The sequence below is a fragment of the Flavobacterium sp. Leaf82 genome (assembly GCF_001422725.1).
Taxonomy (GTDB): domain Bacteria; phylum Bacteroidota; class Bacteroidia; order Flavobacteriales; family Flavobacteriaceae; genus Flavobacterium.
Window position 1 is genome coordinate 115,343 of the sequence record NZ_LMMA01000001.1, and the last position, 57,671, is coordinate 173,013.

At 33.0% G+C, this 57,671-nt stretch carries 51 protein-coding genes, 3 tRNA genes and 1 pseudogene (2 of these 55 running past the window's edge); 23 read left to right on the top strand and 32 right to left on the bottom strand.

Annotation, left to right across the window (positions count from 1 at the left end):
* A protein-coding gene (locus ASF10_RS00520; RefSeq protein ID WP_056243898.1) for a hypothetical protein crosses the window boundary here: on the bottom strand, window positions 1–285 show its beginning. Its footprint begins 399 nt before the window's first position; only the first 285 of its 684 coding nucleotides appear in the window; its start codon is at window positions 283–285; the stop codon falls past the left edge of the window.
* Between the two features lie 306 nt (window positions 286–591).
* On the opposite strand from ASF10_RS00520, the gene ASF10_RS00525 reads away from it, so the two are divergent.
* Both ASF10_RS00525 and ASF10_RS00530 read left to right on the top strand, forming a co-directional pair.
* Window positions 592–978, top strand: coding sequence for a helix-turn-helix domain-containing protein (locus ASF10_RS00525; protein WP_056243900.1), 387 nt, complete (start codon window positions 592–594; stop codon window positions 976–978).
* Window positions 979–1,283: 305 nt separating this feature from the next.
* On the top strand, window positions 1,284–4,328 hold the full coding sequence (locus tag ASF10_RS00530) for an ELWxxDGT repeat protein (RefSeq protein ID WP_056243903.1): 3,045 nt from the start codon (window positions 1,284–1,286) through the stop codon (window positions 4,326–4,328).
* A 79-nt stretch (window positions 4,329–4,407) separates the two neighbouring features.
* Here the strand turns inward: ASF10_RS00530 and ASF10_RS24010 are convergent.
* Window positions 4,408–4,575 (bottom strand): annotated as a pseudogene (locus tag ASF10_RS24010) (C1 family peptidase); the annotation flags it as partial.
* Between the two features lie 115 nt (window positions 4,576–4,690).
* Window positions 4,691–5,887 carry an aminopeptidase C gene (locus tag ASF10_RS00535; RefSeq protein ID WP_056243906.1) on the bottom strand — a complete coding sequence of 399 codons (1,197 nt, stop codon included), beginning with the start codon at window positions 5,885–5,887 and terminating at the stop codon, window positions 4,691–4,693.
* A 269-nt stretch (window positions 5,888–6,156) separates the two neighbouring features.
* Between ASF10_RS00535 and ASF10_RS00540 the strand changes: the two genes are divergently transcribed.
* Together ASF10_RS00540 and ASF10_RS00545 are read left to right on the top strand one after the other, a co-directional pair.
* Window positions 6,157–6,954 (top strand): AraC family transcriptional regulator, encoded by a 798-nt coding sequence (locus tag ASF10_RS00540; RefSeq protein ID WP_056243909.1) that lies wholly within the window; start codon window positions 6,157–6,159, stop codon window positions 6,952–6,954.
* Between the two features lie 78 nt (window positions 6,955–7,032).
* Window positions 7,033–7,893, top strand: a complete 861-nt coding sequence (locus ASF10_RS00545; RefSeq protein WP_056243914.1) for a CPBP family intramembrane glutamic endopeptidase — start codon at window positions 7,033–7,035, stop codon at window positions 7,891–7,893.
* Window positions 7,894–7,996: 103 nt separating this feature from the next.
* On the opposite strand, the gene ASF10_RS00550 is transcribed toward ASF10_RS00545, so the two are convergent.
* The 17 genes from ASF10_RS00550 to ASF10_RS00630 all read right to left on the bottom strand — a co-directional run bounded on the left by ASF10_RS00550 (window position 7,997) and on the right by ASF10_RS00630 (window position 26,507).
* The gene (locus ASF10_RS00550; protein ID WP_056243918.1) at window positions 7,997–9,181 is read right to left on the bottom strand and encodes a BamA/TamA family outer membrane protein; all 1,185 of its coding nucleotides are present in this window, start codon (window positions 9,179–9,181) and stop codon (window positions 7,997–7,999) included.
* Window positions 9,182–9,251: 70 nt separating this feature from the next.
* On the bottom strand, window positions 9,252–10,223 hold the full coding sequence (locus ASF10_RS00555) for a transporter (protein ID WP_056243924.1): 972 nt from the start codon (window positions 10,221–10,223) through the stop codon (window positions 9,252–9,254).
* Between the two features lie 55 nt (window positions 10,224–10,278).
* A complete protein-coding gene (locus ASF10_RS00560; protein ID WP_056243927.1) occupies window positions 10,279–11,466 on the bottom strand; it encodes a helix-turn-helix domain-containing protein in 1,188 nt (395 codons plus the stop codon).
* Window positions 11,467–11,619: 153 nt separating this feature from the next.
* On the bottom strand, window positions 11,620–12,204 hold the full coding sequence (locus tag ASF10_RS00565) for a DUF4136 domain-containing protein (RefSeq protein WP_056243931.1): 585 nt from the start codon (window positions 12,202–12,204) through the stop codon (window positions 11,620–11,622).
* A gap of 253 nt (window positions 12,205–12,457) precedes the next feature.
* Window positions 12,458–13,207: a DUF6515 family protein gene (locus ASF10_RS00570; RefSeq protein WP_056243933.1), complete on the bottom strand. Its 750-nt coding sequence runs from the start codon at window positions 13,205–13,207 to the stop codon at window positions 12,458–12,460.
* Between the two features lie 20 nt (window positions 13,208–13,227).
* Entirely contained in the window at window positions 13,228–13,968 is a 741-nt protein-coding gene (locus ASF10_RS00575; protein WP_082472357.1) for a DUF2092 domain-containing protein, read from the bottom strand.
* A 30-nt stretch (window positions 13,969–13,998) separates the two neighbouring features.
* On the bottom strand, window positions 13,999–15,399 hold the full coding sequence (locus ASF10_RS00580) for a DUF2252 domain-containing protein (RefSeq protein WP_056243940.1): 1,401 nt from the start codon (window positions 15,397–15,399) through the stop codon (window positions 13,999–14,001).
* Between the two features lie 12 nt (window positions 15,400–15,411).
* Window positions 15,412–16,191 (bottom strand): DUF2490 domain-containing protein, encoded by a 780-nt coding sequence (locus ASF10_RS00585; protein WP_082472358.1) that lies wholly within the window; start codon window positions 16,189–16,191, stop codon window positions 15,412–15,414.
* Window positions 16,192–16,255: 64 nt separating this feature from the next.
* On the bottom strand, window positions 16,256–17,707 hold the full coding sequence (locus ASF10_RS00590) for a DUF1254 domain-containing protein (RefSeq protein ID WP_082472359.1): 1,452 nt from the start codon (window positions 17,705–17,707) through the stop codon (window positions 16,256–16,258).
* 40 nt (window positions 17,708–17,747) lie between these two features.
* Complete coding sequence (locus tag ASF10_RS00595) at window positions 17,748–18,578, bottom strand: hypothetical protein (protein WP_056243950.1); 831 nt, start codon at window positions 18,576–18,578, stop codon at window positions 17,748–17,750.
* 99 nt (window positions 18,579–18,677) lie between these two features.
* Window positions 18,678–19,697 carry an HAD family hydrolase gene (locus ASF10_RS00600; protein ID WP_082472360.1) on the bottom strand — a complete coding sequence of 340 codons (1,020 nt, stop codon included), beginning with the start codon at window positions 19,695–19,697 and terminating at the stop codon, window positions 18,678–18,680.
* A 67-nt stretch (window positions 19,698–19,764) separates the two neighbouring features.
* Entirely contained in the window at window positions 19,765–21,411 is a 1,647-nt protein-coding gene (locus tag ASF10_RS00605; protein WP_056243956.1) for an arylsulfatase, read from the bottom strand.
* A gap of 625 nt (window positions 21,412–22,036) precedes the next feature.
* Window positions 22,037–23,467 carry a pyruvate kinase gene (pyk, locus tag ASF10_RS00610; RefSeq protein ID WP_056243959.1) on the bottom strand — a complete coding sequence of 477 codons (1,431 nt, stop codon included), beginning with the start codon at window positions 23,465–23,467 and terminating at the stop codon, window positions 22,037–22,039.
* Between the two features lie 5 nt (window positions 23,468–23,472).
* On the bottom strand, window positions 23,473–23,961 hold the full coding sequence (locus ASF10_RS00615; RefSeq protein WP_056243964.1) for an IPExxxVDY family protein: 489 nt from the start codon (window positions 23,959–23,961) through the stop codon (window positions 23,473–23,475).
* Window positions 23,962–24,086: 125 nt separating this feature from the next.
* Entirely contained in the window at window positions 24,087–24,827 is a 741-nt protein-coding gene (rnc, locus tag ASF10_RS00620; RefSeq protein WP_056243966.1) for a ribonuclease III, read from the bottom strand.
* Window positions 24,828–24,836: 9 nt separating this feature from the next.
* On the bottom strand, window positions 24,837–26,090 hold the full coding sequence (gene fabF / locus ASF10_RS00625) for a beta-ketoacyl-ACP synthase II (protein WP_056243971.1): 1,254 nt from the start codon (window positions 26,088–26,090) through the stop codon (window positions 24,837–24,839).
* A 180-nt stretch (window positions 26,091–26,270) separates the two neighbouring features.
* Window positions 26,271–26,507, bottom strand: coding sequence for an acyl carrier protein (locus ASF10_RS00630; RefSeq protein WP_007137004.1), 237 nt, complete (start codon window positions 26,505–26,507; stop codon window positions 26,271–26,273).
* Window positions 26,508–26,682: 175 nt separating this feature from the next.
* Here ASF10_RS00630 and purN point away from each other — a divergent pair, with 175 nt between their 5' ends.
* Window positions 26,683–27,246, top strand: a complete 564-nt coding sequence (purN, locus tag ASF10_RS00635) for a phosphoribosylglycinamide formyltransferase (RefSeq protein ID WP_056243972.1) — start codon at window positions 26,683–26,685, stop codon at window positions 27,244–27,246.
* A gap of 144 nt (window positions 27,247–27,390) precedes the next feature.
* Window positions 27,391–27,867, top strand: coding sequence for a ribonuclease HI (gene rnhA, locus ASF10_RS00640; protein WP_056243976.1), 477 nt, complete (start codon window positions 27,391–27,393; stop codon window positions 27,865–27,867).
* A gap of 55 nt (window positions 27,868–27,922) precedes the next feature.
* On the opposite strand, the gene ASF10_RS00645 is transcribed toward rnhA, so the two are convergent.
* Window positions 27,923–28,270: a DUF6249 domain-containing protein gene (locus ASF10_RS00645; RefSeq protein ID WP_056243981.1), complete on the bottom strand. Its 348-nt coding sequence runs from the start codon at window positions 28,268–28,270 to the stop codon at window positions 27,923–27,925.
* 482 nt (window positions 28,271–28,752) lie between these two features.
* Between ASF10_RS00645 and ASF10_RS00650 the strand changes: the two genes are divergently transcribed.
* Window positions 28,753–29,337 carry an RNA polymerase sigma factor gene (locus ASF10_RS00650; RefSeq protein WP_056243984.1) on the top strand — a complete coding sequence of 195 codons (585 nt, stop codon included), beginning with the start codon at window positions 28,753–28,755 and terminating at the stop codon, window positions 29,335–29,337.
* Window positions 29,324–29,719, top strand: a complete 396-nt coding sequence (locus tag ASF10_RS00655) for a hypothetical protein (RefSeq protein ID WP_056243987.1) — start codon at window positions 29,324–29,326, stop codon at window positions 29,717–29,719. Before ASF10_RS00650 ends, ASF10_RS00655 begins: the two co-directional genes overlap by 14 nt.
* Before the next feature lie 2 nt (window positions 29,720–29,721).
* On the opposite strand, the gene ASF10_RS00660 is transcribed toward ASF10_RS00655, so the two are convergent.
* Window positions 29,722–30,270: a hypothetical protein gene (locus ASF10_RS00660; RefSeq protein ID WP_056243990.1), complete on the bottom strand. Its 549-nt coding sequence runs from the start codon at window positions 30,268–30,270 to the stop codon at window positions 29,722–29,724.
* A 245-nt stretch (window positions 30,271–30,515) separates the two neighbouring features.
* Between ASF10_RS00660 and ASF10_RS00665 the strand changes: the two genes are divergently transcribed.
* Window positions 30,516–31,439 (top strand): PfkB family carbohydrate kinase, encoded by a 924-nt coding sequence (locus ASF10_RS00665; protein WP_056243995.1) that lies wholly within the window; start codon window positions 30,516–30,518, stop codon window positions 31,437–31,439.
* A gap of 82 nt (window positions 31,440–31,521) precedes the next feature.
* Window positions 31,522–33,420: an amidophosphoribosyltransferase gene (locus tag ASF10_RS00670; protein WP_056243998.1), complete on the top strand. Its 1,899-nt coding sequence runs from the start codon at window positions 31,522–31,524 to the stop codon at window positions 33,418–33,420.
* A gap of 763 nt (window positions 33,421–34,183) precedes the next feature.
* Here the strand turns inward: ASF10_RS00670 and ASF10_RS00675 are convergent.
* From ASF10_RS00675 to ASF10_RS00690, 4 genes are all read right to left on the bottom strand, one after another.
* Window positions 34,184–34,792: a superoxide dismutase gene (locus ASF10_RS00675; protein WP_056244003.1), complete on the bottom strand. Its 609-nt coding sequence runs from the start codon at window positions 34,790–34,792 to the stop codon at window positions 34,184–34,186.
* A 138-nt stretch (window positions 34,793–34,930) separates the two neighbouring features.
* Window positions 34,931–35,557, bottom strand: a complete 627-nt coding sequence (pth, locus tag ASF10_RS00680; protein ID WP_056244008.1) for an aminoacyl-tRNA hydrolase — start codon at window positions 35,555–35,557, stop codon at window positions 34,931–34,933.
* 435 nt (window positions 35,558–35,992) lie between these two features.
* Window positions 35,993–36,604, bottom strand: a complete 612-nt coding sequence (locus ASF10_RS00685) for a 50S ribosomal protein L25/general stress protein Ctc (protein WP_055097594.1) — start codon at window positions 36,602–36,604, stop codon at window positions 35,993–35,995.
* 113 nt (window positions 36,605–36,717) lie between these two features.
* Complete coding sequence (locus tag ASF10_RS00690; protein WP_056244011.1) at window positions 36,718–37,659, bottom strand: ribose-phosphate pyrophosphokinase; 942 nt, start codon at window positions 37,657–37,659, stop codon at window positions 36,718–36,720.
* 230 nt (window positions 37,660–37,889) lie between these two features.
* Between ASF10_RS00690 and ASF10_RS00695 the strand changes: the two genes are divergently transcribed.
* Window positions 37,890–37,969: transfer RNA gene (locus ASF10_RS00695), tRNA-Leu, on the top strand.
* A 433-nt stretch (window positions 37,970–38,402) separates the two neighbouring features.
* On the opposite strand, the gene ASF10_RS00700 is transcribed toward ASF10_RS00695, so the two are convergent.
* From ASF10_RS00700 to rseP, 4 genes are all read right to left on the bottom strand, one after another.
* Window positions 38,403–38,708 (bottom strand): GIY-YIG nuclease family protein, encoded by a 306-nt coding sequence (locus tag ASF10_RS00700; protein WP_082472361.1) that lies wholly within the window; start codon window positions 38,706–38,708, stop codon window positions 38,403–38,405.
* A gap of 27 nt (window positions 38,709–38,735) precedes the next feature.
* Window positions 38,736–38,809, bottom strand: a tRNA-Asn gene (locus ASF10_RS00705).
* A gap of 38 nt (window positions 38,810–38,847) precedes the next feature.
* Window positions 38,848–38,921, bottom strand: a tRNA-Asn gene (locus ASF10_RS00710).
* An 83-nt stretch (window positions 38,922–39,004) separates the two neighbouring features.
* Window positions 39,005–40,348, bottom strand: a complete 1,344-nt coding sequence (gene rseP, locus ASF10_RS00715; RefSeq protein WP_056244014.1) for an RIP metalloprotease RseP — start codon at window positions 40,346–40,348, stop codon at window positions 39,005–39,007.
* A gap of 343 nt (window positions 40,349–40,691) precedes the next feature.
* Here rseP and ASF10_RS00720 point away from each other — a divergent pair, with 343 nt between their 5' ends.
* The 12 genes from ASF10_RS00720 to hflX all read left to right on the top strand — a co-directional run bounded on the left by ASF10_RS00720 (window position 40,692) and on the right by hflX (window position 56,097).
* The gene (locus ASF10_RS00720; RefSeq protein ID WP_056244017.1) at window positions 40,692–41,012 is read left to right on the top strand and encodes a hypothetical protein; all 321 of its coding nucleotides are present in this window, start codon (window positions 40,692–40,694) and stop codon (window positions 41,010–41,012) included.
* 63 nt (window positions 41,013–41,075) lie between these two features.
* The gene (locus ASF10_RS24200; protein ID WP_157849046.1) at window positions 41,076–41,222 is read left to right on the top strand and encodes a hypothetical protein; all 147 of its coding nucleotides are present in this window, start codon (window positions 41,076–41,078) and stop codon (window positions 41,220–41,222) included.
* A 631-nt stretch (window positions 41,223–41,853) separates the two neighbouring features.
* The gene (locus ASF10_RS24450; RefSeq protein ID WP_241774881.1) at window positions 41,854–42,366 is read left to right on the top strand and encodes a biotin/lipoyl-binding protein; all 513 of its coding nucleotides are present in this window, start codon (window positions 41,854–41,856) and stop codon (window positions 42,364–42,366) included.
* Between the two features lie 155 nt (window positions 42,367–42,521).
* A complete protein-coding gene (locus tag ASF10_RS24455) occupies window positions 42,522–42,995 on the top strand; it encodes an HlyD family efflux transporter periplasmic adaptor subunit (RefSeq protein WP_241774895.1) in 474 nt (157 codons plus the stop codon).
* Window positions 42,996–42,999: 4 nt separating this feature from the next.
* Window positions 43,000–45,150 carry a peptidase domain-containing ABC transporter gene (locus tag ASF10_RS00730; protein WP_056244019.1) on the top strand — a complete coding sequence of 717 codons (2,151 nt, stop codon included), beginning with the start codon at window positions 43,000–43,002 and terminating at the stop codon, window positions 45,148–45,150.
* 115 nt (window positions 45,151–45,265) lie between these two features.
* Window positions 45,266–46,336 carry an NADH:flavin oxidoreductase/NADH oxidase gene (locus tag ASF10_RS00735; RefSeq protein ID WP_056244022.1) on the top strand — a complete coding sequence of 357 codons (1,071 nt, stop codon included), beginning with the start codon at window positions 45,266–45,268 and terminating at the stop codon, window positions 46,334–46,336.
* A 150-nt stretch (window positions 46,337–46,486) separates the two neighbouring features.
* Window positions 46,487–47,527: a Gfo/Idh/MocA family oxidoreductase gene (locus tag ASF10_RS00740; protein ID WP_056244026.1), complete on the top strand. Its 1,041-nt coding sequence runs from the start codon at window positions 46,487–46,489 to the stop codon at window positions 47,525–47,527.
* A 252-nt stretch (window positions 47,528–47,779) separates the two neighbouring features.
* On the top strand, window positions 47,780–49,000 hold the full coding sequence (locus ASF10_RS00745) for an MFS transporter (RefSeq protein WP_082472362.1): 1,221 nt from the start codon (window positions 47,780–47,782) through the stop codon (window positions 48,998–49,000).
* A 456-nt stretch (window positions 49,001–49,456) separates the two neighbouring features.
* Window positions 49,457–52,294: a carboxypeptidase-like regulatory domain-containing protein gene (locus tag ASF10_RS00750; RefSeq protein WP_056244029.1), complete on the top strand. Its 2,838-nt coding sequence runs from the start codon at window positions 49,457–49,459 to the stop codon at window positions 52,292–52,294.
* A gap of 19 nt (window positions 52,295–52,313) precedes the next feature.
* Window positions 52,314–53,663, top strand: coding sequence for a DUF5689 domain-containing protein (locus ASF10_RS00755; RefSeq protein ID WP_056244033.1), 1,350 nt, complete (start codon window positions 52,314–52,316; stop codon window positions 53,661–53,663).
* Between the two features lie 136 nt (window positions 53,664–53,799).
* Window positions 53,800–54,666 (top strand): hypothetical protein, encoded by an 867-nt coding sequence (locus ASF10_RS00760; RefSeq protein WP_056244037.1) that lies wholly within the window; start codon window positions 53,800–53,802, stop codon window positions 54,664–54,666.
* A 189-nt stretch (window positions 54,667–54,855) separates the two neighbouring features.
* Window positions 54,856–56,097 carry a GTPase HflX gene (gene hflX / locus ASF10_RS00765; protein ID WP_056244040.1) on the top strand — a complete coding sequence of 414 codons (1,242 nt, stop codon included), beginning with the start codon at window positions 54,856–54,858 and terminating at the stop codon, window positions 56,095–56,097.
* 166 nt (window positions 56,098–56,263) lie between these two features.
* Here hflX and ASF10_RS00770 read toward each other — a convergent pair whose 3' ends face one another.
* Together ASF10_RS00770 and ASF10_RS00775 are read right to left on the bottom strand one after the other, a co-directional pair.
* Window positions 56,264–57,214 (bottom strand): DUF3078 domain-containing protein, encoded by a 951-nt coding sequence (locus tag ASF10_RS00770; protein WP_056244041.1) that lies wholly within the window; start codon window positions 57,212–57,214, stop codon window positions 56,264–56,266.
* Between the two features lie 79 nt (window positions 57,215–57,293).
* On the bottom strand, window positions 57,294–57,671 hold the 3' portion of the coding sequence (locus ASF10_RS00775; protein ID WP_056244043.1) for a DUF2480 family protein. 132 nt of this gene lie beyond the right edge of the window; the window shows 378 of its 510 coding nt (coding positions 133–510); its start codon lies off the right edge, out of view — the gene reads right to left on this strand; its stop codon occupies window positions 57,294–57,296.

Genomic DNA, 57,671 nt, shown 5'->3' on the forward strand with positions numbered 1-57,671 from the left:
GACCGTTTTTACTTTTGGTTTTCGATATATTGGCGTTACAACTCTGGTATTGTTTGGACCCAAATCATTTGTATAAACCATGTTTAGTTTAGAAACTTCGTATTTGGTAACTCTTTTTCCAAAAGTCATATTAATGGTTTCTTCGACATAATAGCCAACGATTACAAGACCATCTTTGGGTGTATTTTCTGCTCCCGAAATAGAAACACGATTGTTATCCTGACCAAAACACGCAGCAGAAAAAACAAACCCAATTGCGATAAAAAGTATTTTATAGGTTTTCATGATAACTGATAATTTGCCGTGAACTAAAAAACTATAATTAAAGATACTTCTTACTGTGTTTTTTGTTTTATAATGTCTGCAAATAACCTTAAAACTCGTTAAAGTGTAGTTTTCATGAAGTCAATGAGTTATGAATTGTTTTAATAATAGGTTTTGATTGTTTCGTGTACGAAAAATGGTATTTTTGTTTAATGGCTTAAAATAACGAATAGATGAACATTTATCAATCGTTTTTATCAGTATCATAAACGACTGAGCTTGTTTTTTACCTATTGCTGTTATACACTTAATTATTATCTTTGAACTATGAGCACACTAACAAAAAATCATATAGGCCGAAAAATCAGCCGTATTCGTGAACTTCGTGATATGAAGCAAGAAGCTTTGGCACAAGCTTTAGGACTAAGTCAACAAACGGTTTCGGCTATTGAAAATAGTGAAACTATAGATGAAGAAAAACTTCAGGCAATTGCTGAAGTTTTAGGCGTATCTGTCGAAGGAATTAAAAATTTCTCTGAAGAAGCGGTTTTAAATATTATCGGAAATACATTAAATGAAGGAAGTGTCATTAATGGAAATGCATATAATTGTAATTTTAATCCTCTTGATAAAGTTATAGAACTTTATGAGCGCTTGGTTTTGGCTGAGAAAGAGAAAGTCGAATATTTAGAGAAGTTATTGGGAGGGAAGTAAGATTCTTTTTTGAGAAAATATATCGTTTATAGAAAAGAGAGATCTCGTTTGAGATCTCTTTTTTTGTTTAAGAAAAGATTATGGTCATTTAAGGTTTAAAATTAGATTAAATAGATCCATTTTTTTATAATCACTACTATGAAGAATATTTAATAAAAAAAACAGGTAGATACCTATTACTTTTAATTAGTAAATAGTTTTATATCTTAATGTTTTTTATAAATTCGTCATACAATTCAAACAAATATTAACTACCGGAAACTCTACTTAACTAATTTATTAGTTTTTAGAATAAAAAAACTTAAATGAAAAAAACACTACTCTTAACATTCTTTCTTTTTATAACCTTTACAAAAGCTCAGACGTTAGACCCTACTTTTGATGCAACTGTAATCGAAATTAATCTTACTGGGCAAGGCTTTGGTCCTAAAAATTTAACTAAAACAAAAACGAAAATCTTCTTTTCGGCTGAAACTAAATCTCAAGGAAGAGAACTATGGACATTTAATCCTGTTACAAATATTACGGAGCTGGTTAAAGATATTTATCCGGGAGAATATAGCGGTATAGAAAACTCTGTTTTTTTTGTAATAGATGAAATTTTATATTTCTCTGCAAACGATGGGATAAACGGACAGGAGTTATGGAGAAGTGATGGCACAATTGATGGAACTTATATAATAAAAGACATAAACGCTACCGGAAGCAGCTCAATAACTAATCTTATTGGATATAAAAACAATATTATATTTAGTGCAAATGATAATATTAATGGACAAGAACTATGGATCAGTGATGGAACGACTTCTGGAACAAAACTCCTAAAAGATATCAAAAACGGAATTACAGGAAGTGAAATTTCAGACATTTTTCTTTTTAATGATGCTTTATTTTTTTTAGCTAACGATGGAATAAACGGAAATGAATTATGGAAAAGTGATGGGACAACAGAAGGCACAACTTTGCTAAAAGATATATATCCAGGATTAGCCACCAGTATTATGCCTACGGGAAAATTTATCATTTTTAAAAATAATTTTTATTTTTTTGCAAATGATGGTGTAAAAGGAAACGAATTATGGAGAAGTGACGGAACAACAAATGGCACACAATTTTTTAAAGAACTATATCCAGGATATAATGCTAATTTTAATAAAATAAATGGTTCTGCAACAGATTCCTATTTTGTTTTTGCTGCTCCTACTCCATCTATTGGAACAGAATTATGGAAAAGTGATGGAACAGCTGCCGGAACCTTTCTCTTAAAAGATATTAATCCTATACCGTTAAACAGCTCTTTATTTAACGCTGAATTTATAACGTTTAACAATAAAGTTTTCTTTACGGCTAATGATGGGACTTTAGGAACAGAGTTATGGTCGACAGACGGTACAGAAAGTGGAACGCAAATAGTTAAGGATATTTGGCCAGGTTTACAGAGCAGTTATATTTATAAACTCACTTCGACTGCTAATTTCTTTATTTTCTCAGCATCAGAAAACAATTATGATTCCAGTACTTTATGGAAAAGTGACGGAACAACTTTAGGGACTAACATTTTAAAGAATATTGAAGTAAGATCTACTTCAAGTTATGAATTGAATTTTGTGGAATTAAATAATAATATTTATTTTCAAGCGGGAAACAATACCATAAATGGCGTTGAATTGTGGAAAACTGATGGTACAACAATTAACACTGTACTAGTTAAAGACATTGATCACAGTGGTTCTTCTAATCCTAAAAAATTTATCAATTTTGATGGTAAACTAATTTTTACAGCCAATAATGGTATTATTCAGGAAGAGGCATTTATAACCGACGGTACAATTGAAGGCACCAAAATGCTTAAAAACAGTCAGGTTACCAATAATTTTATATCTAATGACTATAAATTTATTTTTACTGCTTCAGGGAAAAACGTTTTTTTTAGAACAACAGATGGTTCTAATGGTTTTGAATTATACAAAACAGATGGTTCAGAAAACGGAACTCAATTAGTAAAAGAAATTGCTCCCGGAAGTGCTAGTGGGTTAAGTGATTATCAATTATTTACAGAATGTAATAATATCTTTTATTTTAAAGCTGATGATAAAATTCATGGCGAAGAGCTATGGCGAAGTGATGGAACTGATACTGGAACTTACATGCTTAAAGACATTAATCCCGGATCAGGAAGTGGTATATATGGTTCGAACATACCCTATTTTAATTCTAATATTGTAACAAACGATAAATATTTTGCAGTAATAAATAACATTTTATACTTTTCAGCTTTTGATGGTAATGAATACTCTATTTGGAAAACGGATGGAACTTCAGAAGGAACAATTAAAATTATTAGTCCTCAATCAAATGGTGATTTAATTAATCCACCAACAATAATAACTTCACTAAACGGAAAATTTTTCTTTAAAACTTGTACAGGTAATCCTAATTACGGATCTGGATATGATAGTTTGTGGTCAACAGATGGTACACAAAACGGTACAAAATTATTAGGTAAATGGATGCCTGTATACAATCAATTCGTGCAAGGTGTTGTATACAATAATGAATTTTACTGTACTTTAGAAACAGATCAAGGACAAGCAATACTAAAATCTGATGGTACAACTTCGGGTACAATAATCTTAAAAAACAATTTACCGAGAGGTAATTATTTTAAATCTCTAAAATCTTGTGGGAAATATTTATATTTCACCACGAGTAGTGATCTTTATTCGACTGAAAGGGAAATTTGGAGGACTGATGGAACCGCTAACAATACCGTTTCACTTGAAAAAATAGCACCACTAGCCTCTGAATCCATAACTAATTGCACTTGCGTGCAAAATAATTTACTGTATCTCAAAAATGTTATGTCAAGCAAAAAAATTCATTATTTCAATGACGGAACAACGACACCTAACTATTTTGAAGTTAACATAAGTAATTCTGAAAATTTTAAAGTAAATGAAGGAATTGTGAGTTTAGCAAATTATGGTAATAATTTAATTTTAACAGCTTATACAAAAGACGGCGGAACAGAACTTTATTCTTTAAAAACGGATGGGTCTCTTGGACTGAATAATCCTGAAAAAGACAATTCAAATTTAGAAAGGTTAAGTCATATTAAACTTTTTCCAAATCCAGCCTCCTTAAATGAAAGAATCTATATTTCTACTGATGACGATACTGAGATAAAAAGTATTGAAATCTATAATGTTTTAGGTGCAAAAATTCAAAGCGGAGGTTTTAATGTTTCTGAAAATACTAATTTGGATTTAAAAATACTTAGCAAAGGAATTTACTTTATTAGAATAAAAACTCAAAATTATACAGAAACTAAAAAACTGATTATAAATTAGTAATCAAATTTAGTCTATTAAAAAAAGCGCCGCAATTCTAATTGCAGCGCTTTTTCAATTTTATAAAAACCTAAGATAATTAAACTCCTAATTTCTTAGCAATTTCAGTAGGAATTCTGCCTTTGTTTACTAGTAAAGCAGTTGTTTTATATTTCACGAAGTTTTTAGTTACAAACAAATAACCTTTGTAATCGTTTGTTGCTCCCCAAGAATTTTTTACGATGTAATATTCTTTTCCGGTTTGATCATCTTCCCGACTTCAGGAAACTGATAATCCATATGATTTAATATTGAATTAAAACAAAAAAAGCGCCGCAATTCTCATTGCAGCGCTTTTTCAATTTTATAAAAACCTAAGGTAATTAAACCCCTAATTTCTTAGCAATTTCAGTAGGAATTCCGCCTTTGTTTACTAGTAAAGCAGTTGTTTTATATTTCACGAAGTTTTTAGTTACAAACAAATAACCTTTGTAGTCGTTTGTTGCTCCCCAGGAATTTTTTACGATGTAATATTCTTTTCCGGTTTGATCTTTTGCAAGACCTATAATGTGCATTCCGTGATCGTCTGTTGTGGTGTAATTGTCAAAAGCAGTCTGGCGCATTTCTGGCGTAATTTCCGGTTCCGCTTTTGGTCCGTTAAACATGTCTGCTTTTTCTTCGGCACTCATATCATCGAATTTTTTTGTTGGTACATATGCAACACCGTTTTTCCAGCTAAAGCTTTTCTCGCTTACATCTGTCGCCCATGCTACTGTGTATCCTTTTTTCAACGCATTGTCGATAACATCTGTCATGTCATTTACTTTCACGTTATAAACCTGATCAAATGACCAGTTGTCCGGAACCATCATTGTCGTTTTTTGGTAATACGGAGAAGTTGTAAACGATGAAATTTCGACATATTCATCAGGATTAATCCCTACAACCTCTTTAGCAAAAGATTGTGGCGTGTAGCTTTTTCCTTTGTAAGTAAAGTTTTCCGGCACCGTTCCTAAATACGAATCGATTACTGCAGCGTATGCTTTTTGCCAGTTTGGCGTTAATTCTCCGTTTGGGTTTTTAACCACAGCTGCAAGAACACCTTCGATAAGGGCAGCCATTTCTCCAAATTTATTTTTGTCAGTTCCGTAGTTCAATCCTGTGTAAACTTCTCTTGGTACGGTTCCGTATTTTTTGTACATATTTATTACATCGTGCAATGCACCACCGTCGCCAAGTGTAACTGCGCCGTGCATACGAACATAATTAATTCCTTTTTCTACGTATACATTTCTTGCAGAGAAAATTTGAGACAATTCTACAGGTTGTTTTCCTAAACGAATCATTTCTGACTCTAAGAAAGAGTTTGTAGAATAACTCCAGCATGTTCCTGAAGATCCTTGCAGTTTTACAGAGGTTGTTCCTAAATTGATAACCTCGGTAAATTTAAAGTTCTCCTTACTTTTTTCGCTTGCATTCAGTTTTAGTGAATTCACTAAAATGTCTTGTGCAAAACAGCTTGTTGCCCCAACGAAAAATACCGAAGCCGCAAGCACTGATTTGAATGAAAATGTATTCATAATTTATATTTAATGATTTGATAAATTAGTAGTTGTAATTTATTTATTGTTACAAAACAATTAAATTTTATATAAAAAAGCTAACCTTTAAGCGTTAATATTTACAAAATGTTTTTATTAAGCTATAATATCTTACAAAATATGTAAAATCGTTAACCATAAAATAATCAAAAAACAAAGGTAATTTGTATGCTGGTTTGCAACAAGGTTATTTTTTGCCAAATATGTAGTAATTTGGTTGCTGTAAACGCACTCAATAATCCTGGGAAATGTTCGAACTTGAAAAAGAAAAATATTTGGGTAATACCAAAAATAGCTTCAACAACAAGCAAGGCATTGCAGTTGTCGAAACAGAGTATCAGCAAAAGGTTTACGAAGGCTGGCATTCGCATAATAATGCGCACATAACACTTTTCCTGAAAGGCGGAACAGCCGAAAAACGAAAAAACTCCAGTACCGTTGTTGGTCCGGGTTCGTTATTGTTTTACCACAGCGACGAATTACATCTAAATCAGGATACACTTTTTCCGTCTAAAAACATTAATATCGAAATTGAAGAAAATCTACTCAAAGAACTTCAAATTTCTGAAGCGATTATCGAAAAATCGATTCAGAATACTGCGTTGACCAAATTTTTGATTCTAAAGATTTTCAAGGAATCTATGGTTGCAGATCCTTTTTCTGGCGATACGATCAATATGTTATTTGCCCAGTTATCGAATGCGAATAACCATTTAGAAAAATTCGAAAAAAGTCCGTTTTGGGTCAAAAGCTTAAACGAATTATTAAATGATTGCTGGAACGAAAATCCCAACTTGCAGGATTTGGCTCAGGTTTTAAACCTGAATCCCATTACGATATCAAAACATTTTCCTAAATATTTTGGCTGCACGTTAGGAGAATATATGCGACGTATTAAAATAAACCGTTCGCTTTCGCTGATAGGATCTAACGAAAGTAATCTGACCGAAATAAGTTTTCAATGTGGTTTTGCAGATCAGAGTCATTTTATAAGAACGTTTAAAAACCAAACAGGATTTTTACCCAAACAATTTCAAAAATTATAAAGGAGGCAAATTTCATTCTATTTTTTGGTTTTGATGTCGCATACATTTGCTCCATCATAAATCATAAATCACAATCAAATGGAAACGCTTACTTTAAAACAAAGAACTTTTAATTCTCCTGTAACCAAAATTATTCTTGCCCTGCTTACTTTTATGGCGGTGGTTATTATTGGTCAGCAAATTGCCGTAAAATTATTATCGTTAACATCTCTTGATAAAGACTACCGAAATCTTTTGAAAGGACTTTTTGTTTCGGCATCATGTGTTTTTACTTATATTCTTTTCTTTAAAAAATATGACAAAAGAACCGTTACGGAATTTGCCTCAAAAGGACTTGCAAAAAATCTTATTATTGGTACTTCAATTGGTTTTATTCTGCAATCGCTGACTATTTTAGTAATTTACCTTAACGGAAGTTACAGCGTTGTAAACATCAACCCAATTTCGTTTATCCTGATTCCGTTTGCTCTTATGTTTACAGTTGCCATTATCGAAGAAGTTTTGGTGCGCGGGATTATATTCAGGATTATGGAAGAAAAATTAGGAACCTATATTTCGTTGACCTTTTCATCTATATTGTTTGGTGCTTTGCATTTGGCAAACCCTAATGGTACTTTGATTTCAGGAATATGCATTACTACAGCGGGTTTTTTAATGGGCGCTGCTTTTATTTACAGCCGTAATTTATGGATGCCAATTGCTTTGCATTTTGCATGGAATTTTACACAATCAGGGATTTACGGCGCAATCACTTCCGGAAACGAAAAAACAAACAGCTTATTAGAGGCCAAAATACAAGGTCCGGAGTTTATTACCGGTGGCGCATTTGGTCCTGAAGGATCGATACAGGCCATTGTTTTTTGCGCTTTAGGAACCATTTTATTATTGGCTTTAAGCCAAAGAAACAATAAAATAATAAAACCGTATTGGAAGAAATAATTAAAGAAGTCTATTAAAGGATGAAAAGTTTTTTGCCACGAATTTCACGAATTTCCACTAATTCAATTCGTGAAATTTGTGGCTAATATTGATAACTTAAAATTTATCTGAGCCAGTTGCTTCCAAACACGACATAATAAGCCCAGTCTTCAGGACCTTTTGCTACGTCTACGCCCATTCTAAGTTTGAACTTTCTGGCTAATAAATATCTAAAACCTGTTCCGTAGCTGTAAACTACAGGTTTTGCAAAAGCTTTGTCCCAATCGTTAAAAGCACTTGCAACACCGCCATAACCCATAAGACTCCATCTTTTGTAGAGATCCCATCTTAGTTCGCCTTCGGTCACAATACTGGTTTTGCCCTGATATCTGGCAGCGGGAATTCCTCTTAAATTAATTCCGGGTCTAAGGTAAAAAGGCGGATCTCCAAATGCTTGTTCTCCTTCGATCCTTAATCCGCCAATTAATTTTTTAGTAAGCGGATAATATCCTATTGCAGATAAATTTACCCGCCACGCATCATAATCACTTCCTATCGAATTATCAGACCAGAAAAAATCTGCCTGAAGTCGTATTCCTTTATCGGGGGTAAAAATATTATCACGTCCGTCAAACTGAATCGCTCCTCCTAATTGACTCACCAGACTTTTTATATCTTTTAGTTTGGCAAAGGATGGAAGATCGTTTAAATCCGGAAAATTAATTTTAGAATCTAATAAAAAATACTGTGGGCCGGCACTCCATTTTGCGTTTCGAAATTGCTTCATGACCCGTGCATAAAAAACAAAGGATTGAAAGTTAAGGTCAATTTCTTTGTCGTTTCCGCTGGGTAATTTTTCGTAAAACGACATGTTTACGTTTCCATAACCAGTTCCTACACGGTACATTATTTTTGATTTTATAAAACTTCCTGCCCTAAATGCACCTGCAACCCAGCTTTTATTACCGGTATACATTCCCATTGCTCCCGTAATATCAGGATCTATAAATCTTTTTTTTCCGTTTTCATCAATAACCGGATCGTGTTTTTTAAGAAAAATAGGTACAAGCGCACCTCCAATACCTCCCAAAGCAGGTTCAGTAATTAGCGTAGGAACCACAATAAAACCGTGTGCATAAATAATATAATCGCTTAAGTCGATTGCGCCGTCTATAGAATCCCGAATGCTTATATGTTGTTTTTGCGCAGTAATTGTAGTGATCGACAAAACAAAGAAAACATTTAGAAGAAACCATTTTCTGAAGAGTTTTGTATTTATCTTATTAGAATCTGAATATTTATTTCTCATTTAAATTCATTTAAAATTACGCCTCTCTAAAAACATCATCGCTAAAAATAGTCTTATAGCTGTTTTTGCATTATTCTTTTTTGAAACTAAAGACATGTGCCAGCGTTAAAAAAAAGGTGTTTCCCTGAAATCTGTTTACTGCATTCACCTCAGCAATCCAGCGCAATCCTGCAGAAGTGCTGCAGCCAATATGAAAATAATTGACCTCAGCGCCTAATCCGCCAACGTGATCTTTATCTCCTTCGACAACGCCAATTACGGGCAACGGTATTTTGTCGTTTGTCATTTTATATTGCAGATAATAGATCAAACCAGCATTTAAAAATGATTTTGGAGCTGTTTTTTCAGCATTAAAAAAATAGAATGTTTTACCCAAACCACCTTCGATACTTAATATATCTCCGGTTTTAATATTGGTATCTTTTTTTTCTCCGTTTATTTCGTAAGATGCCAAAGCCGAAAAATGAAAGGTCTTTTTATCATTAAAATACAAGGTTGTTCCGGCAGCAAACTCATTCATAAACATTCCTAAACCGCTGTTATCAGATGCTCCGGCAGTAAATCTTCCGGTAGGTAAATAGAGCTGATAGCTAAAAATAAAGTCGGCTCGTTTATTGTGCCAGCCCAATTGTAGAGGCTGCACATACATATCTGTAAATGCCAGGGAGTTTTTTGCATTTAGATTGTTTCCCTGAATTGTATTTGCAGCAAAAGCAACCAGAATACTGGCGCCGTAATTTGCGCCTAAAATTTTAAAATTACTTACATATGATGCTCCAGCTCCTGTAATAGTCATGTCGATATCAGGATTTGCAATGGCTTTATCTCCATTTGCATTTCGTAACGACGACGCTGTATAAAAATAACCGGGAACATAAACACTCAATGTGTTTTCAGGAGTCTGAGTTCCGGACTGCAAACCCATTGCGCCCAGGATATGACCTCCTTTGAGTTGTGCGTTGCCATAAAAACAAACCAGCAAAAATAAAATAGTATAAGCTGATGATATGGTTTGTCTTTGAGTATTAAATTTTGTTTTCATAATTGATATTTTAAAAATTAATGAGACTCCATAACTTCTTTTGCCAGCTATTTGTTTAGCTCGAAGCTTGTTTAAAATAGTAGCCGCCGGATTTCTCAGGATTAATTCTAATAACTTTAAAATATTCAGACGGAGATTTTCCAGTATGTTTTATAAAGGCTCTGAAACATGTAGTTCTGGATTTAAATCCGGATCCCCATGCCATTCCTTCCAGCGATAAATCTTTCCATTCCGGATCGTTGATTTTTTCTTTAAAATATTCGATCCTTTTTAGATTTACATAATCCTGAAAATGAAGATTAAATTCTGAATTAATTAAATTTGAAATATGATGTACTGATATTCCAGTTTCATCTGCTATATCGCGTATCACTAAATCTTTTTTCAAAAAGAGTTCTTTTGATGTAAAAATGTTCTCTAATTTATGAAGATAGATTGATTTTTTTTCCGGGGTTAATTCTTTTACAAGCGGTAAAGTAGTTTTACTTTCACTCATTTTTATTATTGTTAATCTTTCATTTACAAGCTCAGAAGTTTCATTTGTATCATAAAAAATTTGCGGCTTAAAGTACAGCCATCCTACTGTAAAAACTAAAACAGATGATATTAAAATGTAACAGGAAAAATCGATACTGTCAACTCTTGTAATTAAAAAATAATGTACAAAAAGCGTTGAAAACAAAAACAGTATCATTAAATTATAAACTCTGATCCATCCTAAAATTTTTAACCTGTTAAAATGATTTTCCTTGAATTTTTTCAAATCATAATTCAGGATCATCATTGTTTGACAAAAAGCATAAGACAGCCAAACGGTAAGACTTAACATCGAGAAAGGACTGCTTATCTTGATAGAAACATATTCTATTACCTGAAGATTCATATAATTTCCTATCCATACAAAAACGGTCAGGCTAAAATAAATCAGGAACGGTAAAAAATGCAGCCAGTCATATTTTCTAAATACCCGGTCTGAAAACAGAATACTTCTTACATATAAAAATGCACAAGGCGATACCAAAAAAATAAATGATTTTGTAATCATAAACAGATCAGGAAAATCTTTTAAACCATTTGCTGATAAATAAAAATTATAGACACTAACAACGGCAAGACTGAACAAAAACAGTCCCAGAAAAAAACTTTTTGAGTAATTTTTTTTTGAAAAAAGAACCATAAAGGATGTCGCAAAACCAACTATTGTAGCGATAAAAAAGAAAAGTGAAAGAATTATATCGACCATGAGGTTTAAGCTTAATTTATTTTTACGTATACCTTATTCCTTTTAAAATTGGTTTAATAATTTTAAAAAAAAGAAAATTCTATTATTTGTCATAAGGACTATACTCATCTGCAAAGAGATAAGTATAGCTGTCTTATAACAATATATCATAAGCTATTTTTTTGCTAATCCGGGAGGAAAACCAGCCAGGATTTTTTTGATAGAGTTTGCAACAAATTCTTCAGGATCATCCGGTTTGCTGTCAATTTCTGCATTACCGATTCCTTGCCAGATTAGTTTTTGAGTTTTTGATGAAACAATATCAATTATAAGTGAACCATCAACATAATCATAAGTATTAAATGTTGTATTTGCATTGCCCATCATGGCACCGCCGCCGCCCCAATAACCATAGGGACGATACATACCACCGTAACCGTAAAAATCAGTATTTGCAGATACGGATGTTTTGTTTTTTAAGATTGTAACCGCATTTACTTTTAAATCAGGACTATTAGTAGTTTCTGTAAAACCTTTGCTGATAAGTTCAGCACGAATAGCTTTTGTAATACGATCAACATTTAATTGATTTATTTGACCTTCCTGCGCTTTTAAATCATAAAAGGCAAAAGTTTTATATTCGCTAAAATTAGCCGAATGATCATAATCAGTGGTAACTTTTACAGTTGGAGAGCAGCTGTAAACTAAGCCCAAAAATAATATTGGGATTATACGAAGATTCTTTCTTTTAATATTCATCTTGTGGTATTTAAATTAATGATTAAATTAGTCTAACTTGAAATTCTTTAAATCTGGCTTAAATCCTGAATATACGTGAAGTCGTGTTAAATATTTGTTTAAGGTTTTTTGTAAACAACTATTATACAATATCTTAGTTTATTCAAAGGTACTTATTTTATTTAATTGACGTACGCTAAATAGAAAAATTCTTACTTATTTATTCCTAACAGTTTATTTTGGTTAAAATTCACTGTTCTAAGTTCTTTGAGTACTATTTTCCTTGCACAACAACATAACTGTCCTGCCCGTCTTTTGAGATTGGCTGATAGTACACACTATTGTAAATCATGTATTTTTGACCGTCTATTGTTTTCTCTTCTGCTCCTTCCGGAAGATGCGAAACAATAGCTCCAACCGGTGCATTTACTACTTTATACTTACTGGAATCTTTAGAATAATAAGTTCCGCCGTAATAGTAATATTCTGTTCCGGAAACATTGATTGTAACGTATCCTTTTGGCAATTCACTAATTGTTGCTCCAAGCGGTGCAGGTACAACCTTGTAACCATTAGATTCTTTTACATAATAAACCCCGTCATCATAATTGTATTGATTGTTTTCGATACTAATAACGATCGCAGCAGTTGTCAGGGTAGCGGCAAAAAATCCGATAGGATACCATGTTGGTCCCCAATAATACGGCACAAAAGGATGATAGATATAAGGGTAAGGCACCGGATAAGGATGAAAAGGCGGTGGCAATGGTCTTGGATACGGATATGGATGTGGGTAAGGATGCGGTGGCGGCGGTAACGGTCTTGGCGGAATTGGTCTCGGCCCGGGAGGAATTGGTCTTGGCGCCGGCATTGGGCGAGGCATAGGCATAGGGCGGGGCATAGGTCGAGGTGGAGAAAAATGACCAAATCGCTGTGCAGATACTTCTTCAGGCATCATAATCAATAATGCAAAAAATGCAATAATTACGAGCGCCATTTTGTTTTTAGGTTGATATGATTTCATAATGATGGATTTTTATAAGATTATTTAGTGTTTTCTCTGGGCGCCAGTTTTACTTTTGTTGCTTTTGGAGGCGTAGTAAATTCAAACATAGAATCCGGATAATCGTTATTTATAGTCCAGTCTTTATAAAGTGCTTCATATTGGGGTTTGTCTTTGTCAGAAGTATAAATGATCACTAATTTTACAGGCAGGAACAAATCATCATTACCTATCCAGAACTGAAAACTTTTTGTTTTATCACTTCCTGCAATATGAAAACATTCACGTCCGTCGACTATGGTTTTCCCTAAAAAAATTAAATTTCCTTGTTCTGATAACAAATCCTGTAAAAAGGTGGGATAGAAAAAATCAGCACCGGGAAATTCGATCCCAAATTTTTTGCTGGCTTCATCGATTGTTTCAATAACAGATCCGGGAGCAGTTGTAAAACCATACGTATTATTATCAAACGAATAATAACTGAGCTTTTTATTAGTGTACCATAAACCGCGATTTCCTTTATCTCCGGATGAGGTAACTTTCATTTTATCCGGAAACTTTATTGAGACTTTATCGTTTATCGTATGTTTAATAAGTCCTAAAATCTCGTTTGGAACATCATATGTCGTAATCGCTGTAAAACTGCAGGACTTTATATCCTGCAAGGTTTCGCCAGTTCGATGTAAGAGAAAAACAGCCGTAGAATCTATACGCTGTGTCTGGCCGTTTGCTGTGATTGTTACAACCACAAAGCCCATCAAAAACAAAAACTTTTTACCCATATATTCTATTTTTAATAATTTAATGAAAGTTTAGACTTCTGCTGATATTGGCAATCTTCCTTCTTTTACAGCTTCCAGCATTTTGTTATAATCTAAATCGTTTTGATTCGCGTACGAAACCGAAAATCTTGAAATTGCATTGGCAAATTCATCGCTTTTCCCTATATATCCGGATAATATTGATGGATCTCCAGTGCGGGCATGTGCTCTTGCAAGTGCCCAGCCACAAGCTTTTGCATAATCGGTCATGTTTTTAGCTTTCATAATTTCAAGAACCGGTTTTACCTTGGCATCCCGAAGCTGACGGATATAAAAAAATCGGTTTTTATCGTCGTTTGTCCATCCTAAAAACATATCCGAAGCTGATTGCATTAATTTTTGTCCTCTTACAATTCGTTCGCCCTGATGCGTGTATTTACTTTTTGCTTTTACATTATTTTCCAGCACACTTTTTCTGGCTTCTTTAAATTGTAAAAAAATGGGTTCGCCCGTAGCCGACATTAATAAGCTAATCCCACAAAGTGTTCCCACACTTCCTACACCTACAACCTTTATAGCAATGTCATGCAAAGTATATCTCCCTAACAATACTTTCTTCTCATCAGATAATGTTTCGAGATATCGATTGTGTATGATTTCAGCTTCTTTCAAAATTTGTCTTCCTTCATCTCCTGACGGATGATAAATTAAAGGCGGATCATCTTTTATTTTTGCTCTCGGACCTTCGTGATAGGTCATTTTTGCAAACTCTTTTTCATGTGCCGTATATTCTGCTGCTTTTTTAATTCGTTTTTGCTGAAAAGACTTTATCTCTTCGTCTTCGCCTCTTTCAATAAGTTCAGCGAGGTCTATTTGCGCATACCAGATCTGTAGCGCTGATAATTTACTGTATTCCAACATGTGCCTTTTGTAACTGTCAGCAACATTCCAGGCAAATTCCTTACAGGTTTTATTCGAAAATTTTCTCCATCTTCCGGCAATTACAAAACTTGTTGCAAGTCTTTTTAAATCCCATTCCCATGGTCCGGGGAAAGTTTCATCAAAATCATTAATATCAAAAACCAACTGACGTTCCGGTGTTGCAAATCCTCCAAAGTTCATTAAATGACAATCTCCGCAAAGCTGAAGATCGACTCCTGTATTTGGGGTTTGTGCCAAATCTGCAGCCATAATTGAAGCTGCTCCTCTAAAAAAGGCAAAAGGAGATTCCATCATTCGACTATATCGAATAGGCAATAAACTCTCTATTCTTCCAATACTGGTTTTGATTAAAATTTCGACCGGATCTTCACGATCCTCTGACGGATTCCATTGCTGATGATGAGAACGAGGCGTAATTTTTCTAATAGCGGTGCCTTTATCAAAACGCTCGGCTTTTGAGGCTACCGGATCAAAAATATTTTCGCTTCCTTCTTTGAATTCATCAGTCATAATTGCGGCATTTTATTTTCTTGTAAAAGGCAAATCTGTTGTCAGGGTAATTCTAATCGTGTGATTCATTCGGCTAAGTCCACTTTCTGTATCAGGAGCTTTCCAAAAAATCTGATTCATATATCCCAATTCCATCCGAATTTCTCTTCGTTTATCCAGACTATAAGCGGTTCCTACATACAATCTGTTTTGATCCAGATAATTTTCATTTCCGCTTGCGGCGTTGGTTCTTATATGAATTTCATCATAAACGACCGCAGCCCATCGCTGTTTAAACCATAATTGATACCGAAGCTGGTATCGAAGCGTATTTTCGAATTTATAATAATCAAAATGATCGCTTGTACTGTTTGGGTCATCTTTTCGCCCTAACCAGCGTTGCTCCATTCTAAACCTTTGCGACCAGACTTCGTTTCCTTCTTTTTTAACGATACGCCAAATAAATTGCTCATAAATCCTGTAATCCGGATTGTTGTAAGGCAATGAAAGCTTATCATAGGGCAAATCCCATTGGTAGGCAACTCCGGCTCCTAATCGGTTACCGTTTTTAAGATAATAATTGGCACCAACTCTGTAAAAAGATCCCTGAAGCTCAGACACAAAATCATTTCCTTTTGAATATCCTTCTAATAACAAACCCCATCTTCCATCTTCTTTAAAAGGTAAATACATTTCGTAACCAACCCAGGCTGCAACATTCTGCACCATTTTTTGAGCGTTTGTTTTTACGCCGAAAAAAAGAGTCAATACCATTAAAATAAATAGTCTTTTATAAATATTGGTTCTCTTCATTTTACAGTAGGATTAGTTTTCAATTATTTAATCTCTTTTCTGATATCTAAAAAACTCAGTTCTTTTACCTCACTTCTTCAACATCTCCCATTTTCCATGTTTTATCAAAAAATCCTTTTTCAGGGCCATAAAAACGAGCCAGTAATTCGAATTTTCCTTTCGGATTTGTTGGAGCCCAATTTGATGTTTTACCTTCCGGAGCTTTGGCGCCAAAATAAATATCTACAGAACCATCTGCATTTTTTTGAAGTCCCTGAGATGTAGAAGCACGACTGGAATATTTCATGTCTAAAATAAGCGCATGTGTTTCGCGGTCATAAGCTGTTACTGACCAATATAATTTTACAGGAACTTTTGCCGGTAAATGCAGTTTGTATAATTTTGAACCATCAAACGGCTGATCATTGTTATCTTTTACAGTCATCAAATAATATTGACCTGTTCCTAGTTTTTTAGCACTAAAATAGGCCATCGAATAGCTAATTGCCCTTTCATCAATTGGGTAAATATTAGGTGCTGTATAATTTGTCATTATAGATTTTACAACATCTGGAGATGCTGGCAAAGCCCAGTTTGTTCCTTCATAGAAAGGAGGAGTAAATATTTTTTCAAATTTTTTATCAATCCATGCATGTGCATCTTTGATTGCTGCATTAAGTATTTCCTGTCTTCTGGCATCGGCCTGAAACGTTTTTCCTTTTTCAATTCCAATAGTTTTTAATTGATCAATCATTGCCAAATCTCTTGTAAGCCAAGGTTCTCTTTGTACAAATTGATTCAGGACTTCAAAGAAATGTACATTATACGGAATCGTATTACCAAAGGGCATATCGATTAAATCAACAAAGGTTGTAGCCGGAGGATTATCAGCTTCAGAAAGGGGATAAATTTTCACTTTCTTTCCATAATCAATAGCTCTTTTAATATCATTTGTACTTGCATCTGTAAGATTAGAACGAAGTATTGCATAACCTGTATAGGTAGCAGAAGGCATTGGAATATAACCTAACGGAATTGCGTCTTTATAATTAGGAGGTAAAATAAGGTATTTTCCCCCTTTGCCTTTATCAACTCCTGCAGGGCCAATATCTTCAATAGCAGTTTGCCAGCCATCATCTAAACTTCCGGTTAAGGATGAAACACCTTCTACTGCCGGAATTTCTAAAACGACTGGACCTTGTCTGGTATCATAAAAAGGGTTGATATAAATTACGTCAGGATTTGGAGTCAACGTCTGATTTTTTGAACTGATTAATCCTGACCAATACACGATTTGATTGTAATCGCCTTTTGCTTTTATAAGACTTTCATGAAATAATTCTGAATTAACCGCTGGCATTCCCCAGATTACAGCTTCGATTGCACGATTGTAAATTAATTGTTCTTCAAAATCAACGGGTTTAAATACTGTTGTTTTGATAGTATCCGTAACTGCTGTAGTCTCATTTTTTGTCGTTGAATTAGTGCATGACAACAAACAAATTAGTATTATAACAGATAAAACTCTTGATTTCATGATTTGTTTTTTTATGATGAAAGAAACTCAGAAGAAATTTTTATGATCCCGGAAATACAAAAGCCAGAACGGCTCTTAAACCCCAGTCAGGTTTGCTTTCATGGGGTCCAACAATTGGTATCAAAGGCATTATAGCAAACTGAACCACCTGATCTCCCAGTTTTGTAACAGCGCCTATATTAGGGCTAATAGTGACCAATGTTGTTTTGCCTTCCCAATTTTGAGTAATTTCTGAAGTTACGCCTAAACTTGCACCGCTTTTATAACTATGTGTCAGGAATATTTGTGTGTAAAACTGATTAAAATCAGCTCGATCTTCATTTCCTGCAACTGACCATATCTGGTTGGCTATAAATCCTATAGAAAGTCCTTTGCCCTGATGCATTACTAATACACTGGGACCTACGCCAAATTTCTCTGTTCCTAAAAAATTATCTGTGGCGGTTGGAATTAAAAAAGCAGGTCCAAATCCTAAAATAAGTCCTTTGGTTTTAGGAGCAAAAAAAGCAGTTACAGTTGCATCACTCAATCCAAATTGATGTGTGTTTTCTCCCGTGATATCTCTTTGGTCGACAACAGGAAGAATGTAACGAGTAATTAAATTTAGATTATCACTTAATTTAAACGGAATAACAGGCTGAATGTTAATGGTATATTTTGATCCGTTGAAAGGACCAACTCCATAAACCAGGTTATTTTGCAGTGGCACACTAATTAAACTTGCTACCGGATTTGCTAATTTATCTGCCAATTCCTGAGCACTTGATCCTGCTTTGGCTGGTTCTTCCTGAGCAAAAATGACAAAACTTAAAAGAAAAAGAGTTACACTAAAAAATAATTTGATAGTATTGTATGGTATTATAGATTTCATAATCGTATACTTTAAAATTTATTAATTAGTCTTAAAATCAAAACAAAACAACTTTCAACTAACAAAAAGTTGTTTCATTTTAATTCTAACTAAATCAAATTATTTGTCCGGGAAAATCTTTTTCCAATCATCTTTTATACTCACTACATGATATTTGTATTTTGCAGCGGTGTTTAATGATAAATTATCTTTTTCCTGATAATTGTACTCTCTGATAGAATCATTGTGGTTTACAATTAATTGAAATGAAGGATATTTGCTGCCCTGAGAATATCTAAGCATAGCAAGATCTCCTGCTCCGCCTTCGTTCCCACACGCAAAAACCGGACGTTGCCCTATGTGAAGTTGTATCCCAACAGGTTTACCTTCTTTATCATTAAATAGGTCGAGTGCAGGTTCTCTGAGAACAGTATTTTTAGCATCATCAAATTTATATTTGAAAGAAGTTCCCACAACCTGCTCTTTGGGAATTCCGTAAAAGTCAGCAGAAATTGCACGAACTAACTCAATTGTCCCACCGGTTACAATAAAAGTTTTAAATCCGTTTGCACGTAAATAATTCAATAACTCTAATTGTGGTTGATATCTGATTTGTTTTACAGGAACATTTTTGCCCGGATATTGAGCGCTTGCGAAAAATTCTTTTGCCGAAGTTTCAAACTCATCTTCGGTCATGCCTGTGTGAGTTGCAGCAACTAATTCGATAAGGGCTTTATCACCGCCTTTTTCAAAAAAGGCTTTGTCTTTTTCGACTACCGCCTTAAAAGGTTGTTTTTTTGCTAATTCAGGATTAGCTTCTACCATCTTTTTAACTCTGTAAAAAGCAAATAATTCCTGAACATATGGTTTTTCAGCCCAAAGTGTTCCGTCATTATCAAAAGTGGCAATTCTATTCTCTACAGGAATAAAATCAGGAGTTCCTTCTTTGGTTACCTTAGTAACATACGCAATAATGTCTTTTTTTAATGCTCCATCGTTCCAACTTGGCAGCGGATCTCCGCTTGTTGCAACTGTATTGGTGCTGTCTTTAGGATTTGTTGAGGTAGTTAGTGTATCCGTTTTTTTGCACGACACCAATAATAATAACACTACGGGCAATATATATATTTTTCTATACATGATATTGATTTTTAAGTAATAGAACTTGAATTATGGGGAACTCAAGTTCTATTTATTATTATACTATTTATTTTTTCTTGGCAGGAGCACTTTGTGCTTTCAGCTGGTCTTGAAATTTAATTCCGGCTAATGTCTCTTCCATAATGGTAGCAGGAGAGAAACTTGGCGGAATAGATCTTGGAGGAAATTCTTTAAATGTTTGGGCGAATTCAGCTACTTCGGCAATATATTCATAGCCATAATAGACGTGATTCAAAATCCAATCCCAATAAGTGTTCGAGGTTATATCAGCTCTTTCATATGGATCCTGATACAAATTATACATTTTTTGCAAACGTAATTTGGTAAACGGTTCAGCCCAAAGTTCTAAAGTTCCAGGAGAACGTTGTTCTGCAAAAACGGATTTATAATCTCCTTTTCGCATCGCTACAAGTAAGCCATCATCATCAGAATAGAAAAATTTGTCTCTGGCACTATTAGGGTTTTTTCCTTCTAAAAATGCGGACTGATCGTAACCATCTAAATGCACTTTATAGTTTATACCATTGGCTTTATAGCCAGTCAATAATTTTTTTACTAAATCTGGTTCTCCTGCAATTGTTGCCAAAGTTGGTATCCAATCGAGATGTGACATCATTTGATCGCTGGTTTGTCCCGGTTTAATATGTCCCGGCCAACGAACTACACAAGGAACACGGAAAGCACCTTCCCAGTTGGTATCTTTTTCAGAACGGAATGGTGTCATTGCTGCATCTGGCCAGCTGTTCATGTGAGGTCCATTATCAGATGAATATACTACAATAGTATTATTTGCAATTCCTAAATCGTCTAATGCTTTTAAAAGTTCTCCAACAGTCATATCGTGTTCGATCATACCATCGATATATTCACTATCGCCATGTGTATATTTACCTCTGTGCTCTTTTCTTACGTGTGTACGCAAGTGCATACGAGTAGCATTGTACCAAACAAAGAAAGGTTTACCTGCAGAATTTTGTCTTTTGATATAATCAATTGCTGCAGATGATGTTTCGTCATCTATAGTCTCCATTCTTTTTTTAGTAAGTGGTCCTGTATCTTCTATTCTTTGTTTTCCTATTTTACCAAAACGGGGATCTACAGTTGCATCGTCTGAACTTGTAGCAGTACATTTAAGCACTCCTCTGGGACCAAATTTATTGAAGAAAGCGGGATCTTTTGGGTAATCTGGTAATTCTGGCTCCTCTGAAGCATTTAAATGATATAAACTTCCAAAATATTCATCAAATCCATTTACAGTAGGTAAATTTTCATTTCGATCTCCAACGTGGTTTTTACCAAATTGCCCGGTTGCATAACCCAGGTTTTTCATAATCCCACCAATAGAAGGATCTAACTGATTCATACCCATTGGGGCGCCGGGAAACCCTACTTTAGTCAACCCTGTACGAATGCCTTGCTGACCTGTTAACAGCGCTGCACGTCCCGCAGTACAACTTTGCTCTCCATAATAATGCAAAAACTTTATTCCTTCAGTAGCAATACGATCAATGTTAGGAGTTTGATAGCCCATTAAACCATTGCTGTAAGTACTAATATTGCTTATACCAATATCATCACCCCAAATTATTAAAATATTGGGCTTTTTATCCTGTGCCTGTATTATCGAAAAATAGGCTAATGCAAATAGCATTATCGATTTTTTGAATCCATTTTGAAGTTTTTTTTGTTTCATGGTGCTAAGTTTTATTAATAATTTTTTTATATAATTAATATCAAATATAGGAAAAATATTACTTGATGTAATTTGTAGAGGAATGTTAAATATTGATTGTTTCAGTTTTTGAAATTCTAATTAGAGGTAATTTGAAACAAGAATTTTCTTAACTTTTATTTAACTGACTCAAATTAGCTAATAAAAAAACGAACAACAGCATTTATAAGGTCTGAGATTGTTTCATTTTATAAAATGAAACAATAAAAATGTTTTATTTTGCTCCATGAGGTTGCATTTTACAATATGCACCACGCAAAAAGCATTTAATTAGGGAGTTAGAATTTATTTTATATTCTAAAAAAGAGGAAACGTAAGAATAACACTTTAAATTTGTTCTAAATTTTTAATGAAATTTCAAAAAAAGTGAGGTCATTTTTTTACAAATGATAAATTTTTGAATTTGTAAATGATGATTTTAGAATAATATTTAAAGAATTATCTTAATTATGGAACGATATAATAGATTTTAAAAATATATTTTAAGGCTTATTATTCCAGATTTTTATTTAAAAAGAGTAAAAGTATAAACCAAAAAAAGCCATTCGACGCATCGAATGGCTTTTGTAATAATATTGAAATGAAACTATTCTATTTCAGAAACTCTCATGGTATTTACCATTCCTTTATCTTTAATTGGCATAGCTGCAAGATTGATTAAATAATCTCCTTTTACGGCATAACCTTTTTGAACTGCGATTTCGTTAACATCAGTTACAGTATCGTCTGTACTTTCGTCTTTATCGTAGAAATATGATTTTACTCCCCATAATAAATTCAATTGTGTCAAAATTCTTCTGTTTGAAGTAAATACCAAAATATGTGCAGATGGTCTCCAAGCCGAAATTTGGAAAGCTGTATATCCGCTATTTGTTAAAGTACAAATTGCTTTAGCTTTGATTTCGTTAGCTAATAAAGCTGCCTGGTGACAAACAGTTTTAGTAACAAAACGTTTTGTTTTAATTTGTGGTGTATTTTGTGGAACCTGAATTAGCGGTGAATCCTCAACAGCCTCACAAATTTGAGTCATTTTTTGAATAACTTGTACCGGATAATTTCCTGTAGCAGTTTCTCCAGATAACATTACAGCATCAGCTCCATCCATTACAGAGTTTGCAACGTCATTTACTTCAGCTCTTGTTGGTGTTAAACTTGTAATCATTGTCTCCATCATTTGAGTTGCAACGATAACAGGAATTCTGGCGATTTTAGCTCTGCGAATCAAATCTTTTTGAACTAATGGCACTTCGTGAGCAGGAAGTTCAACTCCTAAATCTCCACGTGCAACCATTAAAGCGTCACAATATGCTATAATTTTATCCATGTTCTCAAGAGCTTCCGGCATTTCAATTTTAGCAACAATTGGAATTTTATATTCAGAATGTTTAGCGATCAATTCTTGTAAATCTTGTAAATCGCGAGGTGTTTTTACAAACGAAAGTGCGATCCAGTCTACTTTTTGCTCAATAGCAAAAATAGCATCTGCAATATCTTTTTCAGTCAAAGCCGGTAAAGAAATCTTAGTGTTTGGAAGATTAACTCCTTTTTTAGATTTTAATTCTCCACCCTGAATTACTTTAGCAACAACTTCTGTTTTTTTATCAGTAGAAATAATTTCAAAAATCAATTTACCATCATCAAGCAAAATACGCTCTCCCGGATTAACATCATTTGGAAAATTTTGGTATTTCATGAACACTTTTTGAGCAGTTCCTAAAATATCTTCTGCAGTTGTAAAAGTGATTAAATCACCATCATGAACAACAGTTCCTTCTTCCATTACTCCAACTCTAAGTTTTGGACCTTGCAAATCTCCAAGGATTGCAGTAGTGTAACCAAACTCTTCGTTTAGACCTCTAATAATATTAATCTTCTCTTTTACTCCTTCGTAATCAGCGTGCGAAAAATTAACTCTAAAAACATTTACCCCTGCATCGATCATATCTTTAATGATCTCTCTTGTACCACATGCAGGACCAAGTGTAGCTACAATTTTGGTTTTTTTGTTTGTTAACATTTTTTTTAAAAAATTAGATTGTTTTTTGATTTTATTTTATCTGTATCTACAGCATAAATAGCTGCGATACTCTCTATGGTATTTAATTGTTGTTGAATTTCTGAAAAGTCAAGCGTCTCTTCGCTATTTTCTATTTTCAGGAAAAAATCTACTTTTTTGAATTCAGGAAGTAAATGAATTGTTGTTGAAACCTCACTTGTTTCATTGGAAAACAAATCTTGAGAATCATTTTTACTCACTGAAATGATCTCATTTTTATTCTGAATTAAATTCCATGAAACTGTTTTTTCAGCATCATAATAATAGAATCTCGAAAAATTTGCCTCGCCTTCTTTAGTTTGAGCATGGATCTCGTTTTTGCTCTTACTTAAGTTAATCGGAAGGGTTTTATTGATAAAATAGGCCAATCTATAATCTTCTAATGAAGTGTGGATTGCCATTAAATAATAATCAATTTCGTCAAATTCGTCTAAATCCAATCTATGAATAGCCATGTCATGAAAAATCAAGGTGTAAATATACTATTTCTAACGGAGCTTAAATAGTTAAGATGTGGTTGTTTTTATTAATTTATAAACGAAAACGTTATAGCTTTAAGATAGTTACAGCAAACTTGTAGCTATTTCTTGTCTATTTTTTCCTGAAATGCAAAATAAGCTCTTTGTGAAGCTTTCTCTTCTGCCTTCTTTTTTGAAGTTGCTCGCGCTCTTGCGATTACTTTATCGTCTATACTTAATTTTACGCCAAATAAGCGCTGACCATCAATACCGTTATCTTCAAAAATGTCGTAATGAAAGACTCTCTTTTCTTTCTGACACCATTCGATAACCAAACTTTTATAACTAATTACTTTACCCTCAAGTCGTGCAATATCGACATAAGGAGCAACAACTCTTTTTTGAATAAATTTTTCGCAGAACGAATATCCTTTATCCAGATAAATAGCACCTATAAGTGATTCGAAAATATTACCATGAATATTTTCTCCAAAGTGCTGAATAGGCACTTTGCTTTCTACAAAACGAACCAGGTTTAAATCTTTCCCTAATTCATTTAAATGTTCGCGACTCACAATTTTTGATCGCATTTTCGTCAAATAACCTTCGTCGCCATTTGGTGCTTTGTTAAATAAATGGGCTGCAATTACAGCACTTAACATGGCATCTCCTAAAAATTCAAGTCTTTCATAATTTATTGGATGTCCTGATTCGTCTAATTTATTCGAAGATCTGTGCGTAAAAGCTTTCTTATAAAAATCGATTGAGGCAGGCTGAAAGCCAAGTATTTTCTGAATAGTGTCAAAAAAAATCCCGTCTTCTAGAGAACGGGATTTAGAAAATATTTTTTTGATAATATTCATATACAGAAATTAGTCAACTAATTTTTTAAACAATACACATGCATTGTGTCCACCAAAACCAAAAGTGTTACTCATAGCAACATTTACTTCTCTTTTTTGAGGTTTGTTTAAGGTAAGGTTCAATGATGGATCAATGTTTTCATCAACCACAGTATGGTTGATAGTTGGAGGAACAATACCATGTTGCATTGCTAAAATTGAAGCAATTGCTTCGATAGCTCCTGCAGCACCAAGTAAGTGTCCGGTCATTGATTTCGTAGAGTTTATATTGATTGTTTTTGCATGTTCGCCAAAAACAGCACTAATTGCTTTCAATTCGGCAACATCTCCTAGAGGAGTAGAAGTTCCGTGAGTATTGATATGATCAACATCTTCAGGAGTCATTCCGGCATCTCTTAATGTATTTTTCATTACCGCAATAACGCCAATTCCTTCCGGATGTGGTGCTGTTAAGTGGTAAGCATCAGATGACATTCCGCCTCCGCCAACTTCGCAATAAATTTTTGCTCCTCTGGCTTTAGCATGTTCGTATTCTTCAAGAACTAAAGCTCCTGCTCCTTCACCTAATACAAAACCATCTCTGGTTGCATCAAAAGGTCTTGAAGCTGTTTCAGGACTTTCGTTTCTTGTAGATAAAGCGTGCATAGAATTAAAACCTCCCATACCTGCAATAGTAATCGCAGCCTCTGAACCACCTGATACAATAACATCACACATTCCTAAACGAATGTAGTTAAAAGCATCGATTAATGCATTTGCAGAAGATGCACATGCAGAAACAGTAGTATAATTAGGACCCATATAGCCATTACGCATCGAAATGTGTGCAGGGGCAATATCAGCAATCATTTTAGGTATAAAAAACGGATTGAATTTTGGTGTTCCGTCTCCTTTAGCATAATAAATAACTTCCTCCTGAAAAGTTTCTAATCCTCCAATTCCTGCTCCCCAGATAACACCAACTCTTGTTTTGTCGATATTACCATCAGTAAGTCCGGCATCTTTAATAGCTTCGTCACTTGCAGCAACAGCGTATTGAGCGAATTTATCTAATCTTCGAGATTCCTTGCGATCCATGTAATCTTCAATGTTGAAGTTTTTTACTTCACAGGCAAATTTCGTTTTATGCTTCTCTGTATCATAATACGTGATAGGAGCGGCTCCGCTAACTCCATTCACAAGTGCCTCCCAGTAATCCTGGATATTATTCCCTATTGGAGTAAGAGCACCTAATCCTGTTACAACAACTCGCTTTAACGTCATAAATATGTGTTTTGTACTTTAAACAAATAAAACCCACGCTTTCTTAACTGTATTGTTTACTTAAGAGCCATGGGCATTACAATATAAATATATCTTTTTGATTGAAAACCAATCGAAATTTAAATTTTAAAAAAATAATAACACCCGACTTATAGAATATAAAAATCGGGTGCAGTATTATTATTTTTTAGCTTCCTCGATATAAGAAATAGCTTGACCAACAGTAGCAATGTTTTCTGCTTGATCGTCTGGAATTTGAATATCAAATTCTTTTTCGAATTCCATAATAAGCTCAACAGTGTCTAATGAGTCAGCTCCCAAATCATTAGTGAAGCTTGCTTCTGTTACAACTTCGTTTTCGTCAACACCTAATTTGTCTACGATAATCGCTTTTACTCTTGATGCAATGTCTGACATAATCTTTAATTTTAGAATTTAATTTGTTGGCAAAAATAAAAAACTTTATTTTAAAACCACGATTTAGTTTATAAATGTAACACTAATTTATAAAATTAATTTCAAGAAAGCCTTTTTAATACTATTTATTTTCGATTTTTATTCCGTTTTTTGCATTCTCAAATTACATTCAATTATGAAAAAAATTATTGTTTTTGCCTCAGGATCAGGGACTAATGCTGAAAACATTATTAAATATTTTGCGAAAACTAAAATTGCAAAAGTTGTTTCTGTTTTTACGAATAATGCTTCGGCTAAAGTCATCGAAAGAGCAAAAAATCATCAAATTCCGACTGAAATCTTCTCAAAAAACGAATTATTAGAAAGTAACCTCTTACAAAAGATACAGGAAATCGACCCGGATATGATAGTTCTGGCTGGTTTTTTATTGAAATTTCCAGACCATATAATTGAGAGATATCCCAATAAAATAATTAACATACATCCTGCTCTTTTGCCTAACTACGGAGGCAAAGGAATGTATGGAATGCACATACACAGAGCTATAGTTAATAATAAGGAGAAAGAAACCGGAATTTCTATTCATTATGTAAATGAGCATTATGATGAAGGTGGTATCATTTTTCAGAAAAATGTAGCACTAACAGAAGAAGATACGCCAGAAACTGTAGCCGAAAAGATTCATGAATTGGAACAAAAGTATTTTCCTGAAATTATTTCGAGACTATTAGAGGATTAGACTTTAGATTTCTTAGACATAAGACTTCTTAGATTTTAATTTCAAATAATAAAAATCTAAGAAATCTGGAATATAAAAATCTAAGAGATCCAAAAAAAAACAAAAATCTAGAAGTCTAACAATTTAAAATCTAAGAAGTCTAAAATGAATCACGAAGTACATATATATACTGATGGTGCTGCAAAAGGAAATCCCGGAAACGGAGGTTATGGTGTAGTGATGGAATTGGTAGGAACGCCTCATAAAAAAGAATTCTATGAAGGTTTTCGACTTACAACTAATAATAGAATGGAACTTCTGGCTGTAATTGTGGGTCTGGAAAAATTAAAAAATCCTAATATGAAAGTTTTAGTTGTTTCAGATTCTAAATACGTAATTGATTCTGTAGTAAAAAAATGGGTTTTTGGCTGGGAGAAAAAAAATTATACCGGTAAAAAAAATCCTGATTTATGGAAACGCTTTCTAATTATTTATCGCAAACACCAAGTCGATTTTAAATGGATTAAAGGGCATAACAATCATCCCCAAAATGAGCGTTGCGATGAATTGGCTGTTATGGCATCCATGCAAAAAAATCTTTCTGTAGATGTCTACTATGAAACCATAGGATCAAAATCATAAAAAAAATGCGTCAGAAACAATTGCTCCTGACGCATTTTTTTATTTCTTAAAACGATTATTCTTTGTCTAAATCTTTAGCTCTGTTAAATCCTACAAGTAAACCAACTCCAGACATTGTAATGATTGTTGCCGGATAAACCACATCTGAATTCATTTGTGTGTAAGTGGTAAGAAATAAAGCAATAAAAAAACCAAGTCCAATCCCTATTAAAAGAAAAGCGGTATTTAAAATAATAATCTTCCAGGATGCAACTCCATTACTTCTTCCTTTTAAAAAGATACTTGCATCGACTCCTTTTTCTATAAGAGCTAAACGTTCTCTGTTTCTTGTTGAATAAATAAGGTAAAAAATCCCGAAGATCATTGAAAAAAGACTAATTGGTATTAAAATTTCTGGTCCCATAATTTTTATGTTTTTATAATTGATTGATACCCATATGACGACATGTTTTGAATTGAGGTTACAAGGAATTGAAAATATTTTCAATTATCAAATTCTAAATTGTAAAAACTTCCTGAATATCAACTAATTTTGAAATTAAAATTTATTTCAAACAGCAATCTTTCTTTGTCAAAATATAAAAGACAAAGAGTTAGTATTAGCATTTTTAAAGTAAGTATTAGCATTTATGTCATCTCGACGAAAGGAGAGATCACACTAGGTGCTCCACAAAGTACATCGTTAATAGTTGTCGAGTTTTACGTGTGATTTCTCCTTCGTCGAAATGACAAAAAAGGCAGTTCAATTTTAAATTTAAAGAAGAAAGATATGAAACAACTATTATCAAAATTAGAATTTCATCTTCTGAAATTGGACTTTTAAAATATTGAAATTTATTTTAAAATAGTTGTAACCTAATTAAAAGAACTGTCGTCTTATATATTATGAGTGCTTTAAATGATCAACATTATATCGATAAAATTATACAAGGCGAGACCAATGCTTTTGCCGTGTTGGTAGGTCGTTATAAGGATATGATTTTTACATTGGCTCTAAAGATGATCAAAAACAGAGAAGAAGCTGAAGAGGTTGCGCAAGATACTTTTATTAAGGTTTATAGTTCTCTGGCAAAGTTTAAAGGAGATTCTAAATTCTCGACATGGATCTATAAGATTGCTTATAATACTTGTCTGGATCGTTTAAAGAAAAATAAAAAAGAGGAAAATAACATATCAATAGATGAATTTTCGGCACATTTAATCAAAACAATGGATAATGCTTTGAGCGCTCTTGAAGATAAAGAACGAAAGCAAACCATTCAGAATTGTTTGAATTTATTGCCAAGTGAAGAAAATTTCCTGCTAACTTTATTTTATTTTGAAGATCAGAATTTAGAAGAAATAGGAAAGATCATGAACATTAATGCTAATAATGTAAAAGTAAAATTATTTAGAAGCCGACAGAAATTAGCCGTAATTTTGAAAAAGCAATTAGAACCAGAAATAATAGAATGTTATGAAAGAAAATGATAAAGAAATAGAAAATCTGATTGAGAAAATGATGCGCGAAAATACTTTAGAATCGCCGTCATTTGATTTTACTTCAAAAATAATGTCTCAGGTCTTAGAAGTAGAAAAAAGCAAAATAAAAGCTTACAAACCGTTAATCTCTAAATCGGCATGGATTTTTATTAGTATAGTCTTAATTATGCTGATTGCTTATTCTGTTGACTCGGGTAACAATATTTCAAATTTTGAATTAACTCAATCTTATTCAGATAAAATTTCTACGGTGTTTTCAGAAATTCATTTTTCTACGAATGTGCTTTATGGTCTTTTAGTAATTCCTTTTATGGTTTTAGTTCAGATTGGCGTTTTGAAGAATTATTTTGATAAGAAATATGAGTTGTAGAATTATTTAAAAGAATCTTCTCTTTTAATTATTGAATATCTTGGATGAATATCATCGACGCGAATATCATATCTGTTTAAATATAATAGATATGATATTGTAGAAAATTCGTCGGGTTGTATAATTAAGCTATTAAGTTCGTTTCCATTGTCGTTGAAGGAAGGCCTTGAGTATTTTTTCAAAAAATTATCAAACCCTAAACTATCATATTCTTTTTCTGTTTTTTGATTTAATTTGAAATTTTGCAAAATAATTATTTTTTCATTCGACGCATCAAAAACATAATCTTTATCCAGAACAATCTCTAAAAACTCTTTATATGTTTTATACTTCTTTTGATAGTACATTTTATAAGATTGGTATAAAAGCTCCCCATTTGTAACAAAAATTTCATCCTCGTTTGTTCGAATGTATACATCTATAAATAAATACTTGTTTATAACTTTATGAAAAGCCAACTTCTCTATCATTTCTTCAGAGAAATTAGGTTCTTTTTTTTCACACGAAATCAAAAAACAAAGCAATATTAATAAGGTTAGGATTTTCTTCATAAATGAAATAGGATATTTAAACAAATCTAACTAAAAAAATCAGAGCATTTTTTCAAAATAATTATTGCAATTTAAATCCAAAAAACATATTTTAAGCACTCTGAACAATCAAATACAAATCATTCATTTACAATAGTTTTAGCCCCGAAAACGATATTGTTTTTTTATGAAAATTTTGAGAACCTAAACCGTTGCAATATTGTAACTTATGAAGTATCTTTGCACCCTAATTCGAAATTCATAAAATGAATAAATTATTGATTGTTGGAACGGTTGCTTTCGATGCTATCGAAACTCCTTTCGGAAAAACAGATAAAATATTAGGTGGAGCTGCAACATATATTGGTTTATCAGCGTCATTTTTTAACTTACAATCGGCCATTGTTTCTGTAGTTGGCGACGATTTTCCTCAAGAACATTTAGATCTTTTAACTTCAAGAAATATTGATATCTCTGGTATCGAAATTGTAAAAGGCGGAAAAACCTTTTTCTGGAGCGGTTTATACCACAACGATCTTAACTCTAGAGACACATTGGTAACTGAGTTAAACGTTTTAGCTGATTTTCAGCCAAAAGTTCCTCAAAACTATAAAGATGCTGATGTTGTGATGTTAGGAAACTTACATCCGTTAGTACAAAGCAGTGTTTTAGATCAAATGGAGAAAAAACCAAAATTAGTAGTTTTAGATACTATGAACTTTTGGATGGATTGCGCTCTTCCAGAATTATTAGAAGTAATTAAACGTGTAGACGTTATTACTATTAATGATGAAGAAGCAAGACAACTTTCAGGAGAATATTCATTAGTAAAAGCAGCAAACAAAATCCAGGAATTGGGACCAAAATATGTGGTGATCAAAAAAGGAGAACACGGAGCGCTTTTATTCCATAACAGAGAAGTATTCTTTGCACCGGCATTACCATTAGAAGATGTTTTTGATCCAACGGGAGCAGGAGACACTTTTGCAGGTGGTTTTTCAGGATTTATTGCGCAAAGCGAAAACATTTCGTTTGGCAATATGAAAAATGCAATTATTTACGGATCTAATTTAGCTTCATTTTGTGTAGAGAAATTTGGAACCGAAAGGATGGAAACATTAAGCAAAGCAGAAGTAGCGATTCGATTACAACAATTTAAGTCGTTAACTCAGTTTGACATAGAAATATAATGCCTTGAAGCCTCGATAAAACGGGGCTTTTTTATTACGTTATTACGCACAACTTACAACAACAACACAAAATACAAAAACAATGAGCGACGCTTTAAAACACGAATGTGGTATAGCCTTAGTTAGACTTCTTAAACCGCTTGAATATTACAAAGAAAAATACGGTACAGCTTTTTACGGGATACAAAAAATGTATCTAATGATGGAGAAGCAGCACAACCGTGGTCAGGATGGTGCAGGTTTTGCCAGCATTAAATTAGATGTTGAACCGGGGCAACGTTACATTAGCAGAGTTCGTTCGAACCATGCTCAGCCTATACAAGATGTATTTAAGCAAATCAACGATCGTATCAATGAAGAATTGACTGCGAAACCTGAAATTGCTGATGACATAAATAAAATCAAAGCAGAAATTCCGTACGTTGGAGAATTATTTTTAGGACACGTTCGTTACGGGACCTTTGGAAAAAATAGCATCGAAAGTGTACATCCATTTTTACGTCAGAGTAACTGGATGCACCGTAATCTAATTTTGGCAGGAAACTTTAACATGACAAATGTTAAAGAGCTTTTTGAAAATTTAGTAGAGCTGGGACAACATCCAAAAGAAATGGCGGATACAGTTACCGTTATGGAAAAAATTGGTCATTTTCTTGACAAAGAAGTAATGGCATTATATCAGGATTGCAAAGAAGAAGGATATTCTAAAAGAGAAGCTTCTCCGGTAATTGCAGACCGATTGGATATCGCTAAAATACTAGGGCGTTCTGCTAAAAACTTAGACGGTGGTTACGCAATGGCAGGATTGTTAGGTCATGGTGATGCTTTTGTATTTAGAGATCCGGCAGGAATTCGTCCGGCATATTTTTATCAGGATGACGAAGTTGTCGTAGTAGCTTCAGAAAGACCTGTTATTCAAACCGTATTTAATGTACCTTTTGAAAGTGTTCAGGAAATTGAGCCGGGAAATGCATTGATCATCAAAAAAAGCGGAAAAGTTTCTATGGAGCAAATCCTGGAGCCAACTGTAAAAAAAGCATGTTCGTTCGAAAGAATCTATTTCTCGAGAGGAAGTGACGCTGAAATATATCAGGAACGTAAAAACTTAGGAAAATTAATTTTACCTGCAGTTCTTGAATCAATTGACAGCGATACAGATAATACTGTTTTTTCTTATATACCAAATACTGCAGAAACTTCATTTTATGGTTTAGTAGAAGCAGCTCAGGATTTTCTTAATCAGAGAAAAAACAATTATATATTAGCCAACAGAAATACGCTGACAGCCGAAACGCTACAAGAATTATTAGCGGTAAAAATACGTACAGAGAAAGTTGCGATAAAAGATGCTAAACTTAGAACCTTTATTACTGAGGATAGTAGTCGTGATGATTTAGTAGCTCACGTTTATGATGTGACTTACGGAGTAATTAAGCCAACTGATAACCTTGTTATCATTGACGATAGTATTGTTCGTGGTACAACACTTAAAATGAGTATCATAAAAATGATGGATCGTTTAAATCCTAAACGTATTGTTATCGTTTCATCGGCACCACAAATTCGTTATCCTGATTGTTACGGAATTGACATGGCAAAACTGGAAGGTCTTGTTGCTTTTAGAGCGGCATTAGCTTTATTGAAAGAAAGAAACTTATATCATATAGTAGACGAAGTTTATGCAAAATGTAAAGCACAGGAAAACTATCTTGATAGTGATGTTGTGAATTATGTAACTGCAATTTACGATCAATTTACTCCAGAAGAAGTTTCAGATAAAATTGCTGAAATGTTGAGTTCTCCGGAAATTAATGCTGAAGTAAAAATCATTTTCCAAAAAGTAGAAGATTTGCATATTGCATGTCCGAAAAATCTTGGAGACTGGTACTTTACCGGAGACTATCCTACACCGGGAGGAAATCGTGTTGTAAACAGGGCTTTTATGAATTTTTATGAAGGAAAAGACGCGAGAGCGTATTAATAAAATACTAACAAAAGGTTAATTTGTGCATTTCATCGGTTTTTTTTGCCGTTCATCTTATATGTTTGGTAAAAATGAAAAGCTACAATACTTTTGAGATACCATAACATTAGTAGGTTAAGTTTATGGTAGATTTGGGGCAAAAAGGGTGGAAGCAATTCCACCTTTTTTATTGGAATAAAGTTAAATATTTTATAAAGTAATAGATTACAGTTACTTAATCGGATTTATCTGTCATTCGTCTATTAAATTTTTTTTATAAATATAGCAATCATACATTTACAAAACCATAACATTAGTAGGTTAAGATTATGGTAGATTTGGGGCAAAAAGGGTGGAAGAGATTCCGCCTTTTTTATTTTTGTCTTTTTAAGAAAATAGAAAAAACAGAAAAAAGATTATAGAGTAAAGAATAAAGACTAAAAGCACTTTCTTTAACTCCTTATTCTTCCTTCAATCTATTCTCTTTCCTCTATTCTCTTTCCTCTATCTTTTTCTTACTTCATCGGATATATTTGCCATTCATCTATAAAGTTTTTTTCATATAACTAGCTATTATATATTTACTGAACCATAACATTAGTAGGTTAAGATTATGGTAGATTTGGGGCAAAAAAGGTGGAAGAGATTCCGCCTTTTTTATTTTCTTTTTTTTAGAGAATAGAAGATAGATTATAGAATAAAGACCAAAAGTATAAACACAAAAAAAGACGGATAACTATTAAGTCATCCGTCTTTTCTCTTTATTCTTTACTCTATTTTCTTATTTATCTAAAGCAAATCTTCTTGCAACTTCTGTCCAGTTAATTACACTAAAGAAAGCTTCAATATAATCTGGTCTTCTGTTTTGGTAGTTTAAGTAGTAAGCATGCTCCCAAACATCCATTCCTAAGATTGGAGTTCCACCGTTACCAACTTCTGGCATTAATGGATTGTCTTGATTTGGAGTTCCTGAAACTTCTAGTTTACCACCTTTGTGTACAGTTAACCAAGCCCATCCTGAACCAAATTGTGTAGCTCCGGCTTTAGCAAATTTTGCTTTAAATTCTTCGAAAGTTCCAAAAGAATCTTCTATAGCAGCTAATAAATCACCTGTTGGTAATCCGCCACCGTCAGGAGACATTACAGTCCAGAATAAATTGTGGTTGTAGAAACCTCCACCGTTGTTACGAACTGCAGCGTTTGATTTATCTAAGTTGATTAAAATATTTTCGATTGTTTTTCCCTCTAAATCAGTTCCTGCAATTGCAGCATTTAGATTTGTTGTATACGCATTATGATGTTTTGAATGGTGAATTTCCATTGTACGGGCATCAATATGTGGTTCTAGTGCATCATATGCATAAGGTAATTGTGGTAATTCAAAAGCCATGATATTATGATTTTATGATTTATAATAATTTATCCCAAATTTAGACATTTAACTTTGGAATAGAAAATACTATTTCGTTATAATTCAATTTAATTAACTGATAATATGATTTTTTAAGAGTTAAATACTTGTAAATCTTTATTTTCCGTTAAAAGTGGTCATGGTATTTTCTAATCCGGCAGTTCCAAAAGATTTGATAATTTCTGAAGCTACTTCTAGACGTTCCGGCAATTTTGCCTTTTCTTCTTCATCCCAATCTCCTAAAACGTAATCTATTTGTTGGCCTTTTTTGAATTGATCGCTGATCCCAAATCTAAAGCGGGTGTATTGTTGTGTGTTTAAAACCAAGTTGATGTTTTTTAAACCGTTATGACCTCCGTCGCTGCCTTTTGGCTTGATTCTTATCGTTCCGAAAGACAGGTTTAAATCGTCTGTAATAACCAAAATATTTTCTAAGGGAATGTTTTCTTTGTCCATCCAGTACTTTACAGCCTTGCCGCTTAAATTCATGTAAGTGTTTGGTTTAAGCAGGAAAAAGGTTCTGCCTTTGAATTTGTATTCGGCCAAAGCGCCTAGTTTTACGGTTTCAAATGAAAGACTTTCTTTTCTGGCTAAAAAATCCAGGACTTTAAATCCTATATTATGTCGTGTATTAACGTATTCGGCACCAATATTACCAAGTCCTACGATTAAATATTTTTTCATATTGTCTGTGTTCTCTTCTTTTTGTGTTGATGAAAACAGTTTTGTTATCCATTTTATCATGATACAAAAATAAGGTTAATTAGAGAATGTGCCAATTTGTTAATTAGATAATTTGATATTGGATTGAGATTTAACCGCAAATAATGGCACGCGGATGATGCGGATTTAAATGGATTTACACGGATTATTTTTCTCGTTTTTATCAAACTAAATGAAGTTGAAGACTTTTTTCCTCAACATCTCAGCAACTTATAAAAAATAAACCTCTGGCTAGCCCTGACAGAAGCGGCATCCTTTTTCTGGCTTCTTTAGCCAAGAAAAGATATAGCGGATGGCAGGAACGTCAGGTCTTGAGAAAACCGAATATTTCTGCTCTCGAAAATTAAATTCCAAATTTTTAAAATTCCAAATTCCAATCTTACGATTCAGAATCTTTAAAACAAAAAAAAAGCACCAACCTTTCGATTGATGCTTTTTGTATTGATTTGAAAAAAATTATTTTTTCTTTCCTTTTGCAGGAGCTTTTGCAGCTTTTGCAGCTTCTTGAGCAGCTTTCATAGCAGCACGAGAAATTCTTACCTGAGCAACAACTGTGTTCTCTGGGTGCATAACTTTGTATTCTGGTTTTCCAACTTTAGTAACGTATAATTTGTTACCCATTTCAAGTGGAGTAATGTCAGCCTCAACAAAATCAGGAAGATCTTTAGGTAAAGCTTTAACTTTTAATTTACGAGTGTTTAAACGTAAAACACCACCTGCAAGAACACCTTTTGATGTACCTACAACTTTTACAGGAACTTCCATAGTGATTTCTTTGTCATCAAATAATTGAAAGAAGTCAATGTGTAAGATTTTGTCAGATACCGGGTGAACCTGGATATCTTGTAAAATTGCATTAAATGATTTTCCTTTTCCAAGCTCAATCACAACTGTGTGTGCGTTTGGAGTGTAAACCAAGTTTTTGAACGCTGCAGCGTCTGCTGAGAAGTGTACTGCTTGATTTCCTCCGTATAACACGCAAGGAACCGCTCCAGCATTACGTAAGGCTTTAGTTGACACTTTGCCCACGCTTTCTCTTTCTGATCCTTTAATTGTAATCGATTTCATTGTAAAAAAATATAGTTATTAATAAATATTCTAATTTGCTTTAAGCTTTAGGCGATGCGGCTTGGGCTTTGTAAAGTTTATGCTTATGGCTTAAAGCCTAAAGCGTATAGCTTTTACATTATAAATTTTCCACTAATGGAATTGTTGTGGTGCACCATGTGCATTACTTCAGCAAAAAGAGGTGCACAACTCACTACTCTTATTTTTTTTGATTCTTTCTTTAACGGGATTGAATCGGTAACTATTAACTCGCTTAATTTTGAGTTTTCGATTTTTTCGTATGCGTCACCTGATAAAATGGCGTGTGTACAAATTGCTCTTACGCTTAATGCTCCTTTTTCGATCATTAAATCTGCGGCTTTCGCTAATGTACCACCAGTATCAATCATGTCGTCTACTAATATTACGTTGCGGCCTTTTACTTCACCAATTAGTTCCATAGTGTCGATAACGTTGGCTGCTTTTCTTTGTTTGTAACAGATTACTACATCTGATTCTAAGAACTTAGAGTAAGCATATGCTCTTTTTGAACCTCCCATATCCGGAGATGCAATGGTTAGATTGTCTAACTTTAAACTTTCTACGTATGGTAAAAAGATTGTAGATGCAAATAAATGATCTACCGGTTTTTCGAAAAACCCCTGAATTTGATCTGCATGCAAATCCATTGTCATTACTCTTGTCGCTCCGGCAGCATCTAATAAATTAGCTACTAATTTTGCTCCAATCGGAACTCTTGGTTTGTCTTTTCTATCCTGTCTTGCCCAACCAAAATAAGGCATAACAGCTGTAATGTGTCTTGCTGATGCACGTTTTGCTGCATCAATCATGAGTAACAATTCCATCAAATTATCAGCAGTTGGAAAAGTTGAACACACGATAAAAACGCGTAATCCTCTGATTGACTCTTCGTAAGATGGTTGAAATTCTCCATCACTATACGTTGACATCGTTACTTTACCAAGCGGAATTCCGTATTGTTCGGAAATTTTTTCTGCAAGATAAACACTTTTTGAACAAGCAAAAATTTTAGCTTCTGGTTCTAGGTGCGACATTATAATTTGTTGTTTTGTAGTTAGTTGTGTGTGCTTCGTTTTAACGAGGTGCAAATTTAGAAAATTTATTGGACACTGAAAGGAAAAATTTAAGTATTTTTAGTAGAACATTTAATTTTATTTTTTACATTTGCACCGTGTTAAAGGAATAAGCACAGTTATGACATCATAATTACTTATTCTATTGCGTTAAAATAATTGATTTATTTAATTGTTTTTTCGTCTGCTAAGCCCGGATGGCGGAATTGGTAGACGCGCTGGTCTCAAACACCTGTGGGAAACCGTGCCGGTTCGACTCCGGCTCCGGGTACAAAAGCCTCTTCGTAATTGAAGAGGCTTTTTTGGTTTTGTATATTTCTCCATTTTATATCTGGATTTTGCGCCTAATTTATTTTTTGCTGAGATTCTCGAATCTTTTTTCTCTAGTTAGTAATTCTTGCAGTAGCTCTTGTGTCTCTTGTGTTTTTTATGAATTCCAACCTAGTGTCGAAGTCTGCTGTAAATCCATTATAATTTATGAGATTCGGCATTTTGGTGGAATTCCAATCTGGTGTTGAAATCAGATGTGAGTCTAGTATAAAATCGATTGAGTTTGTTGGAGTGAAGAATGTGAACAATGTGAATTGAGCTTAAGTTTTTAGCAAAAAAAAAATACCACTTACGTTTGTAAGTGGTATTTAATAAGCTTCCTCTCTTGGGCTCGAACCAACCCCGATAGCTATCGGGGCTATGATTGGCAGTTTTTAATTGTATTTTTCTTTAAATTTTAAAATAATATCCGGATACTGAATAAGGTTTTCGATATAAGTTTTGCTTTTCATTTTTTTAATATGTTTTTCAATTAGCAGACCTTGATTTTTGTTTTCGCATTCTATTTTGAGGAATATTTTCCAATCGGTGGCATTTGCTGTGAATTTATGAGATTCGGCATTTTGGTGGAATTCCAATCTGGTGTTGAAATCAGATGTGAATCCAGTATAAAACCGATTGAGTTTGTTGGATTGAAGAATGTGAATTGAGCTTGGGTTTTTAGCAAAAAAAAATACCACTTACGTTTGTAAGTGGTATTTAATAAGCTCCCTCTCTTGGGCTCGAACCAAGGACCCTCTGATTAACAGTCAGATGCTCTAACCAACTGAGCTAAGAAGGAATCACCTTAAAGGTAAATATGTTTGCTAAAAAAAGTTGCTCCCCCTCTTGGGCTCGAACCAAGGACCCTCTGATTAACAGTCAGATGCTCTAACCAACTGAGCTAAGGAGGAAGTTGTTGTTCTTTTTAGCGAGTGCAAATATAGATGATTTTTTAGTTTCTCAAAAATATTTTAGCACTTTTTATAAAATATTTTTACTTGCCAACAATTGCCTTATAAATATCGTTTCCGTTAGCGAATAAAAGGAGTCCTATAAGTAAAACGAAACCAACCATTTGGGCGTTTTCAAGGAATTTATCGCTAGGTTTTCTGCCACTAATTATTTCGTATAATAAAAACATCACATGACCACCATCAAGAGCCGGAATTGGCAATAAATTCATAACTCCAAGCATAATTGATAGTAAAGCAGTAATCGACCAGAATACTTCCCAGCTCCAAGAACTTGGAAAAATGTTAAAAATCGCTGCAAAACCACCTACTTGTTTGTATGCTTTTGTTTCTGGGTTAAAAATCATTTTAAGCTGTTTTCCGTAACCTACTAATTGATCTTTACCTTTTGTTAGTCCCACAGGAATTGATTCAAAGAAGCTATAGTTTTTAGTACTTACTTTATAGTAACCTAGTTTTTCTAAAGATTCTATATTTAAAGCGCCAGTAACAACACCTAATTTTCCGGCAGTAGAAACTTTAACTGTAATAGGTACTTGTTTTAAATCACGTAAAACGACAGCTGGAATTGTTTTTCCTTTATTGTTTTCTAAAATTGTTTTAGCCTGATCAAAATATCTTGCATCTTGTCCGTTAATACTAATAATTAAATCTTTTGGTTTTAAAGCTGTATTGCCTGATTCCGGAGTAACACTAGCCACAGCAAAAGGAATCCTCATGTCAACAAGAGGTGCTTTTTTTTGTTTTGACAACTGATCTACAAAATCAGTAGGCATTTTTATGGTTTGTTGTTGTCCGTTTCTTTCGATCAAAACTTCTTTCGCCATGATGATTTTCATGTTGATATCATTATCGAAGTTTTCGATTTTTTGTCCGTCAACAGCCAGGAATTTATCACCGGTTTTGAAACCTGCTTTTATCATTGCCGGATTTTCGACTAAAACTCCGTCTTTCAAATCAGCATTAGCCACATACGTATCGCCATAAGCAAACGCCATTCCTATATATATAATAAAAGCCAGAATGAAGTTCACAGTAACTCCACCTAACATAATAATCAAACGTTGCCAAGCTGGCTTAGAACGAAATTCCCACGGTTGCGGAGGCAAAGCCATTTGTTCTTTGTCCATGCTTTCATCGATCATTCCGGAGATTTTTACATAACCTCCAAGCGGTAACCAACCAATTCCGTATTCAGTTTCGCCAATTTTCTTTTTTAATAAAGAATATTTAACATCAAAAAATAAGTAGAATTTTTCGACTCTTGTTTTAAATAATTTTGCAGGAATAAAATGTCCTAATTCGTGAAGAATAATAAGTAAAGATAAACTCAATAGAAATTGAGAGAGTTTGATAACTATATCCATTTTGTATTTTTAGTTCTTAATTTAACGTACAAAAGTAACGTTTCTATTTTAATTTAGACCGCAAGATAATACTTAAGGTTTTAAATTCTTGTTAATAATTGGCCTTACTTTTCTATAAATTAAGTTAGGTTTTTTTCTCCGTTGATATATTAGTAACTTATTTGTTACCAATGTTACAATTGTCCTATTCTAATACTTTTAAAACTTATAGAAGGTAATAATAAGCAGTAATCATTTTAATTTCATACTTAATTAAAAAACGGGATTATTGTTAAGAAGTTAGTAAAAATATTTAGCAATTCTTAAAGTATTTCTTATTTGTATAACTTTTATATTTTAAATTATGAATTTTATTAAACAAATTGAAAGAATTAAAAAAATTCACAGGTTAATTAGTTCTGAAAAAACAGGTACTCCGGTTGTTTTTGCAAAAAAGTTATGTTTAAGTAGGAGTCAGATGTATAATGAACTGGAACTTATTAAAGAGCTAGATGCTCCAGTAAAGTATTGTAAAAAAAGAGAAAGTTTTTATTATGAAACTCCATTTGAGCTAATATTAAACTATTCTCTTAAGATCATTAAAGATGATGAATCTAAAGAAATATTTGGTGGTTCAAATCTCCGTCCAATTTTATTAGACGGAACTCTGATAAGTTTGCCATAACAAATAATTTCTCGAGAAAATGATTTGTTATAATGATTAATTAAACCTTTAAATTTTAAAATTATGGAATTAGTATTAGAAAATCAAGAGTTGGTTGAGTTGAATATTCAGGAAACATTCGAAATTGAGGGAGGAACATGGCCAGGTATCGGTTGGTGGATGGATTGTGGCTTTAGTTATGGCGGTCAACAAGAATTATTATGGTGTTAGATGCTTTTTAAGTCAAATATTGTTTTTGGGTTTAATTTTAATAAAAACTAAATTCAAAAGAATAATTTAAGTTAAAGCAGATTTTGATAATTATTCAAAATCTGCTTTATAGAAATAATTAACGAAGAAGATATGTCTCATTGATAACGAATCACATCTCCTAAGTAAAATTCAATCTTAAATATGAGTATTAATTAACAATTAAAATTATTTTATGCAAATTAAAAAAAATATTTATTACTTGCTTTATGCTATAGTACTTTTCATATTTCTCAGTATTTATGCGTTTGAGAAAGGGGTTGTTTTTGGTAAATTTTTAGCAAATTAAAGGCGTGAATTGTTTCTACAAAATCTTTGTTTGCATTATCGAATTTTATTAAGATTAAATGATTGCCGTATTCTATAAAAATATTTTATTTTTCGCGATATCATATTTTCTCCATTTTTATAATGATATGACGATATGTTGAAATTATAATACATTCATTTTTAGGTGTTTGGTGCTGGTTTTTGTGTTATTAGTCGTTACTGAAAAATGAAGTCAAAAGTTATAATGATGAATTTCAGTTAAAAGCATTATTATAACAATTATTGCACTGTTTATATTTAAGGATCTCAAATTAAATAAATTATGAATTTCAGTTCAGATCCATTAAACACTCTTGAAAATCTTATCTCAAAAAACAAGATAAAGAGTTTGTCGATATATTTTGTTGTTGTTTTAACAATCATAATTTTCTTGATTTTTCTACCAATAATAAAAGTAGACATTAGCAGTCAGAGTCGAGGTATTATTCGAAGCAAAACTGATAATGTCCCTGTTTCGGCAATTGTAAGTGGTAAAGTTATAACGGTTTCTATAAAAAATAATGTTGCGGTTACAAAGGGAGATACATTAATAATAATGTCAAAAGAAAATCTGGAAAATGATAAAGACTTACAAGATTCATTATCCAGTTCCGTTTTAGCATTACTTAATGATGTTAATAATTTATTACAAAATAAAACTTCATACTTATCCACATCTATTGCTAGAGAAGACATGTTTAAATTTCAGTCTGAAAAAAGGAACATCAAGGTAAAATTTCTCATGCACAAATTATATATGACCGAAACAAGATATTATATGATAAAGATATTTTAGCAAAAGCAGAATTTGAAAAATATGAATATGACTTACTTCTCGCCAAGCAATTATTAGAAAGCTATGTAAGTCAACAAAAATCGGCTTGGGAAAATCAGAAAATAGATTTAGAAGAACGTTTAAAAAATCTGAATGGAGCAGTTTCTAAAATAAATATAGAATCAAGCAATTATATTGTTTTGGCTCCTATTTCGGGAACTATAGAAAATTTTTCAGGTATTCAAAAAGGTTCTTTTATTAATGCCTCACAATCTATTGCTACGATTTCTGCGGCTGATCATCTTATTGTAGAAAATAATGTTTCTCCGGCTGATATTGGTTTAATTAAGAAAAACCAAAAAGTAAAATTTCAATTAGATGCTTTTAATTACAATCAATGGGGTTTACTGGAAGGAAAAGTAATTGACATCGATAGAAATATTACAATACAGGGCGAACACGCTTTTTTTAAAGTCCGTTGTGCTTTTAATTCTACAACGCTAAAATTAAAATCTGGTTATCAATCAAATGTTTCTAAGGGCATGACCTTAACTACAAGATATATAATAATCCGCAGAAGTTTATTCGATTTATTATTTGACAAAATGGATGATTGGTTAAACCCAAAACAATTATCAAATAACTATTAAATAAATGGCTTCAATAAAAATAAAACAACATGATATTCAAGATTGTGGCGCTGCTTGTTTAGCATCTATTGGAAACCATTTCAAAGTTAATTTACCTATAGCCAGAATTCGCCAGTATGCCAATACAGATAAACGAGGAACAAATGTGCTTGGTATTATTGAGGGAGCAGAGAAAATGGGCTTTACGGCAAAAGGCGTAAAAGGAGGTTTAGATTCTTTAAAAAAAATTCCTTTACCCGCAATTGCACATATTATTACAAAACAACAATTACATCATTATGTCGTAATTTATAGAGTTGCTAAAAGCAAAATCACGGTTATGGATCCGGGTTCTGGCAAAATGGAAGCTTATACTATTGAAGAGTTTCAAAAAATATGGTCAGGTGTGTTAGTTATTTTTGCACCCAATGATTATTTTAAAATATCAAATCAAAAAACTTCGTCAATTAAGAGATTTTGGAATTTAGTTCAACCTCACAAAGTTATTTTAATTCAAGCATTGATTGGTGCAATAGTTTTTACTATTTTGGGATTATCAATGTCTATTTATATTCAAAAAATAACTGATTATGTTTTGGTAGATGGTAATAGAAATTTACTTAATTTATTGAGTATATCCATGATATTCATTGTTTTACTTCAGTCTTATATTGGCTCTAAAAAAAGTATATTCGTAATGAAAACGGGCCAATTAATTGATGCCAAATTAATTCTCGGATATTATGAACATCTCTTGCATTTGCCACAACGCTTTTTCGATACCATGCAAATTGGCGAAATAACTTCGAGAATAAGCGATGCAGTAAAAATCCGATCATTTATAAACGAAGTCGCCATAGAAATGATCGTCAACATTTTTGTAGTATTCTTTTCATTTGTTTTAATGTTTACTTATTATTGGAAACTGGCTTTGGTTATTTTACTGGCGATTCCGTTTTATGCCTTGATATATTTTGTTTTAAATAAATTCAACAAAAAAGTTGAACGAAATATTATGGAGAAAACCGCTGAATTACAAACTCACTTAGTTGAAAGTATTACACATGTTAGAACAGTAAAAGAATTTGGAATTGAAGAGTTTTCAAATTTAAAAATAGAAAATAAATTTGTAGAGCTTTTATTTACAACTTATAAATCAGGCTTAAATGGGATTTTCGCTGGTACATCAACACAATTTATAGCCTCTGGATTTACAGTTATTTTAATGTGGATTGGTTCCGGTTATGTGATTGACAGATCTATCACTCCCGGAGAATTATTTTCTTTTTATGCTTTAATTGGTTATTTTACATCGCCCGTTGCTTCTTTAATCGGAATGAATAAAACGGCTCAAAATGCATTAATTGCTGCTGATAGGCTTTTTGAAATAATGGATTTGGAAAGAGAGGAAACGGAGAATAAAGTTGAATTAAAAAGTGAAAATGTAGGAGATATAAAATTCGAAAATGTTTCTTTTCGTTATGGATCAAGATTAGAAGTCTTTAAAAAATTCAATGCCACATTCAAAAAAAATCAGACAACTGCAATAGTAGGTGAAAGTGGTAGCGGAAAAACCACATTAATTTCACTTCTTCAAAATTTATACCCAATAAAAGAAGGAAAAATTTATATAGGTGAATTTGATGCTCAATTTATTCATTACCAAAGCCTAAGGAAGATTATTGGAGTGATTCCGCAACAACTTAATTTATTCTCTGGTAATATAATAGAGAATATTGCTTTAGGAGATTCATTTCCTGATATTCATAGAATTTTGGATCTTTCAAAACAATTAGGAATAACAGAATTTGTAGAAAAATTGCCAAATGGTTTTGAAACACAAATTGGCGAAAATGGAGCAATGCTTTCTGGAGGACAAAAACAGAGAATTGCAATAGCTAGAGCATTATATAAAAATCCGGAGATTTTATTAATGGATGAGGCAACAGCATCATTAGACACTAATTCGGAAAAAGTAGTAAAAGATGTAATAGATAATTTTAAAGCTCAAGGAAAAACAATAATAATTATTGCACATCGATTAAGTACAATTGCAAATGCTGATAAAATTTTAGTGATGAAAAGTGGAGAAATTGCTGAATCTGGGGGCCATCATAGCTTACTGGAAGAAAAAGGGGAGTACTATAATTTGTGGATCAAACAAAACTTGCTTTAAATGTTTGTTAATTAATAAACATTTAGATTTCTACTTTTGTATAGAAGCTTTAACTTTACTTTTTTAAACACTATCGTACTCAATAGGTAGTACAAAATCATTAAAAGTTACAATTATGGCGTCATTATTATTTTCTCCTCTTACTATAAAAAAAATCACTTTAAAAAACAGAATCGTTATTTCGCCTATGTGTCAATATTCAGCAATTGACGGATTTGCAAACAATTGGCATTTGGTACACTTGGGAAGTCGCGCTAGTGGCGGAGCAGGTTTAATTATTCAGGAAGCTACGGCAGTATCTCCGGAAGCCAGAATTTCACCGTCTGATTTGGGAATCTGGAAAGACGAACATATTCAGAAACTAAAAGAAATCAACGAATTTATTGTTTCTCAAAATTCAGTTCCCGGAATTCAATTGGCACACGCAGGACGTAAAGCAAGTGTTTCAATTCCGTGGGAAGGCAATAAAAAATTAGATTTCGGACAAGGCGGATGGCAAACCGTTTCTGCAAGTTCGATTCCGTATCATGAAGACGAACCATTTCTTCCGGAAACATTAGACGAAAACGGAATTCAAAAAGTAATTTCAGATTTTAAGGCTGCAACAAAAAGAGCTGTTGAAGCAGGTTATCAGGTGATGGAAATTCACGGAGCACACGGTTATTTATTACACCAGTTTTTATCTCCATTAACCAACATCAGAACGGATAAATATGGAGGAAGTTTCGAAAACAGAATCCGTTTTACGTTAGAAATTGTAGATGCTGTAAAATCAGAATGGCCGTCAAATTTGCCTTTAGTTGTCAGGATTTCTGCTACAGACTGGGCAGAAGGTGGTTGGAATCCGGAAGAATCTGTAAAACTTTCAGCAATATTAAAAGAAAAAGGAGTCGATTTAATCGATGTTTCTTCAGGCGGATTGGTTTCACACCAAAAAATTCCTGTTGGTCCGGGTTATCAGGTTTCTTTTGCAGAACAAATTAAAAAAGAAGCAAATATCTTAACAGGAGCAGTTGGTTTAATTACCGAAGCAAAACAAGCCGAGGAAATTTTAGAAAACAATCAGGCAGATTTAATTTTATTCGCGAGAGAATCGCTTAGAAATCCAAATTTACCTTTAGACTTTGCCAAAGAATTAAACGATGATATTCAATGGCCAAAACAATACGAACGCGCTAAGATTTAAATAGAATAAAAAAGGTTACCACGAATTTCACGAATTTTCACGAATTATATTGGGTTAAAATTGAATTAAAATTTGTGAAAATTCGTGAAATTCGTGGCAAAAAAAATCTTTTTAATAGTTTTAATCTGTGGCAAAACAAAATAAAACAAAATGCAAAAAATAAAAACAGCACTATTGTCATACGGAATGTCAGGAAAAGTTTTTCACGCTCCGTTTTTAGACATTCATCCGGGATTTGAATTATTAGGATCTTGGGAAAGAAGCAAAAAATTAATTCAGGTAGATTATCCAGCCGTAAAAAGTTATCCTTCAATCGAAGAATTATTAGCAGATGATGTTGATTTGGTAATCGTAAATACTCCGGTTGGGACACATTTTGAATATGCTAAAAAAGTTTTATTGGCTGGTAAACACGCCGTTGTAGAAAAAGCATTTACAACAACCGTTGCCGAAGCCGAAGAATTAGCTACAATTGCGAAAGAAAAAGGATTAAAATTAGCCGTTTTCCAGAACAGAAGATGGGACAGTGATTTTAAAACCGTTCAAAAAATAATTAGCGAAGGAACATTGGGCGATCTGGTCGAAGCTGAATTTCATTTTGACAGATACAATCCTTTATTGAGTCCAAAAGCACATAAAGAAACAGTAAATGATGGAGCAGGAATCCTGAAAGATTTAGGTCCGCATTTAATCGATCAGGCAGTTTGTTTATTTGGTTCACCAAAGTCAGTTTTTGGAGATATCCGTTACACCAGAGAAAATTCGTTAGTCGATGACTGGATCGATTTATTGCTGATTTATGATGATTTCAGAGTTAGGTTAAAGGCTGGTTTTTTTGTCAGAGAAGCAAATCCGGCTTATACGATTCACGGTAAAAAAGGATCTTTCTTAAAACCCCGTGGAGATGTTCAGGAAGATGAATTGAAACTAGGTAAAAAACCAAATTTAGAATCTTGGGGAACAGAATCTGAAACCTTAAAAGGACTTTTACATACTGAAATTGACGGAAAAGAAATCAGAGAAAAAATCCCAACACTTCAAGGAAATTATTTTTCGTTTTTTGATGGTGTTTATGAATCGATTGCAAATAATAAAAAAGAACCTGTTACAGCACAAGACGGTGTAAAAGTAATGCAGATTATAGAAGCTGCAATTGCAAGTCATACACAGCAAAAGGTAATTAATTTGTAGATAAAATTGTTCGTAGAGACGCACAGCAGTGCGTCTTTTTTTATGCGGACAGATAAAAAAACCTTAGCAACTTAGCATCTCAGAACCTTAGTCCCTTAAAAATAATCTTCGTCTCTTTGAACCTCAAAAACTAGCACCTTTAAAAAGAATTTATAAACATACAACGTTATAAATTGACGAACTAGTAGGGTAAGAGAGACTATAAGGTAGGTTTTTAGTACTTTTATACTATCAAATCTAAAAAGTATTATTTTGATCAGTTTCAATCCACTATCGTTATTTCAAACCAAAGGTAAAATCAAGAAAGTTTACAGGGAAGCAAAAGCCTCTTATTTAAACCGAATTCGCATTGCTGTGGGAATGTTTTATTTTGGAATGGGATTAAGTTTTGCAACCTGGGCAAGTAGAATTCCGGACATAAAAACCGCATTAAATTTATCCGAAGGTGATTTGGGTTCTATTCTTTTTGCCCTGCCAATGGGGCAATTAATTATTATGCCTTTTTCAGGAAAGATGGTTACCAAATTTGGGAGTCACAGGATTCTGGTTTTCTCATTAATAATGTATGTTTTATGTTTGGCAAATTTAGGATTAGCAACATCAGCCCTGCAATTATCCCTTGGATTATTTCTTTTTGGGATTTTTGGAAATTTAGCTAACATTGCTGTTAACACACAAGGTGTTTATACCGAGGTACTTTTCAAGAAAACGATCATGTCTTCTTTTCACGGTATGTGGAGTTTTGCCGGATTCACCGGAGCTTTGGTTGGTTTAGGAATGCTAACTTTAAAACTGACACCTTTTCATCATTTCTTAATTGTTGGCGGAATTGTGTTACTAATGGTTGCTTTTAACTTTAAATTTTTGGTCAAAGCCAAAGAAAAAATAAAACATAAAACTTCTGAAAAGAAAAAGCTTTTTGTAAAACCGGACAGCGCATTAATATGGCTTGGTGTAATAGGTTTTTGCAGTATGGCGAGCGAAGGTGTAATGTTTGACTGGAGCGGTGTTTACTTTAAAGACATTGTAAAAGCGCCCGGTGCTTTAGTGATTTTAGGATATACTTCATTCATGATTATGATGGCTGGCGGAAGATTCTTAGGTGACGGAATGATTAATAAATTTGGCCGCGAACGTGTTATGCAAATTAGTGGAGTTATGATTTCTGCCGGACTTTTTACCGCAGTTTTTCTACCTTATATTATACCCTGTACAATAGCTTTTATGCTTGTTGGTTTAGGAGTTGCTACAATTGTGCCTACTGTTTATAGTATGGCAGGTAAAAATCCAACTGTTCCTCCTGGAGAAGCTCTAACAATTGTTTCGAGTGTAAGTTTCCTTGGTTTCTTAATGGGACCTCCTGTTATTGGGCATATTGCAGAAAGTTTCGGACTTCAGTTTTCTTTTGCCTTTATCGGAATATTTGGTGTGCTGATTGCTTTTATGGTTTCTAAAATTAGAACTACTGAATAAAAAACAATCCCAACGGTTTAAAGTTCAAAGCTCTTAATAAATACGTGTGTCATTTCGACGAAGGAGAAATCTTCGTAAGTAACTCGACAATGATAAGCGATATTCTATATTTAATTTCTAGTGTGATTTCTCCTTCGTCGAAATGACATGAAATGAGGAAAAATCATTTTAATTCTTCTAATTTAAACAAATAAAACATTCTGAGTTTACCAAGATTAATTAAGCAATAATTAGAAAAGAGTTGTTTTTATTAATAAGTAATTAACAAGAAATTTCTTTTATATTGTTTTTTGTCTATATTTGAATTTTGAAAATTTAGTCTCGAATTAAATACAAATTAACCACTACAGTCTTTTTCCAAAGACCAATTTTATCTTTTGATGTAAGAATTTAAAATGTTTTGAAAGTCAAAGCAGTTTAATCTGAAAATTATTGATCAAAGTAAATTGGCTTTTCATGAGAAAAAAATACGCACTTCTTTTTATTATATTGTCTTTTGGAATTGCTTTTGCACAACAAAAAACTACTTTTTCAGGAATAGTAATCGATGCAAAAACACAAACTCCCCTGGAAAATATTGTGGTAAGTATTCAGAATTCTTCTATCACACAACTTACCAATACAAGCGGAAAATTCGAATTACATTCTTCTATACAAGGAGAACAATTATTGCTATTGCACAGTCAGGGATATAAAGATTTACTTTTAAAAATAAATTCAAATTCAGAGCAAATTGTAAATCTCGGGATATTGCAATTAGAAGATAATTTCTCTCTTGATATTCCTGCGGCTTTAATCACACTACTTGACAGTGATTTATCAGATGATAATAGCTCCTCAGAAATGACTTCCGGACTTTTGCAATCTTCAAAAGATGCTTTTATGCAAGCTTCAGCTTTTAATTGGGGGCAGGCGAGATTTAGGGTTCGTGGTTTAGACAGCGAAAACGGAACCACAATGCTCAACGGTATGATCATGAATAAAATTTATGACGGAAGACCACAATGGAGCAACTGGGGAGGTTTGAATGATGTGCTTCGAAATCAGGAATTTTCTGTTGGAGCAGCAGCTTCAAATTACACTTTTGGCGGGATACTGGGAACACAGCAAATTTCGACTCGGGCTTCGTCATACAGAAAAGGAGGAAAGCTTACTTTTTCAGCAAGTAATACCACTTATAACTGGCGTGCCAATGCAACATATGTTTCCGGAATGAATTCTAAAGGTTGGGCTTATGTAATTTCAGCAGGTAAACGTTTAGGGAATGAAGGTTATTTTGAAGGAACCAGTTTTGATGCAGAATCGTTTTTTTTTAGTTTGGAAAAGAAATTAAGCAATAGGCATTCTTTAAATTTTACAGGATTTTATACACCAAGTTCCAGAGGAAAAAATTCAGCAAATACGAATGAAGTAACACAATTAACCAACGAAAAATACAATTCGTACTGGGGTTATCAAAATGGTGAAAAACGAAATGCCAGAGTAAAAAAAGTCGAAGAACCTCTAGCAATGCTGAATCATTATTTTAAGATAAATGAAAAAGCAAACCTTAATTCTACTGTAATGTATCAGTTTGGAAAAGTAGGAAACAGTACGATTGATTATCAAAATGCAAATAGTCCGGATCCTGTTTACTATCGAAAACTACCAAGTTATTATACCTCGCTTTACGGAAAAGATATTGGAGAATCTTCTGGGAATTTTAGTCCGGATTATGGGAGTGCACAACAAAACAAAACGCTATTTCTTGAAAACCCACAAATTAATTGGGATGCACTCTATCAGGCGAATCAGAAACCAATATTAAATTCTGATGGAAAAATTACAGCTTATCAGCCTTCTCAAAGTCATTATGTTGTATATGAGGACAGAACAGATGATAAAACTTTTTCGGCTAATTCAAATTTAAATATTCAAATAACAGAAAATAGCAGTTTTGATGGCGGAGTAACTTTTCGGAATTTAAAATCACATCAATTTCAATATCTTTTAGATTTACTGGGAGGAGAATATTTTGTAGATATTGATGCATTTTATAGTGGGGATCAAGCCCAATCTGATCTGCAAAATCCAAATCGCCAAGTAAAAAAAGGAGATGTTTACGGATACAATTACAATTTACTGGCTACAACAATTGATGCTTTTACACAGTTTAAATTTAATTATAACAAGGTAGATTTTTATATAGGACAATCCTATTCGGTTTCAAATTATCAAAGACAAGGGATATATCAAAACGGAATCTATTCGACAAGTTCTCTAGGTAAAAGCCAAAAAGTAAATTTTGAAAATTTTGGTTTCAAAGGAGGTTTTACCTATAAAATTTCAGGGAAACAATGGCTGTTTTTTAACGGAATGCATCTTACAAGAGCACCATCCCTTCGAAATACTTTTGCAAATTCCCGTTTAAATAATTCAGTTGTTGACGGAATTGAAAATGAAAATATCACCAGTGCCGAAGGTAATTATGTCTTTCGTTCCCCCAAACTTAAAATTCGCACAACGGTTTATTATACTTTGATTAAAAACACTACTAAAACTTCTTTCTTTTATGCAGAAGGAATTTTTGACAGAGGTGCAAGTTATAATAATACAGATGCATTTGTCAGTCAGACTTTAACAAACTTAGATAAGAAGAATATTGGAGCCGAATTAAGTTTTGAATATCAAATTTCATCTACCATAAAATCTACTATGTCTGTTGCTTACGGTAATTATACCTACAATAGCAATCCAAATGTTTCGATTACAAACGATGCAAATTCGGCAAAAGGGGATACACAAACCACTTTTGATTTTGGAGAATCGTATCTTAAAAATTATAAACAATCCGGAATGCCACAACAGGCTTATTCGTTTGGATTAGAATATCGGGATCCAAAATATTGGTGGTTGGGAGCAAATATCAATTACATGACAGAAAGTTATATTGATGTTTCGCCTATTGCCAGAACAGCTCGTTTTTATAAAAATCCAATTAGTGGTTTGGTTTTTCCTGAAGCAACAGAAGACAGGGCTGCGGCTTTGTTAAAACAGGAAAAATTTGATCCCATTTCATTACTAAATATTACAGGAGGTAAATCCTGGCGTATATCCGGAAAATACATTGGACTTTTCGCGAGTATAAATAATGTTCTGAATCTTACTTATAAAACCGGAGGTTTTGAACAAGCCCGAAATGCAAATTTCAGGGCACTTAATCAGGATGTCTCAAGTCAAACGCCATCATTTGGTCCCAAATATTTTTACGGTTACGGAAGAACTTATTTCGTAAATCTTACTATTAGTTTATAAATTTTTAAAACACATTGTAATGAAAAATAAAACCATAATTACCTTTTATGCCTTCATATTATTCCTTTTTTATAGTTGTAATAACGAAGTTGAAATTCCAAAATTAGAATGTACACAACCTGATTTAGCAGTAAACCAAATCGTTCAAAAAGTTAAGGATCTTTCAGGCTCGGTTCCGAAGCAATATAATTACAATGATATAATTGAAGCCTATGTTGTGTCCAGTGATGAAGGAGGAAATTTTTTTAAGGCAATTTCTTTTCAAACAATAGCAACAGATAAAACACCAGCAATTGGTTTCAGTGTTCCTGTTGATGTTTCGAACACGTACATTGATTTTCGTATTGGAAATAAAGTTTACATAAAACTTAAAGATCAATTTACAGACTTATATTTTGGAAGTTTAAGAGTTGGAAGTTTATATGTAAGTAATGCCGGTGATCCAACAATTGGCAGGGTATCGCAAAATGATTATAAAAACGTCCTGAATGCTTCGTGTATGGTTATTGATGAAAACCAATTAGTTAAGTCTGTTTCGATTGAAGAAGCATTAAACGATAATCGCTTAAATACTTTGATAGAGTTAACAGATGTTCAATTTACCGAAGAAGCAATTGGTCGTCATTATTTTGAAGAGTCAAATAATGTGGGAGGTTCAACGAATTGGAATTTGCGCGACAAAACTGGGAATCAGATAATTTTTAGAACTAGCAGTTATGCCAGCTTTGCAGATAATATTGTGCCACAAGGAAGCGGAAAAGTGAGAGGAATAGTGACGAAATTTGGATCAGATTATCAAATGATGATCCGGTCAGAAAAAGATTTAATAATGAACGGAAAAAGAACTGTTCCGTTTTTTGCAGAAGACTTTCAATCCGTAAAAAACAATGTGAATTTTGCCCTTCCGGGTTGGAGCAACATTGTCGAAAAAGCTTCTAAAATATGGAAAAGCATGTTGTATGCCGGAAATGGTTATGCAGAATTTAATACCACAAGTACAACTGCTGCAGAAAATATCGCTTGGTTAGTTACTCCCAAAATAAATATGAGCAATTATAAAAATGCAGTATTGTCTTTTAGAAGTGCGCAGCATGATTTAAAAGTTGATTCACCATTAAATTCTCTTGAAATTTATGTGTCGACTAATTTTGACGGATCAAGTGTTACCAAAGCAAAATGGACAAAATTACAAGCAAATTTACCTTCATTGTCAACGCCAACGCGTCAGTTTATAAGTTCAGGAGGAATAGACTTATCTGCTTATTCAGGGAATATTCATATCGCATTTAAATATATAGGATCAGGAAAAGACAAAACGCTTAATGGAGCATTTATGGTTGATGATGTTAAAATTTTTGGAGAAAATTAAAGTATGTTATTTTTAAAAATGAAATTAAAGTGCTGATTTTTAGATGATAATTTAATAGTGTATTGTTTTTAAGATTTAAAGTGTTAAAATTTAATTGAATTTTGTATTTTGGTCACCCCAAATCGATACAAAAACTATGAAAACCTACTTTATCGCCATCATAATGATGGTTTTTCCATTCTTGTTGCACAGCCAGGATCAAAATGCTCCTGTAAGATTAAAACAAATCAACATTGTAAAAACAAATTACCAGAACTCTAAAGATGGTGAAATTGTAAACAAAACCGTTGTATTTAAAGACGGAAAAATACTAACCATTACTACTTCTGATGTTGTTCAGCATTTTTTTTACAACACAAAAGGATTACTGGATATGACCGTAAAAGACAAAGTTGGAAGCGACTGGAAAGAAGTCGTAAACTACTCTTATGATGCGGATAATAACATTACAAAATTTGTAAAAAAATACCAGGAAGGTAATGACTATATTACAAAAACAGTAACTTTTGGTTATGAAGGTGCAAGAGTAAAAGTAATTACCAAAAAAAGCACCAATCACCAGAATATTGTTGATGATGTTGAATATATTGTCGAGAATGGTATAATTGTAAGACGTACGACAAGAGATCGAAACAAAGCAATAATTGGTAAAATTGAATATGTTTATATCAATGATAATGTTGCCAAACACAAAGGTTTAGTTGGTGATAAAATATCTAAAACGTATACTTTTGACGATAAAAAATCAGTAGATGCTTTAATTGTTCAGAGTTTATTTGGAGATAATTATAAAGTAATTGTACCAATGATTTCTTATCATGAAGATGAATTTAGTTTTGAAGCAATATCATATAATAACGAAATGAATTTTAGTCCGTCATCAGCTGTATTAGTTGCTGTGAGCAGAAAATTCAAATACAATAAATTAAACTATCCAATTTCTTGCTCGCAAGTTGAAGAAAACGGAATTGTAAAAACAGAAAAGACTTTTATTTACGAATAAATCTACTTTTTTAAAGTATTTCAAACCATTTAAAAATTAAGTTATATTGAGATTAAACTCTTAATATTCTTAATTTTTAAATGGTTTCTTATTTGATATAAACACTAATTTCTTAAATAGAACTTAAAAACAAAATTCTATAAGCGTTAGTACCTTACAAATCATTAAATTTGCACCTTATTCAAAGCTATGTTAGAAAAAGAAATTATCAATTTTGAGAGAACTGCCATTGTTGGTATTGTAACTCAAAATCAAAGTGAAGAAAAACTTAATGAATATCTTGATGAATTAGAGTTTTTGACTTTTACCGCAGGAGGTGAAGTTATTAAACGTTTTTCTCAAAAAATGGAACGCCCAAATCCTAAGACTTTTGTTGGAACAGGGAAAATAGAAGAAATCAATCTTTTTGTAAAAGAAAACGACATATCGACTTTAGTCTTTGATGATGAATTATCACCATCACAACAAAAAAATATCTCTAAAATTATAGATTGTAAAATCTTAGACAGAACGCACCTTATCCTGGATATTTTTGCACAAAGAGCTGAAACTTCTTATGCAAGAACGCAGGTAGAGTTGGCTCAATGTCAATATTTACTGCCTAGACTTTCTGGTATGTGGACTCACCTTGAACGTCAAAAAGGAGGTATTGGAATGCGTGGACCCGGAGAAACTGAAATTGAAACAGACAGACGTATCGTTCGTGATCGAATTGCTCTTCTGAAAGAGAAAATAAAAACGATTGACAAACAAATGGGTGTTCAGCGTAGTAATCGTGGTGCGATGGTTCGTGTAGCTTTAGTAGGCTATACAAACGTTGGGAAATCTACATTGATGAATGCTGTAGGTAAAAGTGATGTTTTTGTAGAGAATAAATTATTCGCAACATTAGATACAACGGTTCGAAAAGTGGTAATTAAAAATCTACCTTTTTTGCTTTCAGATACTGTAGGTTTTATTAGAAAACTGCCAACTCAATTGGTAGATTCATTTAAAAGTACATTAGATGAGGTTCGTGAAGCTGATTTATTGTTGCATGTTGTAGATATTTCGCATCCTGATTTTGAAGATCATATCGAATCTGTAAATCAAACTTTGTTAGAAATCAAGAGTAATGATAAGCCAATGATCATGGTTTTTAATAAAATTGACGCCTATAAACATTTGACAATTGATGAAGATGATTTGATTACCGAGAAAACAAGAAGACATTATACACTTGAGGAATGGAAACAGACCTGGATGAGTAATGTTGGTCAGAATAAAGCATTGTTTATTTCGGCTACACAAAAAGAAAACTTTGAAGAGTTTAGAGAAATAGTTTACGAAGCAGTTCGTCAGATTCATATCACGAGATTTCCTTACAATAAGTTTTTGTATCCGGATTATAAAGATGCAATCGAAAAAGAAGAAGAACAAGATGAAGAATAAATAGGGATTTTTACCGCAAAGAGCGCAAAGATTTTATATTAAAAGTATCTCATAAAACACAAAGTTCGCAAAGCTAAATCTACATATAGCTTTGCGAACTTTGTGTTTATTAAGCGCAATCTAAGAAAAGACTTTTGCGTTCTTTGCGGTAAAATACAGCTTCAAATTAAAATCCAAAATTAATCCCTAAACCAAATACTTCTCTAGTTTGAAACCCTTTAAAGGCATTGTCGTCATAAATAGCCTGGAAGGATAAATTGGCAGATAAAAATTTGTTTACTTTCATGATTATATTCAATGAGTAATTAATATCTACATTTTGAGGATCTTCTAAGTAATTAGAATATAAGTTTAATGTGTTTTCAGCAGTTACATTGGTCATAATGGCTAATTTGTAATAAACAGATGCATAGAAACCCAATTCATAACGCATCGTTTTATTGGCGTCTACACCAAAATAATCCCCGTCGACGTACGGTAAACCGGTTGCCTGATCAATTCCTGAAGTATAAGCACCATCTACAAAAGTAAATTTAGAAGTTAATGGTGCAAAATTTATTTTTAGATTATCATCTTTTGTCCAGTAAATACCAGGACCTGTAGTAAGATATCCCGGAGACATGAATTGAGTATTTTCGGTTCTGATCTCTTTACCGTTCTCATCTTTACCATATAAATAACCCGTTGAAAATTGAGTTCTGAAATTCAGGAAATAAGAGTAATACCATTGTCCGAAAGCTTTTTTTCCAAAAATGGAATTGAATTCCAGACGGTCATCAGTCTTTTTTTCATAGTCGGCATTTTTAGTTTGTAAAAGTCCGTAAGATGCTAAAACTTTATTGTCCCAGGTAATATCGTCTTTTTTGTAATTGAAATCGTAGTTGATTCCCAGCGTTCCTGAGAAACTATCTTCACCTCCGGCAATCCAATTATTAAAACTGGACTGATTTAATAAAAGAGAAACAGTTCCTTTTGCTTTCCAGCCTTCATCCTCGATTGTATCGTTTATTTTTTTTACTGCTTTTTCAGTATTCTGAATTAATTCTTTTTCTGAATTTTGGGCTTGAACAAAAGTTACGTTCGCTAAAATAAAAAGTAATAACGTTAGCTTTCTCATGGTATGTAGTTTAAAATGTGTAAGAACAAATATACTAAAAACCGTTAAAAGGTTAGGGATTTATGGGTGTAAAAGAAAGTTATTTCTTAGATTCTTTGTATAAAGGTACTGCTGAACAAGCTTCACCATACATTATACTTCTTGCAAAAGGCTGAAGGTAAGTTGCTGCTAAAATATACGCACGGGTTGGAACCGGTTTTTTAGAACAGCCCTTTACAATTACAGGTTTATTTTTGTATTCAGCGTAATCAAGTTTGCTTAAAATTTCCTCATATAAACTTGCGTCTAAATCTTCGATGGTTCCGTTTACCACTTTTTTTGCATAAGGCGCCAATTGTATCGCAACTAAAATAGTAGACCAAGCGGGAACTATAGCATCTGTACTGCAATTTATAGCAACATATTGATCCTGATATTGTGACCAATCATGATTTTTTAAATGCTCTCTAAAGTCTTT

Excerpts from the sequence above, each read along its gene's own strand:
- ASF10_RS00525 (WP_056243900.1), top strand. The coding sequence starts at position 592 with ATGAGCACACTAACAAAAAATCATATAGGCCGAAAAATCAGCCGTATT.
- ASF10_RS00530 (WP_056243903.1), top strand. The coding sequence starts at position 1,284 with ATGAAAAAAACACTACTCTTAACATTCTTTCTTTTTATAACCTTTACA.
- ASF10_RS00535 (WP_056243906.1), bottom strand. The coding sequence starts at position 5,887 with ATGAATACATTTTCATTCAAATCAGTGCTTGCGGCTTCGGTATTTTTC.
- ASF10_RS00540 (WP_056243909.1), top strand. The coding sequence starts at position 6,157 with ATGTTCGAACTTGAAAAAGAAAAATATTTGGGTAATACCAAAAATAGC.
- ASF10_RS00545 (WP_056243914.1), top strand. The coding sequence starts at position 7,033 with ATGGAAACGCTTACTTTAAAACAAAGAACTTTTAATTCTCCTGTAACC.
- ASF10_RS00550 (WP_056243918.1), bottom strand. The coding sequence starts at position 9,181 with ATGAGAAATAAATATTCAGATTCTAATAAGATAAATACAAAACTCTTC.
- ASF10_RS00555 (WP_056243924.1), bottom strand. The coding sequence starts at position 10,223 with ATGAAAACAAAATTTAATACTCAAAGACAAACCATATCATCAGCTTAT.
- ASF10_RS00560 (WP_056243927.1), bottom strand. The coding sequence starts at position 11,466 with ATGGTCGATATAATTCTTTCACTTTTCTTTTTTATCGCTACAATAGTT.
- ASF10_RS00565 (WP_056243931.1), bottom strand. The coding sequence starts at position 12,204 with ATGAATATTAAAAGAAAGAATCTTCGTATAATCCCAATATTATTTTTG.
- ASF10_RS00570 (WP_056243933.1), bottom strand. The coding sequence starts at position 13,207 with ATGAAATCATATCAACCTAAAAACAAAATGGCGCTCGTAATTATTGCA.
- ASF10_RS00575 (WP_082472357.1), bottom strand. The coding sequence starts at position 13,968 with ATGGGTAAAAAGTTTTTGTTTTTGATGGGCTTTGTGGTTGTAACAATC.
- ASF10_RS00580 (WP_056243940.1), bottom strand. The coding sequence starts at position 15,399 with ATGACTGATGAATTCAAAGAAGGAAGCGAAAATATTTTTGATCCGGTA.
- ASF10_RS00585 (WP_082472358.1), bottom strand. The coding sequence starts at position 16,191 with ATGAAGAGAACCAATATTTATAAAAGACTATTTATTTTAATGGTATTG.
- ASF10_RS00590 (WP_082472359.1), bottom strand. The coding sequence starts at position 17,707 with ATGAAATCAAGAGTTTTATCTGTTATAATACTAATTTGTTTGTTGTCA.
- ASF10_RS00595 (WP_056243950.1), bottom strand. The coding sequence starts at position 18,578 with ATGAAATCTATAATACCATACAATACTATCAAATTATTTTTTAGTGTA.
- ASF10_RS00600 (WP_082472360.1), bottom strand. The coding sequence starts at position 19,697 with ATGTATAGAAAAATATATATATTGCCCGTAGTGTTATTATTATTGGTG.
- ASF10_RS00605 (WP_056243956.1), bottom strand. The coding sequence starts at position 21,411 with ATGAAACAAAAAAAACTTCAAAATGGATTCAAAAAATCGATAATGCTA.
- pyk (WP_056243959.1), bottom strand. The coding sequence starts at position 23,467 with ATGTTAACAAACAAAAAAACCAAAATTGTAGCTACACTTGGTCCTGCA.
- ASF10_RS00615 (WP_056243964.1), bottom strand. The coding sequence starts at position 23,961 with ATGGCTATTCATAGATTGGATTTAGACGAATTTGACGAAATTGATTAT.
- rnc (WP_056243966.1), bottom strand. The coding sequence starts at position 24,827 with ATGAATATTATCAAAAAAATATTTTCTAAATCCCGTTCTCTAGAAGAC.
- fabF (WP_056243971.1), bottom strand. The coding sequence starts at position 26,090 with ATGACGTTAAAGCGAGTTGTTGTAACAGGATTAGGTGCTCTTACTCCA.
- ASF10_RS00630 (WP_007137004.1), bottom strand. The coding sequence starts at position 26,507 with ATGTCAGACATTGCATCAAGAGTAAAAGCGATTATCGTAGACAAATTA.
- purN (WP_056243972.1), top strand. The coding sequence starts at position 26,683 with ATGAAAAAAATTATTGTTTTTGCCTCAGGATCAGGGACTAATGCTGAA.
- rnhA (WP_056243976.1), top strand. The coding sequence starts at position 27,391 with ATGAATCACGAAGTACATATATATACTGATGGTGCTGCAAAAGGAAAT.
- ASF10_RS00645 (WP_056243981.1), bottom strand. The coding sequence starts at position 28,270 with ATGGGACCAGAAATTTTAATACCAATTAGTCTTTTTTCAATGATCTTC.
- ASF10_RS00650 (WP_056243984.1), top strand. The coding sequence starts at position 28,753 with ATGAGTGCTTTAAATGATCAACATTATATCGATAAAATTATACAAGGC.
- ASF10_RS00655 (WP_056243987.1), top strand. The coding sequence starts at position 29,324 with ATGAAAGAAAATGATAAAGAAATAGAAAATCTGATTGAGAAAATGATG.
- ASF10_RS00660 (WP_056243990.1), bottom strand. The coding sequence starts at position 30,270 with ATGAAGAAAATCCTAACCTTATTAATATTGCTTTGTTTTTTGATTTCG.
- ASF10_RS00665 (WP_056243995.1), top strand. The coding sequence starts at position 30,516 with ATGAATAAATTATTGATTGTTGGAACGGTTGCTTTCGATGCTATCGAA.
- ASF10_RS00670 (WP_056243998.1), top strand. The coding sequence starts at position 31,522 with ATGAGCGACGCTTTAAAACACGAATGTGGTATAGCCTTAGTTAGACTT.
- ASF10_RS00675 (WP_056244003.1), bottom strand. The coding sequence starts at position 34,792 with ATGGCTTTTGAATTACCACAATTACCTTATGCATATGATGCACTAGAA.
- pth (WP_056244008.1), bottom strand. The coding sequence starts at position 35,557 with ATGATAAAATGGATAACAAAACTGTTTTCATCAACACAAAAAGAAGAG.
- ASF10_RS00685 (WP_055097594.1), bottom strand. The coding sequence starts at position 36,604 with ATGAAATCGATTACAATTAAAGGATCAGAAAGAGAAAGCGTGGGCAAA.
- ASF10_RS00690 (WP_056244011.1), bottom strand. The coding sequence starts at position 37,659 with ATGTCGCACCTAGAACCAGAAGCTAAAATTTTTGCTTGTTCAAAAAGT.
- rseP (WP_056244014.1), bottom strand. The coding sequence starts at position 40,348 with ATGGATATAGTTATCAAACTCTCTCAATTTCTATTGAGTTTATCTTTA.
- ASF10_RS00720 (WP_056244017.1), top strand. The coding sequence starts at position 40,692 with ATGAATTTTATTAAACAAATTGAAAGAATTAAAAAAATTCACAGGTTA.
- ASF10_RS24200 (WP_157849046.1), top strand. The coding sequence starts at position 41,076 with ATGGAATTAGTATTAGAAAATCAAGAGTTGGTTGAGTTGAATATTCAG.
- ASF10_RS24450 (WP_241774881.1), top strand. The coding sequence starts at position 41,854 with ATGAATTTCAGTTCAGATCCATTAAACACTCTTGAAAATCTTATCTCA.
- ASF10_RS00730 (WP_056244019.1), top strand. The coding sequence starts at position 43,000 with ATGGCTTCAATAAAAATAAAACAACATGATATTCAAGATTGTGGCGCT.
- ASF10_RS00735 (WP_056244022.1), top strand. The coding sequence starts at position 45,266 with ATGGCGTCATTATTATTTTCTCCTCTTACTATAAAAAAAATCACTTTA.
- ASF10_RS00740 (WP_056244026.1), top strand. The coding sequence starts at position 46,487 with ATGCAAAAAATAAAAACAGCACTATTGTCATACGGAATGTCAGGAAAA.
- ASF10_RS00750 (WP_056244029.1), top strand. The coding sequence starts at position 49,457 with ATGAGAAAAAAATACGCACTTCTTTTTATTATATTGTCTTTTGGAATT.
- ASF10_RS00755 (WP_056244033.1), top strand. The coding sequence starts at position 52,314 with ATGAAAAATAAAACCATAATTACCTTTTATGCCTTCATATTATTCCTT.
- ASF10_RS00760 (WP_056244037.1), top strand. The coding sequence starts at position 53,800 with ATGAAAACCTACTTTATCGCCATCATAATGATGGTTTTTCCATTCTTG.
- hflX (WP_056244040.1), top strand. The coding sequence starts at position 54,856 with ATGTTAGAAAAAGAAATTATCAATTTTGAGAGAACTGCCATTGTTGGT.
- ASF10_RS00770 (WP_056244041.1), bottom strand. The coding sequence starts at position 57,214 with ATGAGAAAGCTAACGTTATTACTTTTTATTTTAGCGAACGTAACTTTT.